This window comes from Sphingomonas sp. AC449 (assembly GCF_979253475.1).
The window spans coordinates 114,611-171,073 of the sequence record NZ_CEEDCZ010000003.1; the positions used below are offsets into that span (position 1 = coordinate 114,611).

Sequence of the window (56,463 nt, forward strand, 5' to 3'; positions counted from 1 at the left end):
GCGATCGCGAGCAGCGCTGCTATCGCAAACAGCGCGGCGACGGGGCGATAACTGGTCGATCCCGGCTCCGCGACGGACATGCCCAAGTGGCGGCGCAGATCGTCGTAGCCGCCGATGCGCACGCCGTCGATGAACACCTGGGGCGTCGTCCGCACGCCTTGCGCGGCCTTGAACGCGTCGGTCTCTTCACGCGTGGTGAGGTGGAGGTCGTCCACTGCGAACCCCTTGCGCCGGAGAAGGTCGAGCGCCTTCAAGCCGTACGGGCAGGTGTGCGCCGGCATCACCATGCGGTGGAGGACGGCTTCAGAACGGTCTGACACGGGTGCGTTCCTCGCTGGTGATCACTGCACCCGCCCCATATAGCGTCCGTACCATGGTCCGGAGTCAAGCCCCGATGTCGATGACGATCGCCAAGCTCGCCGAGGCAGGCGGTGTCGGTGTGGAAACCGTCCGCTATTATCAGCGGCGCGGTCTGCTCATCGCGCCAGCGCGACCCGGCGGTACCGGGTTCCGCAGGTATGACGAAGGCGATGTGCGCCGCCTCCGCTTCATCCGTCAGGCGCAGGCGGCGGGGTTCACGCTGGACGAGATCGGCGAGCTGCTGGCGCTGGACGCGACGGAGGATCGCAGCCGCGCGCGCGAGCTTGCCCGGTCGCGCATTGCGGCGCTGGATGCCAGCATTGCAGAGATGATCGCAGCGCGTCAGGCGCTCGCGCGGTTGGCGGACGAGTGCGGATCGGGCTCGGCGGGGCCTTGCCCCATCCTCACCGCGTTCGAGGAGTCCTAGCGCGTCGAACATCTGTCCGGCCCAGCCACGGAAGAGCTTGATCACACCGTTCGGTGGGCGCGAAAGCAATGCGCTGACCGGGGGACGTCTTCCGTACCGTCTTCGAAGTGATGCGCGCGATACCAGCTGAGCTTTTGAAACGCTGGTGGAGCCGAGGGGAATCGAACCCCTGACCTCTGCAGTGCGATTGCAGCGCTCTCCCATCTGAGCTACGGCCCCGCGCGGTTGGCCACAGGCCATGCTATTCGCATAGCCATTGCGATCGGGCGATGCAACACGGCCGATGCCGGATTTCATTGATCATCGGCGCGTCGTCGCGGCAGGGCATCGGGTCGCCGATGGCGCACGCGTCGGATCGGAACAAAGCGACTCCTGCGCCTTTGTAGATTTCGGAGTGCACGGCGTCGCACACGACGATGCCGGCAGCCGCAGGACAGCAATTAGGAGGTTCCTATGGTCTACGAACGCTATACCCGAGATCGTCAGTCGAGTGACTATTATGGGCGGCCCAACTCGCAGGATTACGGGCGCGATTTCCGGTCGGATGGCGGTGACTATCCGCGGTCGAGCGCGCGCGATTATGCGGCGGCCGGCGAGTATGACCGGGATGACAACCGCGGGCGTCGCAATGACCAGTCCTGGCAGTCCCAGGGCGATCGCCCCCGCTCCGATCGGGACCAAGGCGGTCGGGACTATTATGGTGGCCACAACGATCGCGGCGCGCCGTCGCAGGGTGGAAGCTATGGGCGTTCGGGATATGCCGGGGCGGACCGGGATGGATCGCGCTATGAACAGCCACGTTTCGATCGCGACCGGTCGCAGCGCGGCGGCTCCTACCGCAGCGAGGGCCGTGACACCGAATATCATGGCAGCTATGCATCGGATGGCCGCCCGTTCAACGATGTCGGCCGCAATCGCCACGCCGATGACGACACGCGGCGCGGGTCTGAGGGTCGCAGTGGACAGTCGGGTGGCTATGGCAGGCAGCCCCAGGGCTATGATTACGATGATCGCGGTTTCATCGCGCGTGCGGGCGACGAGGTCCGGTCGTGGTTCGGCGACGACGAGGCCGAGCGCCGTCGCGAGGCCGATGCGCGGTACGACGAACGCACCTATTCGCCGGGCTCTACGGGCGGCACGGCATTCGGCCGGTCCTCGAACGACCGGGACGACCATTATCATAGCTGGCGCTCTTCGCAGGTCGCCGAATTCGATCGCGACTACGCCGAATATCGCGACGAGAACCGCTCGAAATTCCACAACGAGTTCTCCTCGTGGCGGACGCAGCGTCAGGGGCAGCGCAACTCACTGTCTCAGGTCACCGAGCATATGGAGGTCGTCGGGTCCGATGGCAGCCATGTGGGGACCGTCGACAAGGTGAAGGGCGACCGCATCCTGCTGACCAAGTCCGACAAGGACGCGGGCGGCGTGCATCATTCGATCCCGTCGCGCTGGATCAGCACCGTCGACGACAAGGTGACATTGTCGAAGTCTGCGGATGAGGCAAAGGCCGCGTGGAAGGAAGAGGAGCGCACGTCTGCCGCGTCCAATTATGGCGATCGGACAGGTGGCGATCGTTCAAGTGGCGATCGCGACTCGCAGACGAACCGCTACGGCTCGGACGCAACGGATCGCGACACGACCAATCGCAATCGGTCGGTGCCGGGAACTGGGTCCGACACCAGCGCTGGTGCAACGTCCGATACGACTTCGGGGACGACGCTCGGCAAGAGCTTTTCAGGCACCTACTGTTCGATCACCGCAGTAAAGCCCTCGACGTCTGACGTCGGTCTGCAGAAAGGCCCGGGTGGAAACACCCGGGCTTTTTTTGCTGTTGCGCGGGTGGGGCGTTTCGCCATACCCGGATTACGAAACACAATGACAGGAGCATAAAGATGGCCCGTGCATGGAGCTTGAAGGCGCGCCCGCAAGGCATGCCGAAGCATACCGATTTCGCCATGATCGATCTTGACCAGGCCGCGTTGGCGCCTGGGGAGGTCCGGGTCGCGAACCGGTGGCTGTCGGTCGATCCCTATATGCGGGGGCGCATGAACGACGTGAAAAGCTATGTCCCGCCGTTCGAACTCGGCAAGGCGATGCAGGGCGGCGCCGTGGGCGAGGTGATCGAGAGCGCGGACGACGCGTTCAAGTCGGGCGACATGGTGCTGCACATGGCCGGTTGGCGCGACGAGGCGGTGGTCCCCGCAGCGCAGGTCCAGAAACTCCCCGCGCTCGACGTTCCCCCGCAGGCGTTCCTCGGACAGCTCGGCATGCCCGGCATGACGGGCTATTTCGGGCTGCTGGCGGTGGCGGAAGCGAAGCCCGGCGACACGGTGTTCGTCTCGGCGGCTGCGGGTGCGGTTGGATCTACCGTCGTCCAGGTCGCGAAGGCCAAGGGCATGACGGTGATCGGGTCGGCGGGCGGCGCCGAGAAATGTGCCTGGGTCAAGTCGCTCGGCGCGAATGCCGTGATCGACTATAAGGGCGACGTTCCCGTCGTGAAGGCGCTGGGCGAGGCCGCGCCCAAGGGCATCGACGTGTATTTCGACAATGTCGGCGGCGATCACCTCGATGCGGCACTGGCGCATGCCCGGCTGCACGCGCGGTTCGCGATCTGTGGCATGATCGACGTCTATAACAGCGGGGCGGCGACGCAGCTCCGCTATCTTGCGCGGCTGATCGGCAATCGCGTCCAGATCCGCGGGTTCATCGTCAGCGACTTCATGGATCGCGCGCCCGAGTTCTACAAGGACATGGGGGCGATGCTGTCGCAGGGCACGCTGCAGCGGCAGGAGACCGTCCATGAGGGTCTCGACGCGATGCCCGACGCGTTCCTCGGCCTGTTCTCTGGCGGCAATACGGGCAAGATGCTCGTCAAGGTCTGACGCCAACTCCCTCCTCCCGGGCGGCCGGGAGGAGGGACGTGGTGCGGGTCCTCAGATCGTCCCGGAGAAGGTGTCGCAGACGGCGGGGTCGCCGCTTTCAAGACCACGGCGCAGCCAGGTCTGGCGCTGTGCCGAGGATCCGTGCGTGAAGCTGTCGGGGACGACGCGGCCCTGCGCCTGCTTCTGAAGCGTGTCGTCGCCGATCGCCTGCGCCGCGGTCATGCCTTCCTCGATGTCGCCGGGTTCGAGGCGATCGCGATTGGCAGCGGCCCAGACGCCTGCGAAGCAGTCGGCCTGAAGCTCGAGCCGCACCGACAGGGCATTCCCTTCAGTCTCACCGGCGGATCGCTGGGCGCGCGAGACCTGGCCCGATGTGCCGACAAGGTTCTGGATGTGATGGCCGAACTCATGCGCGATGACATAGTCCTGGGCGAAATCGCCGCGCGCACCGAAGCGCGTCGCGAGCTCGTCGAAGAAGCTCGTGTCGAGGAAGATACCGTTGTCGGTCGGGCAGTAGAACGGCCCCATCGCGGACTGCGCGGCGCCACAACCGGACCGGCCGTTGCCGTCGAAGAAGCTCAGCTTGGGCGCGGTGAACTGCTCGCCGTTCTTCGCGAAGATCGCGGCCCAGGTCTTCTGCGCCGAACTGAACGCGTTGCATGCGGCGCGGCGTTCGGCGTTCACCGAGCAGACCGTCTGCGCGTCGGTCTGGCCGTCCGTCTGGCCGGGCGCCCGCTGCGCGATCTGGCCCGAGGGAGCCGACGGTGCAGATCCGCCACCCAGCATCCCGCCGATGTTTCCAAGCCCGCCGAACACCGCCATGAGGATCAGCACGACGACGATCCCGCCGCACCCGAAACGGCTGCCGATCAGCGGTAACAGCCCGAACAGCAAACCCCCGCCGCCACCGCCGCCGCCAAAGCCGCTGCCACCGCCGCGGCCCTGGTCTTCGACATTGATATTGGGATCGAAATCGTCGAGCCGCATGGTCTTCAGGCTTTCATTATGGATCGGTAACGAAATGCACGGCAGCGCGCGGAGTTGCATATCGCGTCGCTGCTGGCTCTATTGGCGATCGTCGCGTTTGACATGTCACACACGATATCCTGGCGTACCCGCTGGCAAAAGGGAAAGACGATGTTTCTGAAGGGCAAGACGGCGGTCATCACGGGATCGACCTCGGGTATCGGGCTGGCCTATGCGAAGGCCTTTGCAGCCGAGGGCGCGAATATCGTGCTCAACGGCTTTGGCGAACCCGACGCGATCGAGGCGGCGCGCGCCGGCATCGCGCAGACGAGCGGTGCGGCCGCACTGTATGACGCGGCCGACATGACGCGACCCGACGAGATCGCGGGTCTCGTCGAGCGCGCGGTCGCGGAGACGGGGAGCTGCGACATCGTCGTCAACAATGCCGGCATCCAGCATGTTGCCGGGATCGCAGACTTTCCCGTCGACAAGTTTGACGCGATCATCGCGATCAACATGGCATCGGCGTGGCACATGATGCGTGCCGCGATCCCGCATATGCGCAAACGGGGCTGGGGCCGGGTGATCTCGACCGCGTCGGCGCATTCGCTCGTCGCGAGCCCCAACAAGTCGGCCTATGTCATGGCCAAGCACGCGATTGCGGGGCTGACCAAGACGATCGCGCTCGAGACGGCGACCGACGGTATCACGGTCAACTGCATCTCGCCGGGCTATGTCTGGACGCCGCTGGTCGAGAACCAGATCCCCGACACGATGACCGCGCGTGGCCTGACGCGCGAGCAGGTCGTGAACGACATCCTGCTCGCCGCGCAGCCGACCAAGGCGTTCGTCACGCCCGAGCAGGTCGCGGCCTTCGCGCTGTTCCTGTGTCGTGACGAGGCGCAGTCGATCACCGGCGCGAACTTATCGATGGATGGCGGGTGGACCGCCGCATGATCCGGTCGGCAGCGCGCGCGGCGGCGGTGCCGATGCGCCCGGGCGGTCGCGCGTGGATCGCGGGAGTCGCCACCTGCACGCTGTTGGCGGGATGCGGCGGCGCATCGTCGACGGACAGCGCGCTGCGCGTCGAAACCCCGCGCGGCGCAAGCACGGAGCGTGCGGGAGGGGCTACCGGTGATACCATGTCTGCTCCACGCCGTTCAGCGTGGCGATCGCTCGTGACGACGGCGGACCGGACGCGGCTGCGCGAATGGCGTACCGCATGGGTGAGTGCTCTCGCGCAGCTCAAGCCTGGCGAGATCGCGGCGCAGGGGGATCTGTTCGCACCCGACCGCGTGCTGGAGGACCCGATACCGCCCGCGGGCGGCTATCGTTGCCGTACGTTCAAGCTCGGCGCGCCATCGGGTTCTGGCCTGCGGTTCGTCGCCTATGGCTGGTTCCCGTGCCGGATGTCGGCCGGGGCGGGGGACGGCGTCTCCGGCTTCGTCAAGGACGCCGGATCGCAGCGGCCGGTCGGATCGATCTACGCCGAGAGCAAGTCCCGCGGTATTTTCCTCGGCAGCATGCAGCTCGCCGACGAACGCCATCCGATGCGCTATGGCACCGACCACAACCGCGACATGGCGGGCCTCGTCGAACGGATCGGCGCGCGCCGCTGGCGACTGGTGCTACCCTATCCCCGGTTCGAATCGACGTTGGACGTGGTCGAGATCGTGCCCGCCGACTGACGGGTTTCGTACGAGCAGCCTGTCCAGGGAAGGGGCGGCGATCGACGCTGGCAGGGCAGGGCGGACGACGCACTCCCTACGCGCTCAGGGGTCGAGCGGATCGCGGGGGTCGATACGCTTGGCCAGTGGCGATGGCCGGAAGCTCAGTTCGGTCGGTGACAGGCGCTGTCCGACTTCGCCCGGCACATAGCCCAGCTCCGTCAGGTTGCGCTGCGCGAAGGCTGCGCTGGCAATCGTCTCGCTCTGGGCCGGATTGCAGACGACCAGGGCGTCCCGGTCGAGCGGTGCGCCCAGCGCCACGAGCAGGCGACTGGCATTGCGCAGGTTGGTCGTGGTGTGGCGCGCATAGGGTTCGATGACGATCGCATCCGCGGGCACGCCATAGCGGTGAATCAGCGCGCTGCGCATCTGTTCGGCCTCGGTGAACCGCGTGCCGCGGGGGTGCGCACGCCCGCCGCTGACGATCACGAACGCGATATCGCCCCGCTTGAAGCGTTCCGCGGCGAGCCGCACATGGTATTTGCCGAACGGGCTGAGCGCCGTGTCGGGGGTCTCCGGACCGACACCGGTGACGATCATCGCGCTGTACCGCCACGCCTTCCAGTCGATCGATCGCGCGCGCTTGACGGCGGGCGCGTTCAGTCCGCCGGTCAGCGGATCGAACCCGATCGCGTCGGTCCGGTCGCTGACGTCGAGCAGCGCCAGCGCGTAATCGATGCTGGTGTCGAGGCGCTGTGCCGACCGTGCGCGCGGCGTCCGCGACAGCCAGTCCGCGGCCTGGAGTCGCGCCTTGGCTTCCTGCGGTTCGATCGCACCGGCACCGTCGATCTGCGGATAGCGGGGCACCTGGCCGAGACCATAGGTGCGCAGGATGACATTGACGCCCTCGACCTCCCGCCCGGCCTGCGCAGCGGCGCCGTCGTCCGCATGCGCGGTGTCGTGCGGGATCGCCCGGACGAGAAGCGCGGTTTCGGACGGCGTCCAGATCAGCGCCTGCGCGATGCAGACGACATCCTGTCCGCAGCCGGCACGCCGCGCCGTACGCGCCGCCAGCATCGCCGTGACGCCGGGCTTCGCGATGATCCGGTCAACCGCGCCGGGATCTGCGCCGATCGAGTCGAACAGCGGGAAAAGCCGCTGCGACAAAGCCGCCATGACCCGGTCGCCGGCAGGCGGTACGCCGATGACGCTTGCCGCAGGCGAGCCTGCGCCCGCCGGGGCGCTCGCGATCAACAGCGCGGCCAGCGCGATGCCCGCGCGGAACCTCACCAGGACTTGCCCACGACGAGACGCACGTTCCGGCCGAAGATCGGGCGGCCATAGATCGCCTCGGCGCTGCCCTGGCCGCTCAGCTGGTCGGTTCGCGTGTTGCCCTCGGTGAGGCCGTGCGCGTTGAACAGATTGTCGCCGACGACCTGTACCTGCCACGTGCCGTGGCGCAACGTGACGCCTGCGCCGGTGGTACCGTACGCCGGGAGCGCGGTGTTGTTGTACAGATCAACGAAGCGCTTGCCCATATAGGTATAGCGGCCATAGATCGACACGGCGTTGCCGTCGAGATCGAAGTCGAAGCTCGGGCGGATATTGCCGTAGATCTTGGGCTGGCGAACGATCTGCTTGCCCTCTGCCAGGACGGGATCGGCGCCGGTCGAGCTCTGGAAGTTCTTGTACTTGGGATCGCTGATCGTCAGCGCGCCGTTGAGCGAGAACCACGAGGTCAGCGCCAGCGATCCGTCGAACTCGATCCCCTTGACCTGTGCCTCGCCGATAAAGGGGATGTTGACGTCGTTGCGGCCCGTCGTCGGGTCGAACGCGAGGAACGACGCGTTGAGCGGGTCGAAATTGGTGTAGAAGCCCGTGACGTAGAGATAGGACCGGCCGGCGGCGAGCTTCAGCCCGGCCTCATACTGGTCGGCGATCGTGGTCAGGATCGTCGGGTTGATGCTCATGACCGTCTGGACGCTCGGCGGCGTCTCGAGATGCGACGCGCGGCCATAGACGCCGATGTGCCGGTTGAAGTCGTAATTGGCACCCGCGGTCCAGTTGGTGACACGCGGCTTGCCCGTCTGGTTGAGGATACCGCCGGTGAAGGCGCGCGTGGTGTCGTCGGCGAGCGTCGTCGCATCGCCGAGATTGGCCTGCCCCGTCAGCGCCGCATAGCCCTCGTAGCTATAGCGTTCGTGGCGGATGCCCGCGTCGAAACGCAGCCCCGGGACGATCTCCCACGTGTCGTTTGCAAAGAGCGCGATCATCTTCGCGTCCGAATTGCCGCGCGTCAGCGTCGCGGCATAGTTCAGGACGCCGTTGTCGGTAACGCGGCCGATCTGCGTGCCGGCGGCGTTGTACGCGACGAGATCGAGCGTCCTCGGCTTGCCCGCCACCTCGATCAGGTAGTTCTGATAGATCGTCCGGCTATCTTCGCCGTACAGGCTGCCATAGACGCCGAGCTTGAGATCATGGCTCCCGAAGCCGGTCTCGAACTTCTTGGCGACCGAGAGATTGATCTGGTTCGAATAGAATTTCGAATGGATATCGCGGTACTGGCCCTGAACGACGAGTCCCGACGCGGCATAGGGATCATAGGACGTCGCGGTCCCGGCAACGACATAGCCGAACGATGCGACCGGCCCGAACGCGGTCGTCGCGCGCGCGCGGTAGCCATTGGCGAAACTGTTCGCATCGACGGGGTTGGTCGTCGAATAGAAGGCGTTGAAATCGAGCTTGCCCATCGTGAAGCCGGCCTTTGCCGCGACCAGCCAGCCGTCGAACTCCGCATTATATTGCGTGCCGATGTTGATCATCCGCATATGGCGGCCATCGGCGAGGTCGCTCGCCTCGTTCTGGACGACGCCGGCGCCGTCACGGTAGCGCAGATTGACGTTGCGCAGCGCGGGCGAGTTCATCGTGCCGGAGAAATAGTCGATATAGCGGTCGAGCGAGACGGCGGGGTTGCGCGGGTCGGCGGTCGGGATCGGTAGATAGAACACGTTGTGATCGTTGACGTAATTCACGCTCAGCCGCAGCGAGCCATTGTCGAGATCATGCTTGACGTTCGCGCGGAACTGCCCGCCCTTGTCGTTCGGGAAGCCGTTGTCGCGGTAGCCGTCGTGATAGCGCACGAATCCGCCGACCGCGTAATAGGTATTGCCGCCGAGCGGACCCGATTGCACCACGTCGGCGCGGTACAGGCCGGTATCGCCGAGCGTCAGCTGCGCCTTGCCGCGTACCTCGTCCCGCCCCGTCACCTCGATCGCGTTGATGATCGCGCCTGAATAGCTTGCATAGACGGGCGCGGGGCCGCCGCGGACGACCTCGACGCGCTCGGTCATCAGATCGGGTTTCAGGATCGCATCGCCGCGGAAGAAGACGCCGTCATTCTCGTGGAACAGCGGCAGGCCGTCCTGCTGGAAGCTGACAAAGCCGCCGTCATTGGGCAGGCCGCGTATGCGATAGATGTTCTGCACCTCGCCGCCGGTGATCTCGGTCTGGAAGCCCGGCAGCTGCCCGATCAGGTCGGCGAAGTTGACCGGTGCGATCTTCTCGATGTCGGTCTGCGAGATCGTGTTGATCGCATAGGAGGCATCGAAGCGGCGCTGCGCACGCGTCGAGCCGGTGACGATGATGTCGCTGTTCGGCTGTTCGGGGGCAGCCGTCCGATCGTCCTCGCGACCCGGCTCGGCTGGCGTGACGGTGCGTGCGTCGACGACCTGCGCATGAGCAGGCGCGGCAGACGCCGCGTACAGCGCGACGAACGCGGTACCGGTTGCGAGAACGGACTTGAGCATGGACCCCCCAGAAGCTGTGCGCCGCCGAAGCGGCAATCAGGTTCCCGATGGTGCCGGATTGTTACATCTTGAATTCTAAAACCAAAGAAATACCAATTTTCGGCTCGTTCCAGTCGCTATCTTGCACGGTTGGTTCGCGTGAAGCAACGTGCTGCCGCCGCTGAAAGGCCGCGAGACAGATTGAATGATCGCCAGTCTGGCAGCAAACGGACATCGCGCCGCGCCGTCTCGCAGATGCCGATTTCTGCCCGGAACCGTACCGCAACGTCTCGGTACGCTGCGGTGTTTAGCTCCTAATTCAACGGGAGTTTCTCAATGGCCTATCTATCCTATCGCGACGACATAGAGACGCCCGAAGCCGATGAGCAGGCAAGTATCGACGGCATCATCGCGGGCATGACGCAGGAGAGCCAGACCGTTGAGCAGCGGGACGGTCATGCGGTTCGTGCGAGCCACGCGAAGAGCACCGCCTGCGTGACCGGCGAGATGGTGGTCGCCGCCAATCTGCCGCCCGAACTGGCGCAGGGGTTGTTTGCGAACCCCGGCACGTTTGCGGTCGCGGTGCGCTTCGCACAGGGTCCGGGCGAAAAACTCGGCGACCGCGTGTCGACGCATCGCGGCATGGCGATCAAGGTCTTCGGCGTCGAGGGCGCCAGGCTTCCCGGCCACGACGCACCGACGCAGGATTTCGTGCTGGCGAGCGGAACGACGTTTCCCGCCGGCACCGCCGCAGGGTTCCTGCGACAGGCCAAGACAATCGGCATGACCGTGCCGATGCCCGAAGGTGCCAAGAGCGCGGCGGCGTCGATCGCGCGCACCATCAACACGGTGCTGAACGCGGTCGCCGGAAGCCCCAGTCCCACGCTCGATTTCTATGGTCACCCGTTCAGCCATCCGCTCGACGAATGCTATTTCAGCCAGTGTCCGGTTCGCTTCGGTGACCATGTCGCCAAGATCGGCGCGTTCCCGGTGGCGGCGGAACAACGCGCGCTAGACGACTGGCGGCTCGATCCGGATCAGGACGAGGACGGTTTTCGTCACGCGGCCATCGACTATTTCGCCGAGAATGACGCGGTGTTCGAACTGCGTGCGCAGGTGTGGACCAATGCGGACACGCAGCCGATCGAGGACAGCTCGGTCGACTGGCCGACGCAGGACAGCGAGTTTCGGACGATCGCCACGATCCGTCTGCCGCGGCAGGCCGCCTATGGCGCCGAGCGCGTACGCTATTTCGACGAAGTGATGACGTTCCGTCCCGCGCACAGCCTGGCGGCGCACCGTCCGCTGGGTGGCGTGATGCGCGCCCGGATGCAGGTGTATCGCGCGCTGAGCGATTTCCGCCACCGCCAAACCGGGATCGCCGCGGCCAATACGGCCCGCATCACCGACATTCCGGCCTGACGCCGTAACCCACACGCTGAACTCGAAAGGACAGTCATGAAGCTCGAAGGCAAGACCATTGCGATCCTGATCGCACCCCGCGGCACCGAACAGCCCGAGTTCGCGCAACCGAAGGCTGCCGTCGAGGCGGCGGGTGGCAAGGTGACCGTCATCGGCCTTAAGGCTGGCGAGGCGGAGACGTTCAACAACGACCTCGATCCCGGCGCCAGGTTCACGGTCGACAAGGTGATCGACGACGTCGCCGCGTCCGAATTCGATGGTCTCGTGATCCCCGGCGGATGCGTCGGCGCCGATACGCTGCGGGGATCGGACACGGTCGTCGCGTTCGTGCGCGATTTCTTCGCCGCGTCGAAGCCCGTCGCCGCGATCTGCCACGCGCCGTGGACGCTGATCGAAGCCGATCAGCTGCGCGGACGCACGCTGACCTCGTTCCCGACGCTGAAGACCGATATCGAGAACGCAGGCGGCAGCTGGGTCGACCGGGAGGTCGTCGTCGATCAAGGCCTCGTCACCAGCCGCGACCCCAACGACCTTCCCGCATTCTGCGCGAAGCTTGTCGAGGCGTTCGGCGAAGGCAAGCGCACCGTGCAGGCGGAAAACGCGTAATGGCGCGCTTCTCGGACACGATCGTGCTCATAACCGGTGCCGCATCGGGGATCGGGGAGGGCGCCGCACGCCGCTTTGCCGAGGAGGGCGCGACGCTCATGCTGGGCGACATCGACAAGCCCGCGCTTGATCGTCTCGCGAGCGATCTTGCCGGAACCGTCGAAACCCGCGAAACCGATGTCTCCGACCGCGCGGCCTGCGAAGCGCTGGTACAGGCAGCGGTCGACCGTTTCGGACGGATCGACGTGCTGATCAACGATGCCGGCGTCGATCACCTCGGCAAGCTCGACGAGGGCGATTTCGCGGACTTCACCAAGGTGATCGAGACCGATCTGTACGGCGTCGTCCATATGAGCCGCGCCGCGATCGCGCATCTGCGCAAGTCCCGCGGCTGCATCATCAACGTGTCGTCCGTGTCCGGCCTCGGCGGCGACTGGAACCACAGCTTCTACTGCGCGGCGAAGGGTGCTGTCAGCAATTTCACCCGCGCATTGGCGATGGACGAGGCGAGCAACGGCGTGCGCATCAATGCGGTGAACCCGTCGCTGACCTATACCGCGCTGACCGCGGGCATGAAGGAGCAGCCCGAGCTGATCGCGAAGTTCGAGGAGCGCATTCCGATGGGTCGCGGCGCAGAGCCCGCCGACATCGCGGGCGCGATCGCGTTCCTTGCCAGCGCCGATGCGCGCTTCATAACCGGCGTCAACCTGCCGGTCGATGGCGGCCTGACTGCCTCCAATGGACAGCCGCCGCTATCCTAGGCGCCGCTGCAGTGGTCTTCGCGCGCTGCGTGCGGGGGACATCGCTTGGCGCTCACGCGGAACGGGCCGGAGACATGGGTCTTCGGCCCGGCCCCGTCAGGCCAGCGTCAGGCCAGCGTCAGCCCGACGTCGACATTGCCGCGCGTCGCGTTCGAGTAAGGGCAGATCTGGTGCGCGGTATCGACCAGCCGCTGGGCCTCGTCCCGATCGATCCCCGGCAGCGACACCGTCAGGTCCGCCGTGATGCCGAAACCGCCAGCGCTGCGCGGCCCGATACCGACCTTGGCGGTGACCGCCACATCGTCGGGAAGCTTCACCTTCAACTGCTGTCCCGCAACCTTCAGCGCGCCGATGAAGCAGGCCGAGTACCCCGCAGCGAACAGCTGTTCAGGGTTGCTGCCGTCGCCACCCGCGCCGCCGAGTTCCTTGGGGGTGGACAGCTTGACGTCGAAACGGCCGTCCTCGGTGCGGGCATGGCCGTCGCGGCCACCGGTCGCGGTGGCGGTCGTGCTGTACTTGACGTCGATCGACATGGCTGATCTCCTTTTAGTTGTCGCGATAAACAATCTAGGTAGTGTCTCGCATTCTGTCCATATCTATTTTGCGCGATAATCATCACCGTGCTACATAAGGTGTGAGGAGAAATTCCATGCCTACCCCAGCGCCGCTGCCGCTCGACGAGCAGCTCTGCTTCTCGCTCTATGCCGCGAGCATCGCGATCAACCGCGTCTACAAGCCGGTGCTCGATCGGCTCGGCATCACCTATCCGCAGTTTCTCGTGCTCCAGATCCTGAACGGCGCCGATGACGGTGTACCGATCGGGGCGATCGCGGAGCGTCTGGCGCTCGAGCCGAGCACCATCACGCCGCTCGCCAAACGGATGGAGACGGCCGGGCTCGTCACGCGCGTTCGCAATCCCGCGGATGAACGGCAGGTTCGCGTCCGGCTGACCGAGCGGGGAAGCGCGTGCTGGCGCGAGACCGGGTGCCTGGCCCCCATGATCGTCGAGCGGACGGGCATGTCCCGCGACCGGCTTGCGGCACTGAATGTCGAGGTGACGGCGATGCGGCAGGCACTGACCGCGGATCCGGTCCCCATCCGGTGACGGCTGCGGTGCTGCGGGCACTGGAGACACCGAACCGCGGGATGAAAGCCCCCGTGCACGTGGTAACGGATACGCAGGCCACGCTCGCAACTGTGCGGTGTCGATGAGCACAGCGGGTGCGAGGCTCGGTTCGTTAGGCCGGCGAGCAGCAGTCCTGACTTTCGAACCGGCTCCGCGCCCGGCAAGATCGGGCTCGCCGCGCGGGGAGGGCGCGGTCACCCTGTCGGCATTGCCGAATGGACCAGGCCAACGACCAGCAGGACAAGCACCAGCGATACGACGCTCGACAGTGCGACGAGCACTGCTGCGGCCTTGCGGTTCGTGTCGAGCAGCGTCGCGAACAGCGTCACGTTGCTGGCGATGGGGAACAGCGCGACGAGCCCGACGATCACACGGTCGCGCGGGGTCAATATCCCGACAAGGGCCGCTTCGAGTGCGAGTGCGGTGCCGAGCAGGATCAGACCGCTGGCCTGCCTGACAGCGAGGATGCGCGTCATGAGTTTCGGTCGCCAGTCGTCACGGCCGGTTTCCGCGAGGTTCAGACCGATCACTGCCATGCCGAGGACCGAAACGAGCGTGCCCGCAATCGACAGCACGGGCGTTGCCGCCTCGGGCATCGTGACGCCTGCCAGTTTGGCGATGATGGCGCCGATCACGACATAGACGATCGGGACGCGCAACGCCTTGGTCGCCGCCTTGCGCGCGCCCTCCTTGGTACGCGCGATCAGGAAATAGCCGATCGTGTCGCCATACAGCGCGCTGCCGATATACGCGCAGATGACCGTCGATGCGCCGACCTCGCCGAACAGCGCCTGGCTGACCGGAACGCCGAAGAACGCGACGTTGAAGAACGAGAAGGACGCGGACAGGAGCTTGGGGTCGAAATCCTTGCCGAGCCGCTGCGCCAGACGGTGTGCCGGGATGCTCATCAGCGCGGCGACAGCGAACATCAATGGCGGGATCACCATGAGCTGCCGCGTTTCCGCCGCCAGCACCTTGTCGATCACCAGAAGCGGGATGAGGCCGAAGACGAGGATCGTCGAGAAGAGCTTTGCCGCCCACGGGAGACGCCCCCCGACGGCCCAGCCTATCAGGATGACGCCGTAGAGCGGCAGCAATGCCGCGGCGATGTTGCCGATCGCGCTCATCGCTGGCGCAGGATGTCATCGACGGCGCGGCCCGCGCATTCGACGTTGAACCACACCGCATTGGTGTCGCGAAGCTCGCCGTTGAGCAACTGGCCGAGCGCGTAGAGACGCGGCGCATCGCGTGTCGCGGATATGATCCGGCACGTCGCCCGGTGCGCGATCGCGCCTCCGACGGGATGCGGCTGCAGCCACTGCTTCGCGAGCAGGTCCTTGATCAGCGGCTCCTTCATCTCGTCCAGCGTCGTCGCCTGTCCGGTGGCGTTGACGACGATCGGCGTCTCGAGCGTGTCGCCATTGTCGAACGTGACCGTAAAGCCCGCGCCGCCTTCGTCAGCGACGGTCTCGTCGATCTGGCCTCGAACGGTGAGCAGGCCACGGGCCATCGCATCGGCGAGACGACGCGCGTTGATCATGGGGGTGACGAACCGTGCCGCGGCGAAATGCGGTGCGAGCCATTTGCCGAACCGTTTCTGGTCGATCGGGCGCAACAGGTTCCAGATCGCCGTGGAGTCATGTCTTGCGGCGGTGAGGATGCGCTGGAACGGTTCGTCTTCCGCCTCGGCGACGGCAATGTCGTGCAGCAGCGCGGCCTCCGCGTCCCCGCCATAGCGGTCCTCAGCCTGCCAATCGATCGACCGACCGGCCGCGGTCTCGGCTTCCATCCGGAACAGCCGGAACAGATCGACGATCGAGAAGGCCGCGCCGCGCTCACGGATCAGACGGTGGACGTTTTCGAGCGTCAGGTAACGCCGCTCATAGCCCGTCTCGGGCGCGGGGATTTCGACACGCGGGAGCATCCCCTCCTTCGAAATCAGGTGGATGTGCCCCCGGTGATCATTGTCGAGCAGCGTCATGACCGCGTCGATCGCGCTGAGCCCGCTGCCCAGAATGACGACCGGTTGGTCACGCTCGATATGCTCCGTCATCCGATGCGCGGGGTAGGGCGAGTCGAAATAGCCGGGCGCGCCATTGAGCTTGCCGAACCTGTCCGGATCGGGCGTGCCGATCGTCAGGAGTACGATGTCCGTCGCGATCGTCGCGCCGTCGGACAGGGCTATGGTCGCTGCGACATGATTGCCCTCGATGCTCACGGCCTCCTCGTGATGGATCCGGACGTCGATCCCCGCGGTGCGCGCGCGATCGAGCGCGCAATCGAGGACGTCGCGCATATAGAGGCGATATTCGCGGCGTTGCGGATATTCGACACCGTCGGGATCGAGCGGCGTACCCGCTTGCGCGCGCCGCGCCTCGAGCCAGGTCCGGAAGTGGCCCGGCTCCTGGTCGTACAGCCCCATCAGTCGGGACTCGGTGTTGAGGAGATGCCCGGGCTGCTCGGTGCCGAACGCCAGCCCACGCGCAAGCGCGTCATCTCGTTCGATGAGATGGATCAGCCAGCTATCGCCGGGATCATAGCTGAGCCGCGTCACCGCTTCGGCGAACGCCGCGACGCCGCAAGCGCCCATTCCGATAATAGTCAGTGTTTTCGGCATCATATCCCGTTCCGGTAGGAAGCTGGGACAACGCGCCGCCGCTGCTCTGTGCCGCCTGGACAGCAAAATAACGCGCTGGGGATACGTTTCGCGGTCTTTGACGGCGGGAGGTCGACGCTCTGCCCGGGCAGGTGCGCGGCTTCGTGTCGATACGTGACGGTAGCAGGGTGTGCGCCCGTGGCGCTGACAAGCGTCGGACCTCAGGCGTTCTGGAGCCCATGAAGGTGTCACGTGTATCTGTTTGAAAAAGGTCGCTTGCGTGAGCGCTAAGCGGCCAGGATTATACGACAAACGTACAATGGTCGGGGAGACAGGATTCGAACCTGCGACCCCCTGGTCCCAAACCAGGTGCGCTACCAGCCTGCGCCACTCCCCGACGCCGTTGCCCTTAGCGGTTGCGCTTCGGCAATGGCAAGCGGCTTCGTCACCCGTCCTGTCGAAATCGGGTATTTGCTTATCTGCCGCGTCGTCATTGGAAGGACCGGGGCCTGGCATCGCACCATGAACGTGGCGCGGTGTCAGGCCCCGGTCGTCAGGCGGCGCGCTTGATCTGGAACAGCATCTCGCCGACGCGCAGATAGCGTTGGCGCACGATCTCGAACCCGGCGGCGCGCAGCAGTGCCTTGAACTGCCGCGCCGAATAGGCGTTGCGCCAATACCGCGTCCGCTTGGTGCCCGAGCGCCAGAAGGCATGCGTGCAATAGGACAGCGTGATCCGTTCGAATTGCTGCAATTGTGCGAGCAGCGCCGGGACGTCGTCGATATATTCAAGGACGCCGAGCATCACCGCGTCGGCGACGTCGAACAGGGGGAGGCTGGCCTCGTTCAGGTCGATGACGATGGTATCGAGATCGCGTGCTACATGATCACAGCCGATATACAGCGTGTGCGCGGGGAGAAACGCGCTGATCGACATTTGTCCGCAACCGATATCGACGACCGCGGGCAGATTACCGGATGTCGCGTCAAGTATCCAGCCGGCAGCTATCCGCGATCGCCGAACCCAAAGCGCATCAACTTTCACAAATCCCTTAGGCGGCGGCGATTCAAGATAAATATTGATTTCCGATGTTGCCGATGAACCGTATTCGGACCGCGCCACTGTGTGCATCTGATAGCCCCGCTCTCTATGTTTCCTTTGTACCTGCTGGAACTAAAGCCAATACGTGATGAGTCAATATACGCCAATCATCTCAATACTGCGGATTAGAGGGCTGTAAAGACTTCGCCGATGGTTATGTCATTGTTATTGATATATGCCGGGCAATTGCATCGTAAACGGATGGGAAACTTGTGCGCCGTATGTGTATGTAAGTGACAGCGGTCGGTCGCGTCGTCATTGACGCCCGACACGCCTCTTGTGCATCCCCGGGGTCCTTGCCGCGTCGGTCTGTGCGATCCCTGCGGTGGGCGGGGTTCCGATCCGGGTGCCCCTATGGCAGAGCGGCCGCCATGTGGGGATCATCAAAGACAGCGCGTCGGTTTGGCCGGCTCTGTGTGACCGCTGTTGCGGCGCTTATCATCGCGGGGGCAGGGTCTCAGGCCGCCTACGCGCAGGACGAGGCCGGATTCCAGGCGTATCTGGGTCAGCTTCGACAGCAGGCATTAGCGGACGGCGTCACCGCGCGAACCGCGGATGCCGTGTTTCCGACGCTGACGCTGAACGACCGGGTGATCGCGCTCGATCGCGCGCAACCGGGTAGCGGTTCGAGCAGCGCGATCCCGGCGTTTGCCCCCTATCGTGCCCAGCATGTCGATGCCGCGCGCATCGGACGCGGGCGACAGACCTATCTGGCGCAGCGCGGCCGGTTGCAGCGGATCGAACGCGAGACCGGCGTGCCGGAGTCGATCATGGTTGCGATCTGGGGCCATGAGACGAACTATGGCAGCTACACGGGCAATTTCGATCTGCTGCGCTCGCTGGCGAGCCTCGCCTATGAAGGGCGTCGGCGGACGTTGTTCGCCGGTGAATTCATCGCAGGGCTGAAGATGCTCGATCGCGGCGTCACGCGCGAACAGCTGAAGGGCAGCTGGGCAGGGGCGACGGGGAACCCGCAATTCCTGCCCTCGATCTATCTCAGGCTTGCGCGGGACGGCGATGGCGATGGCCGTGCCGACATCTGGAACAGCCCGGCGGACACGCTGGCGTCGATCGCGAATTACTTTGCCAATGCCGGCTGGCGCGCGGGCCAGCCCTGGGGTGTCGCGGTCACGGTGCCTTCGGGTTTCGACCGGACACAAATCCGCAATCGCCTGGTATCGCCGCGCTGCCCCCGGGTCTTCGAGCGGCACAGCGGGTGGCGGACGATGGCGGAATGGCGGGCGCTCGGGATCGCCCCGCAGGGCGCGAGCCTGCCCCCGGACCTGGTCATGGCGACGCTGCTCGAGCCCGATGGCCCGGGAGCAACGGCCTATCTGCTGACGGGGAATTACCGCGTGATCCTCGATTATAACTGCTCGAATTTCTATGCGTTGTCGGTCGGGCTTCTCGCCGATGCGGTCGAGCGGTGAGCGCCGCATAAAAATCCTGGAACACGCGCGTGACGCGGTTGTGCCGCCGGGCTAAGGTGCGGCGGCAAGCCCAAGGCGGCGCGGGACCTTGCCCCGATACCGCGTTCCTCTTTTGACGTACGGATACCCATGACGAAGCTGTCCAAGACCCTGTCGGCCGCACCTCTCGCGGCGATTGCCCATCATGCTTTCAGTGCGGCGGTCCGTCCGCGCCTGATCGCCGCGCCGCTGGCGCTGGTCGCGCTGGCGACGCCGTCGATCGCCGCTGCGCCGCAGTTCCAGACCGCCGCACCGATTGCCTATATGCAGGATCTGTCGTCGGGCGCGGTGCTGTTCGCGCGTGACGCCGACCGCCGTATGCCGCCCGCATCGCTTGCCAAGATGATGACCGTCTATGTCGCGTTCGACATGGTCAAGAAGGGCGAGCTCAAGCTCGACCAGATGGTTCAGGTTCGCCCCGAGACCTGGGCAAAATGGCATGGCCCATCCGCGGGTTCGACGATGTTCCTGTCGGCTGGCGAGAATGTCAGCGTCGCCAATCTGCTGTACGGGATCGTGACGCTGTCGGGGAACGACGCGTGCGTCGTGCTCGCGGAATCGATTTCGGGGTCGGAGCAGGCGTTCACCGAGCGGATGAACCGCGCGGCAGCCCAGCTCGGCCTCAAGGACAGCCATTTCGGGACGTCCAATGGCTGGCCCGACAACGGCGTGACCTATGTCACCGCGCATGACCTCGCGACGCTCGCCTCGGCCACGATCACCAATCATCCGAAGCTCTACAAGCAATTCTATTCGAAGCGCGACTTCACCTGGGGCAAGACCATGGGGGGCAGCGCGATCACGCAGGCCAACCGCGATCCTCTTCTCGGCCGCGTCGCGGGTGCCGACGGGCTGAAGACCGGGCATACCGAAGAGGCCGGGTTCGGCTTCGTGGGGTCCGCCGAACAGAATGGTCGCCGCCTCGTAATGGTCGTCGCAGGCCTGACGGGCTTCAACCAGCGCGCGGACGAGTCGGTGCGGTTCATGGAGTGGGGCTTCCGTGCCTGGCAGTCGAAGCCGATCGTCGCGAAGGGCCGCAAGGTCGAGGACGCGTCGGTCCAGCTGGGCGATTCGTCGACCGTCGGGCTCGTCGCGCCCAAGGCGCTGACCGTCACGGTACCCGCGGGCACGTCGCCCGGGATGAACGCCAAGGTCGTCTATCAGGGGCCGATCAAGGCGCCGATCAAGGCCGGTCAGCATATCGCGGATCTCGTCGTTTCGATGCCCGACGGCGTCGAGCAGCGGATGCCGCTGGTCGCCGAGAAGGATGTCGCCGAGGCAGGGTTCTTCGGTCGCGCCTGGGCGGGGCTGACGGGCTTCTTCGGATGATGCGCACCGCGCCGGATCGGATGCGCGATCCGGCGGCACGCGCCATACCGGATCCGCGGACGCGCCGAGGGGCGACGTTGTGACCAGGGTGTTCGGCAATGACGCTGCACAGGCGGCGTTCGTGTCGGCGATGCACGGTGGTGCGCTGCATCATGCCTGGTTGCTGACCGGACCACCCGGTGTCGGCAAGGCGACGTTCGCGCGTATCGCGGCGATGCGGATGCTGGCCGAGGCGCGAGGCGAGCGATCGTCGCTGCCGCCCGGCCTTGATGTGCCCGCCGACGATCCGACGCGGTCGCTGATCGAGGCCGGATCGCATCCCGACTTTCGCGTCCTCGCGCGCCTGCCCAAGGATCCCGACAAGCCCGATCAGGACATCGCGCGAAGCATCTCGATCGCGCAGGTCCGGACGCTGCAGCCGCTGTTCGCAACGACCCCGTCGATGGGGCCGCGCAGGGTCGTGATGATCGATGCGATCGACGATCTCGAGCGGGGGGGCAGCAACGCGCTGCTGAAGAACCTCGAGGAGCCGCCCGCGGGGACGATATTCCTGCTGGTCAGCCACGCGCCCGGGCGATTGCTGCCGACCATCCGGTCGCGGTGCCGCCTGTTGCGGTTCGGGGCGCTCGAACCGGCCGAGGTCGCGGCCGCGATCCGTGCGGCGCGTCCCGATCTCGACGACGGCGAAGTCGAGGCGCTGGTCCTCGCCAGCGAAGGCGCGCCGGGCAAGGCGCTGCGCTATGCCGGGCTCGATCTCGCCGGGATCGACACCGCGATTGCCCGCATCGCGCGCGATGGTGACCGCGACAACGCGCAGCGACTGAGGCTCGCAAAGGCGCTCGCGGGAAAGCCCGCCCAGCCGCGGTACGAGGCGTTTCTCGACCGGGTACCCGCGTTCATCGCGCTGGCGGCACGCGAGCGCTCGGGTCTGCGGCTGAAGGCCGCGCTCGACGCGCACGCGGCTGCACGCGATCTCGCGGGGGCGGCTATCGGGCTGTCGCTCGACGCGCAGGCCACCGTGTTCGAGATGGCGGGCCTCGTCGCAACGCTCCACGAGTGAACCGGGGGGAGGGCGTGCACCGCGTCGCCACGCGGTGGCTTCACCTGCTCCGGGGGATGTTCTAGGAGCGCGGCATGGCCGATCCTTTTTACATCACCACCGCAATCCACTACCCCAATGGGCGACCGCATATCGGCCACGCCTATGAGATGATCGCCGCCGACGCGATCGCGCGCTTCCAGCGCCAGGCGGGGCGCGACGTGCTCTTCCAGACCGGTACTGACGAGCATGGCCTCAAGATGGTCCAGGCCGCGCGCGACCGGGGCGTGCCGGTGCGCGAATTCGCCGACGAGATGTCGTCCTATTTCAGCGCGATGGCCGATCGTCTTGAGATTTCGTATGACCGGTTCATCCGCACCGTCGACACCGATCACTATGCCGCGAGTCAGGCGATCTGGCAGGCGATGGCGGACGCGGGCGATCTGTATCTCGATCGGTACGAGGGCTGGTATTCGGTCCGCGACGAAGCATTTTACGACGAAGCCGAATTGACCGGGGAGGGCGACGATCGCCGCTCGCCGCAGGGAACCCCGGTCGAATGGACCGCGGAGGAGACCTGGTTCTTCCGCCTGTCGAAATATCAGCAGCCGCTGCTCGATCTCTATGCGGCGAACCCCGATTTCATCCGGCCCGAAAGCCGCCGGAACGAGGTCATGCGGTTCGTCGAGGGCGGGCTGTCCGACCTGTCCGTCTCGCGGACCAGCTTCGACTGGGGAGTGCCCGTGCCCGGCAGCCCTGGACACGTCATGTATGTCTGGGTCGACGCGCTGACCAATTACCTGACCGGGACGGGCTATCCTCATACCGGCCCGCATACCGGCACAACGGATTCCGATCTGGCTCGCTTCTGGCCGGCGGACCTGCATCTGATCGGCAAGGACATCGTGCGGTTCCACGCGGTGTTCTGGCCCGCGTTCCTGATGTCGGCGAACATTCCGCTGCCCAAAAGCGTGTTCGGCCACGGCTTCCTGCTGACGCGCGGCGAGAAGATGTCGAAGTCGGTCGGCAACGTCGTCGATCCGATGGCGCTGGCGGATGCGTTCGGCGTCGACGCGCTGCGCTATTTCTTCCTCCGCGACGTGAGTTTCGGCCAGGACGGCAGCTATTCGCCCGAGGCGATCGTCACGCGCGTCAACGCCGAGTTGGCGAACAGCTTCGGCAATCTGGCGCAGCGGACACTGTCGTTCATCGCCAAGAACCTCGACGGCGCGCTTCCCGCGGATGGGACCGTCGATCCTGCCGACGGGCAGTTGATCGAGGAAGTGATCGTCGCCTGTGCGGCATTCAAGGCAGGGTTCACCGATCTCGCTCTGTCGCACGCGATCGAGGCGTGGATGCGCGGCGTCTTCGCCTGCAATCAGTATATCGACGCGCAGGCACCCTGGGCGCTTCGCAAGACGGATCCCGAGCGCATGAACGCGGTGCTCGGCACGCTCGTCCGCGCGATCCGGATGCTGGCGATCGCGATCATTCCCGTCGTACCGAGCGCCGCCGGCAAGGTGCTCGACCAGATCGGTGCCGATGCGCGCGATCATGCCGCGATCGATGACGATGGCTGGTATGCACGGACCGCGGCAAGCGCGTTCAGGATCGTCACGCCGACCGGCGCGTTTCCTCGGCTGGACCTGCCGCAGGATGCCGAAGCCTGATGCTTGCCGACAGCCATTGCCACCTGAACTACCCGGGTCTCGTCGAGGATCAGCGGGGGGTGCTCGCGCGGGCGCGTTCACGCGGCGTCACCGCGATGCTCAATATCTCGACGCGCGAGAGCGAATGGGATGCCGTGGTTGCGACCGCCGAGCGCGAGCCGGATGTCTGGGCGACGATCGGTATCCATCCGAACGAAGCCGACAGTCACGGCCTGGTCGATGCCGCGACGCTCGTCGACCGCGCTAAACATCCGCGGATCGTCGGCCTAGGCGAGACGGGGCTCGACTATTACCGCGAGACGTCGGATCGCGAACGCCAGCAGGCGAGCTTCAGGGCGCATATCGACGCCGCCCGACAGACCGGGCTGCCGATCGTCGTCCACACGCGCGATGCCGAGGGCGACACCGCGGCGATCCTGACGGAGGAAATGGGGAAGGGGGCCTATTCGGGGGTCATCCACTGTTTCACGGCGAGCGGAGAATTCGCCGACAAGATGCTGGATCTTGGGCTTTTCATATCGCTGTCGGGGATCGTGACGTTCAAGAATGCCCGCGATCTGCAGGCGGTCGCGGCACGGTTGCCGATCGAGCGGCTGTTGATCGAGACCGACGCGCCATTCCTGGCGCCGGTGCCGAACCGGGGCAAGACGGGCGAGCCGGGTTTCGTCGCCGACACGGCGAAGTTCCTTGCCGAACTGCGCGGCGAGACACTCGAAAACCTGACACGCCGCACGGCCGAGAATTTCCACGCGCTCTTCAGCAAGACGAAGGATGAGGCCTCGGCGTGAAAGTAACGATACTTGGCTCTGGCACGTCGTCGGGCGTGCCGCGGATCGGCAACGACTGGGGTGCCTGCGATCCGTCCGAGCCTCGCAACCGCCGTACCCGCGTTTCAGCACTGATCGAGCACGAGGATACGCGGATCCTCATCGACACCGGGCCTGACATGCGCGAGCAACTGCTCGCGGCGAATGTCGCGACGTTCGACGCGGTCATCTGGACGCATGATCATGCCGATCATTGCCACGGGATCGACGATCTCCGGCAGGTCTTTCATGCCATGGGGAAGCCGGTCGTCGGCTATGCGCGGGCATCGACGCTGACCGCGCTCGAGTCCCGCTTTACCTATGCGTTCAAGGGACGCAGCGGTTATCCGTCGACGATTGCAGCAAACGTCCTCCCGGACAGGCTGACGATCGGCGGGATCGACATAAGCGTCACGGATCAGCCGCACGGTTCGATCACCGCCGCGGGCTTGCGGTTCGAGGCCGCGGGAAAGTCGATCGGCTATGCGACCGATTTCCACGAGATGACCGATGCGATGACCGCGCTGTACCAAGGGCTCGACGTCTGGATCGTCGATGCTTTGCGCAAGCGACCGCATCCGACGCATCCGCAGCTCTCGTCGGTGCTTGATTGGGTCGAGCGGTTTCAGCCGCGCCGTACCGCGCTGATCCACATGGACCACAGCATGGACTATGCGTCGCTGCGTGCGGAACTGCCCGAGGGGGTCGAGCCCGGATATGACGGGATGGTTCTCACCGCGTAAAGCGATCGCACACGATATTTAACATAATGCATATTATCAATCTTGCGGATAGGCGGATTGATAGCGTCAGCCAACAGGATGCCCCCCGATGATCGAGCGCCTGACCGAGATCATGAAACGTCTGCGCGATCCGGTCGCTGGCTGCGAATGGGACCGCGTCCAGACATGGTCGACGATCGCGCCGTACACGATCGAGGAAGCCTATGAAGTGGCCGACGCGATCGAGCGCAACGACGCCGCCGATCTCAAGGACGAGCTCGGCGACCTGCTGCTCCAGGTCGTCTTCCACGCGCAGATCGCCGAGGATGCCGGCGCGTTCACGCTGGCGGACGTGGTCGATGCTATATCCGACAAGATGGAGCGGCGGCATCCCCATATCTTCGGCGACGCGTCGGCGTCGCCCGGCTGGGAGACGATCAAGGCTGCCGAGCGGATGGCGAAATCGGACGATGCCGCCGACACCAGCGCGATCACCGGCGTGGCGCTCGGCCTGCCGGCACTGGCACGCGCCGAGAAGCTGCAGAAGCGTGCGGCCCGTGTCGGCTTTGACTGGCCCGATGCCGCAGGTCCGCTTGCCAAGGTGCACGAGGAGATCGACGAGATCGCGACTGCGGGGCCCGATACGGTGGCCGAGGAAATGGGCGACCTGCTGTTCGCGGTGACCAATTGGGCGCGTCACCTCGGCATCGATGCGGAGGCAGCCCTGCGGCGTGGAAACGCAAAGTTCGAAGCCCGATTCCGTGCGATGGAGCACGAAGCGGGCTCCGGATTTGCCGCCCTCACGCTCGCCGAAAAGGAAGAGCTATGGCAGGCCGTCAAGCGTCGCGGCGGCTGAACCGATCATAGTCCGCTTCCGAGAGACGCACGTCGTAGGTCGTCTCAAGGCCGTCATCGTGGCTGTCGACCACCTGCCCGTGCGCGTGGAGCCACGCGGCGCCCGCCCCGTCGGTTGCGTCCAGCGTGATGTGATACCGCCGATGCGCATTGGTCAGCCTCGCCGCGACCTGCGCGATGAGGTCGTCGACCCCTTCCCCACCCAGCGCCGAGATCGCCACGACGTCATCGCGGTGCGCGGCCTCGCCCACCACTTCCTCGTGATCGGCGGGATCGAGCAGGTCGAGCTTGTTCCAGACTTCGAACCGGGGCGTCGTATCGTCGACGCCGATCTCGGCGAGCACGGTCTCGACGTCCGCGCGCTGCGCCTCGGTATCGGGATGCGCGATATCGCGCACATGGATCAGCAGATCGGCCGAGACGACCTCTTCGAGCGTCGCCTTGAACGCGGCAACGAGCTGTGTCGGCAGGTCGGAGACGAACCCGACGGTATCCGACAGGATCGCCTTGTCGATCCCCGGCAGGCGGATCTGACGCAGTGTCGGATCGAGCGTTGCGAACAACAGATCCTCCGCCATGACATCCGCGCCAGTCAACCGGTTGAACAGCGTCGACTTTCCGGCATTGGTGTAGCCGACCAGTGCGATCACCGGCCACGGCGCGCGCTGACGCCGATCACGGTGAAGGCCGCGCGTCCGGCTGACCTGCTCGAGTTCGCGGCGCAGTCGTGCCATGCGATCACGGATCAGGCGGCGATCCGCCTCGATCTGGGTCTCGCCTGGACCGCCGAGAAAGCCGAACCCGCCGCGCTGACGCTCGAGATGCGTCCAGCTTCTGACGAGCCGTCCGGCCTGATAGTCGAGATGCGCCAGTTCGACCTGCAACCGGCCCTCGGCGGTCGCCGCGCGTTCGCCGAAGATCTCGAGGATCAGACCTGTCCGGTCGATGACCTTCGTCTCGAGCGCCTTTTCAAGGTTGCGCTGCTGGATCGGGCTGAGGCTGGCGTCGAACACGACCAGCCCGGCCTCTTCGAGACGGACCTGCGTCGCGAGCAATTCGACTTGCCCGCTCCCGATCAGCGTCGCCGGCTTTGCCTGCCGGACGCGATAGGCGATGCGTTCGGTAACGACCACGCCGATCGCGGCGGCAAGACCGGCGGTCTCCTCCAGCCGCGCATCGACGTCGCGCGTCGCATCGCCCTGATCGGGCAGCACGACGATCGCGCGCATGCCACGCGCGAAATCGTCGCGATCGCGTTCGAAGCCAGTGCTCAAACCGATGGTCCCGTCATCGTACCGATCATTCCTCGTCCGCTCCGTCGTCCGTCTCGTCGGTCTCTTCGGCGAGATTGAGCGGCCGCGCAGGCTGGATCGTCGACACCGCATGCTTGTAGACGAGCTGTGCCATGCCCTCGCGCTGCAGCAGCATGCAGAAGAGGTCGAACCCTGCAATCTGCCCCTGCAGCATCACGCCGTTGATGAGGAACATCGTCACGCTGTCTTCGGACTTGCGGACCGCGTTGAGGAATATCTCCTGGAGCAGCGGCTGCTTCTTCTGGTTTTCGCCGACCGAGGCGACGATCGCGTCGATGTCCATCGGACCGGCGGGCATGATCGTCGAGATCGCATGCTTGTAGATCAGCTGGGACTGCCCATCGCGGCGCAGCAGGACGGAGAAATTATCGAACCAGGTCACGATCCCCTGGAGCTTGACGCCCTTGACGAGGAACATCGTGACGGGCGTCTTCGTGCGACGCAGCGCGTTGAGAAAGAGGTCCTGAAGCGAGCCAGTTTTTTCGGCCAATGGGATAACCCTTTTATTGGCGGGACTTTGCCCGCATGGCGCCGTTTCCCGGCGTCGGAGACTCGCCCGGTTGCCGGGCGCGGTGCTGATCTAGGAACGCGGTGTCGTTACGTCCATAGCCTGATACCGCGCCGCACGATCATTCTTCGCGCGTTTCGGTGATCCCCAGCAGCTTCAGTTTGCGATGCAGCGCCGATCGCTCCATCCCGATGAAGCTGGCGGTACGCGAGATATTGCCCGAGAAACGCCGGATCTGAACGCGCAGATACTCGCGCTCGAACGTCTCGCGTGCCTCGCGGAGCGGCGACCCCATGATCGCGGTCCCCCCCGCCCCGCTCATGTCCCCCTGATCGCCCAGCACTTCGGCGGGCAGCAGATCGAGGTCGATCCGCCCGATCCGGTCGCCCGGCGCGAGGATGATGGTACGTTCGACGACATTGCGGAGCTGGCGAACATTGCCCGGCCAGTCATAGGATTGCAGCGCAACCATCGCGTCGGGCGCGATTTCCGGCGTCCGCACGCGGCGCTCGGCGGCATAATGCGCGATGAAATGCTGGACCAGTGCGGGAATGTCCTCACGCCGGTCCGCGAGCGGCGGAATGACCACGGGCACGACGTTCAACCGGTAATAAAGGTCCTCGCGGAATCGTCCCTCGGCGATCTCGTGGACCAGATCGCGCGCGGTCGCCGACACGACGCGGACATCGACCTTGACCACGCGCGTGCCACCGACGCGCGTGAAGCTCTGGTCGGTCAGCACGCGCAGAATCCGTGCCTGAGTCGCGATCGGCATGTCCGCGATCTCGTCGAGGAACAACGTGCCGCCATGCGCCTGTTCGAGCAGCCCGGGCCGGACCACGTCGCCGGTATCCTCGGCACCGAACAGCTCCTCGTCGACCCGCTCGGGGGTCATCCGCGCGGCGCTGACGATGATGAACGGCGCGTCGGTGCGCAGGCTCCAGCCGTGGAGCAGCCGCGCGGCCACCTCCTTGCCGACCCCTGCCCCGCCCATGATCAGTACGCGGCTGCCCGTCGCGGCGACGCGCTTCAGGGTGGCCCGGACGCCGTTGATCGCGCCCGAGCTTCCGGTCAGGTCGGTTTCACGGCCGACCGTCGCGCGCAACGACGCGACCTCGCGACGCAGCCGCTCGGTCTCGGTCGCACGCGCGACCATCAGCAGCAACCGCTCGGCCTCGAAGGGCTTTTCGATGAAATCGGACGCACCCCGGCGGATCGCCGCGACCGCGGTGTCGAGGTTCCCGTGACCCGAAATCACGAGCACCGGGATCGACGGGTCGCGCCGCTTGATCTCGTCGAGCAGTTCCAACCCATCGAGCCGCGATCCCTGAAGCCAAACGTCCAGGAGCACCAGCGACGGCCGCCTTGCGGCGATCGCCTCCAGCGCGGCATCGCTGTCGCCGGCATCGCGCGTCTGGTAGCCTTCGTCCTCCAGGACGCCGGCGACCAGTTCGCGAATGTCACGTTCGTCGTCCACGACGAGAATATCGAGCGCCATCAAATCATGTCCGGTTGCGGTTCATTGCGACGAGCTGGCCTTCCCCTGCCGGCTCGAGTGCGGATGCCCCCTGGTCGAGTGCTGCCAGCGCTCTGGCATCGAAATTCATGGTGACGACGGTCCCACCACCGGGACGATCCGAAAATCCGATCGTTCCGCAATGTTCCTCGATGATCTTCTTGACGATGGCAAGTCCCAGCCCCGTCCCGCGAGCGCGTGTCGTCATATACGGCTCGATGATCCGATCGCGATCGGCGGGAAGTCCGATGCCGGTATCCGCCACCTCGATCGCCACGGACAGCACGCGCCCCTCGTGGAGCGTCTCGGTCAGCGTCATCGTCACCGCGCCGCCCTGGTCGTCCTTGCGCGTCTCGATCGCCTCGACCGCGTTCTTGACGATGTTGGTCAGCGCCTGGCCGATCTGGCGACGATCGCAGACGAGCATCGGACCCGGATCGTCGTGCACGAGCAGGAACCGGATGCCGGGATGCGCGACCTCGTGGAGGAACATCGCCTGGCGCGCGGCGTCGAGCAGCGATTCCTCGCGGAAGACGGGCTTGGGCATCCGGGCGAACGACGAGAATTCGTCGACCATCCGGCGCAGATCGGCGACCTGTCGGATGATCGTGTCGGTCAGTCGTGCGAACGTGCCGTCTTCGACATCGATCTTGCTGCCATAGCGACGCTGCAGCCGCTCGGCCGCGAGCTGGATCGGGGTCAGCGGGTTCTTGATCTCGTGCGCGATCCGCCGCGCGACGTCGGACCATGCCGCACGGCGCTGGTCGAGCAGCTGCTGCGTGATGTCGTCGAACGTCAGGATCGGGCCGGTCGGGGCATGCGCAATCCGGACGGCGAGCGTGCGTGCCTCTCCCGCCTGCCCGACCTGGACGATCGCCTCGCGACCGCCCTCCTGGACCAGCGCGTCGAGTTCCGGCGCCACGTCGTGCAGCGTCCGCCCGACGAGCCCGTCGACGCCGAGCAACTGCGTCGCGGATCGATTGGCGATGCGAATGACTCGGTCGTTCGCAGCCGCGACGACGCCCGCCGAGACATCCGCCATCACCGCCTCGATCAGCGCACGCCGCGTCTCGAGCTGATCGTTCGCGGTCATCAGATCGGCATTCTGCTCGTGCAGCCGCCCCGTCATCTGGTTGAACGCGCGCGCCAGCGTTCCGACTTCGTCGCGGCTGCGGGGATCGGGCACGCGCGCCGTGAGATCCCCGGCGGCGACCCGGCGCGCCGCATCGACGAGTTCGCCCACCGGCCGGACGAGGCGATCCGCGACGGCCAGCGCGATCCAGACCGCGATCCCGACGATCAGCAGCGAGATCCCGAGCAACGCGGCATTGAACAGCAGTTGCAGGCTTCGCGATCGGGCAAGCAGCTGCCGGTAGCCCGCAAGCACCGCATTCGCACGCTGCGTCTGCCCCGAGAGCAGCTTGGTATCCTCGACGCGCCCCGCGTAGAGGAACAACTCGTCTGCGCCCGGCAGCATCGTGATCGTCCGGATCCGTTCGCCCGTGACCGATACGACGGCGGGCTTGCCGCTGCGGAGTTCCTTGATCGCGTCGGGCGTGACCTGACGTGTGAAATCGATCTCGTACGGATTGACGACGGCGAACGTCTGGATCTCGTTCTGCGGGGTGACCTTGAACAGCGCCGCCTCGGACAGGCTGCGATAATAGACCTGCTGATAGAAATAGCCGGAAAAGTCGGGGCTCTGCAGCGACCGCTCGCGGAGGTAGTTCGACATGTCGGCGGCCATCGTCACGCTCGCCTCTTCCCAGCGGCTGAGCTGGCGCGCGTAGGAGGACTGGGCGAGCTCGGTCGCGTTTTCCAGCATGCCGCGCGCCTGGTCCGAATACCAGAACTGCACGCCATATTGGAACAGCAGCGACGCGAAGATCGTGACGAGCAGCATCGGCACCGCCGCGACGATCGAGAACAGCGTCACCAGCCGGACGTGGAGCCGCCCGCCCCCGCCGATCGGCGACCGCGCCGCCCGGCGCATCGCCACGCGGCGTCCGAGCAGCATCAGCAGCGCGATGCCCGGGACGAGGTTTGCGATCAGCAGCAAGGCGATGAGCGGCGGCTCGATCAGCCGTTGCGGCGAATCGGCCGTACTGATGACGAGATAGCTCGCGACCGCGACGATGACGGCAAGCGCGACGACCATGGCTTCGATGGCCGGGGTGACGGCGAACCGGTGCGGCGGGACGTCCTCGTCGATAGGTAGCGTCGCTGTGGCGATCATCGTTGCCCTGATACAACGACAATTGTTGCCGGGAAACCACATAATCGCCGGATCGCCCCGGCGGACCGATCAGCCCGCCGCCCGTTCAGGCCGGGGGTACGCCGTCCAGCCTCCCAGGCTCGACACCGACGTCGATCCCGAGCGTGTCCAGCCGCTTGCGCAGCGTGTTGCGATTGATCCCCATCGCCCGGGCGGCGCGAAGCTGGTTATGGCCGTGCCGCGCGAGCATCAGCTCGATCAGCGGCCGCTCGACCTCGCCGATGACGCGGTCGTACAGGCTGCCATCGTCGAGCGCGGCGGGATCGTCGCGCTCGATCTGCGCGATCAGGGCACGGACCGCTCCCTCCATGTCGAGATTGACGGGATCGGCGCCCCGCGTGCGTGCGCCGAGCATCGTCTGGATCGCGTCCGCACCGATGACCTCGTCGCGCGACAGGACCGCGAGGCGACGCATGAGGTTTTCGAGCTCGCGGACATTGCCCGGCCAGTCATACGCCCCCAGCGCGACGATTGCATCGCTGGCGAGCTGTCGCCGTGGCAGGCCCTGGTTGGCGGCGTGATCGAGGAAATGCCGGGCAAGCAGCGCGACATCCTGCCGCCGCTCGCGCAGCGGTGGCAACGTGACGGGGACGACGTTCAATCGATAGAAGAGATCCTCGCGGAACTGGCCGCTCGCGACCTGCGCCGCGAGATTGCGGTTGGTCGCTGCGAGAATGCGGACGTCGACGCGGATCTGCCGCGCACCGCCGACCGTTGTAAACTCGCCCGACTGGAGCACGCGCAACAGCCGCGTCTGGGCATCCATCGGCATGTCGCCGATCTCGTCGAGGAACAGCGTCCCCCCTGCCGCCTGCTCGAACCGTCCGGCATTGCGCGCGCCGGCCCCCGTGAAGGCACCGCGCTCATGCCCGAACAGCTCGGCCTCGATCAGCTCGCGCGGGATCGCGGCCATGTTGAGCGCGACGAACGGGGCCGCGCTGCGATGGCCGAGATCGTGGATCGCGCGCGCGACGAGCTCCTTGCCCGTCCCCGACTCGCCCGAAATCAGGACGGTCAGGTCGTTCGAGATGACGCGTGCGATGACCCTGTAGACGTCCTGCATCGCCGCGGACCGGCCGATCAGCGGCAGTTCGCGGTCCTCGGCGCCGATCCCGTCATCCGTCAGGATCCCGCCGCGCGCAGCCGCGCCCGTCACCGCCCGCGCCAGGACGTCGAGATCGAACGGCTTGGGGAGATATTCATACGCCCCCGCCTCGGCCGCGCGGACCGCGGTCGTCAGCGTGTTCTGCGCGGACAATATGATCACGGGTAGCGTCGGAAACCGCGTCGTTATCGAGCGGACATGCTCGAGCCCGTCACCGTCCGGCAGGATGACATCGGTGATCAGGACGTCGGGCACCGCGATCGCCAGCGCGCGCTCGAGCTGAGCAAGGCTGTCCGCGACGACGACGTCATGGCCCGCGCGACGCAGCGCCTGCGCGACGACGGTGCGGATGGCGGCATCGTCGTCGACGACGAGGACCTGGCTCATGCGCAGACCCTCACGACGCGGCCCGTGGCAGCAGCAAACGTAGAACCGTCATTTCCGGAGTCCCCTCTCGCGCATATTGCACGATCCCGCCCATGTCGCGCGTCAGCTTGTCGACCAGCGCGAGACCGAGCCCCTGCCCCTCGCGACGCCCCGAGACAAACGGATCGAACAGGTGTTCGGCGATGTCGGGGGGGGCGCCGGGCCCGTTGTCGAACACGCAGATTTCGATCGGCAGCGGTTGCCTCGGCTTGCCCGGCGCGCCGCTGACGGTGATTCCGTGACGATAGGCCGTCGTCATGATGATCCGCGCACTGTCTTCGTTTCCAACGGCTTCGCGCGCGTTCTTCAGCAGGTTGATGAGGATCTGGAGAAGCGCATCGCGGTTGATCTGCGCGGGGGGCAGCGAGGGATCGAACCGCTCCTCGATCGTGATCCCGCGCGCGAACCCGGCCAGTGCCAGCCGCCGCGCATGCGTCAGGAGCGGATAGATATTCTCCGCGGCGAGCGGCAAGGGTCGCGTATCGCTGAAGTCCTGCATCCGATCGATCAGCGCGGCGATGCGGTCGACCTCGGTCGTGATCAGCGTCGTCAGTTCGCCGGCACCGAGCAACTGCGCGGCCCCGCGGATACCCGACAGCGGATTCTTGATCTCGTGCGCCAGCATCGCTGCCGCCCCGACCGCAGCGCGCGCCCCGCCCGTTCGGTCGGCGAGATATCCGAGGCGACGCGAGATCGCGGCCGAATGCAGCGTGATCGCCCGCCAGCCGGGATGATCCGGGATCAGCGTCTCCGCGAAGTCGACACGGATCTTCACGCCGCGTGCGGTGACGATCTCGGCATCATAGACCGCGAGCCCGCGGTGCTCGGAGTTTCGCATCGGGTCGGGCGTCGGCAGGATCGTCGCGATCGGTTGCCCCAGCATCACGCGTTCGGACTGGTTGAGCAATGTCTCGGCAAGCGCGTTGGCGTGCGCGACACATTCGTCCGGGCCGACGACGATCGCGGCGACGGGCAATGCGGCGAAGAGTGCGTCGAACCCCGGGCGACCGGTGATCGACGGCTCAGGCTGCGGCAAGGTGACGCCAGGGCGCGTAGAACTCGGCGAGCATCGCCTTGACCTGATTGGGATCCGCAATCTGGTTCACACGGTTCCGGAACTCCGCCGAGCCGTGCAGCCCCTTGGTGTACCAGCCGATATGCTTGCGCGCCATGTTGACGCCGGTCTCGATCCCGTAATGTTCGAGCATCGCCTCGTAATGGCCTGCGATCGCGGTATATTGCTCGTCGATCGACGGATCGGCAATGCGTCGTCCGGTCGCGAACCACGTCATGACCTGGTTGAGCAGCCACGGCCGGCCATAGGCGCCGCGACCAATCATCAGGCCGTCCGCGCCCGAGTGGTCGAGCGCCGTCTCCGCGTCCTCGATCGAGCAGATGTCGCCATTGACGATGACCGGGATCGTGACGGCATCCTTGACCTGCCGGACGAACCGCCAGTCGGCGCTGCCCTTGTACATCTGGTTTCGCGTCCGGCCGTGGACCGTGATCAGCTTGACGCCGAGGTCCTCCGCGATCCGGGACAGTTCGGGCGCATTGAGGCTGTCATGGCACCAGCCCATCCGCATCTTGAGCGTCACCGGCACCTGGACCGCCTTGACGGTGGCCTCGATGATCTGAGTCGCAAGCTTTACGTCGCGCATGAGCGCCGACCCGGCATCGCCGTTGACGATCTTCCGGACCGGACATCCCATGTTGATGTCGACGATCGCCGCACCGCGATCCTGGCTGAGCCGCGCGGCTTCCCCCATCTCGTACGGAGTGCAGCCGACGAGTTGCATCGATACGGGTTCCTCGAGCCGATCCCACGCCGCCTTCTGGATCGACTGCCGCGTCTCGCGGATCGCTGCCTGGCTCGCGACCATCTCCGTCACGTTCAGTCCGCTGCCGTAGCGACGAACAAGCGTGCGGAACGGCATGTCGGTCACACCTGTCATCGGCGCGAGAACGACGGGACTTTCGATACGGACCGGGCCGATCTGGATTGGAGATAGCTGACGCATGATGTGCCCAAAAAAGAGGCAGTTATACAGGTCGAGGCGGTGACTGACAAGCCGGGGCGACCCCGCGCCTGGCGGACTGGTCTGGCTTTGATCGACGCGCTAATTGCCGGGGATGATGAATGCCTCCGATCCCCAGCCTGCCCGGCCTTCCGCACGTACCGTCGCGATGATCGTCGCGGCCGGTGCCGGCGTACGCGCGGGCGGCACTGTGCCCAAGCAATTCGCTGTCGTCGCCGGGCGGCCGATGCTCGTGCATGCCGTCACCGCAATGCAGGCCCACCCCGCCATAACCGACATGATCGTCATCGTTGCCAGCGACCAGGTCGCGCTGGCCCGCGAGGTACTGGCGGACCTCCATGACGTGGTGACGATCGTCATCGGCGGCACGACGCGGCGCGACTCGGTTGCAAACGGGCTCGTACACCTTGATGATGCCGACCGCGTGCTGATCCACGACGCGGCGCGCCCGTTTGTACCTGCCGCGGTGATCGGTGCCGTCGTCGACGCGCTGTCGACGTGCGACGCCGCCATCCCGGTCATGGCGGTCGTCGATACGCTGGCACGGGGCGAGAGCGAGGACGGCGCCACCTGGCTGGGCGACGTCGTCCCCCGCGACGCGCTCTACCGCGTCCAGACGCCGCAGGGATTCCGGGTCGGACCGCTACGCGCCGCGCATGCCGCATGGCCCGGCGACGAGGAAGCCACCGACGACGGCCAGATGGTCCGCCGACTTGGCGGACGCGTCGCATTCGTGCAGGGCGATCCGATGCTCGACAAAGTAACGCATCCCGATGATTTCGCTGCGGCAGAAGCCCGCGCCCCCCGTGAGACCCGCACCGCGATGGGGTTCGACGTCCACCGTCTCGAGACCGGCGAGGAGCTTTGGCTCGGCGGGATCAGGATTCCCCATGACAAGGGGCTGTCGGGACACAGTGACGCCGATGTCGCGCTGCACGCACTGACCGATGCGCTGCTCGGCACGATCGCGGCGGGCGATATCGGCACGCATTTCCCGCCAAGCGATCCGCAGTGGAAAGGCGCTGATTCGGCGCAATTCCTTCAGCATGCGGCGCGGTTGATCGCGGACATGGGCGGCAGGATCGGCTTTGTCGACCTGACCATCATGTGCGAGGCGCCGAAGATCGGCCCGCACCGCGGCGCGATGACCGTGCGGATCGCCGAGCTTCTGCACCTGACCCCCGACCGGGTCAGCATCAAGGCAACGACGACCGAACGCCTCGGCTTCACCGGGCGCGGCGAGGGGATCGCGGCGCAGGCCGTCGCGACGATCACGCTCCCCACCAGCAGTTCAGGAGCACAGGGTTGAAGCTTTCGGCAATCCTCATGGCAGCGGCGGCGATCGCCAGCCCGGTCAGCGCGCAGGCGCAGTGCATCACCGCACCCGAAGCCGAGGCGATGACGCTGGTCGCGCTGCCCGACATCATCCGCGAGACGGGGCGCGTCTGTGCGGCGCAGCTTCCTGCGACCAGCCTGGTACGCAACCAGTCGAGCGCGCTGATCGGCCGCTATCAGGGCGAGGCCGATCGCGCCTGGCCGTCCGCGCGTGCGGCGATCGTCAAGCTGAGCGACCCGGCGGTCGATGCGCTGCTCGATTCCGAGTTTGCGCGGCCGCTGCTGACCAGCCTGCTCGTTCCGCAGATCGTCGGCCGGATCGCGCCGCGCGATTGCGGGACGATCGACCGGCTGATCACGCTGCTACAGCCCCTCCCCCCGCGCAACACGGCGGGCATCGTCGTCGAGACGCTGCGCTATCTGAAGGCCGACAAGGCGCGTCAGGGCGTCCGGATGGTCCCCGACCTGCCCTTGTGCACGATCCAGGGAAATCGCTGATGGATACCGTCCTGCCCCCCGAACTGATCGACGCCGCGCGGAAGGTCGTCGACGCGAACAAGGCGCTCGGACGACGCGTTGCCGTCGCCGAGAGCTGCACCGGCGGGCTGGTCGCGGCGGCACTGACCGAGATCCCCGGCTCCTCGGACGTGTTCGAGATCGGTTTCGTCACCTATTCCAACGAGGCGAAGCTTCGCCTGCTGAAGGTCAGCGCCGACGTGCTCGAGACGTTCGGCGCGGTGTCGATCGCGGTTGCGTGGAGCATGGCGCAGGGCGCGCTCGAGAAATCGGGGGCCGACGTCGCGGTCGCGATCACGGGCATTGCCGGCCCGGGTGGCGGTAGCGCGAAGAAGCCCGTCGGCACCGTGGTATTCGCCCGCGCTGAAAAAGGCGGCGATCGCAACGACGTCCATGCCGACCGCCGCGACTTCGGCGATCTGGGCCGGGGTGGTATCCGCCTTCAGGCGGCGCTGTGTGCGCTCGAACTGCTGATGCCGGTCGACGATCCCGCGCCGTAAAGCTCGGCGGCACGCGTCTCGAACGCGCCGATCATCTTGCGCAGCGCCGAGCCGAAGACCTGGCCGGCAATCAGCTCGAACATCCGGTTCTTGAACGCGAAGTCGACCGTGAAGTCGACCGCGCACCCGGTTTCGGTCGGCCGGAAATGCCAGTCGTTGCGCAGATATTTGAGCGGACCATCGACATAATCGACCGAAAGGTCCGTCGGCCGCGTCTTTTCGACGCGCGAGGTGAAGGTCTCGCGCAGCCCCTTGAACCCGACGATCATGTCGGCGAGCGTTTCGGTTTCGCTATCGCTGCGGACGCGCATCGCGCTGACCCAGGGCAGGAATTCCGGGTAGCGACGGACGTCGGCCACCAGGTCGAACATCTGTTCGGGTGTATAGGGCAGATGGCGCGTTTCGGTATGCTTCGGCATCAGTCGCGAACGACCCCCAGCTTGGCATCGCGGTTGGCACGCAACTTGGCGAAATCGTCGCCGGCATGATAGCTCGAGCGCGTCAGCGGTGACGAGGCGACGAGCATGAAGCCCTTCGCGCGCGCGATCGAGGCATAGGCGTCGAACGCCTTGGGCGTGACGAACTCCGCGACCTTCGCATGCCGCGGGGTCGGCTGAAGATACTGGCCCATCGTGAGGAAATCGATGTCGGCGCACCGCATGTCGTCCATCACCTGATGGATCTCAAGCCGCTCCTCGCCAAGACCCAGCATCACGCCCGACTTGGTGAAGATCGACGGATCATGCCGCTTGACGCTCTCGAGCAGCCGCAGCGACGCGTAATAGCGCGCGCCCGGGCGGATCGTCGGATAGAGCCGCGGGACCGTTTCGAGGTTGTGGTTGTAGACATCGGGGCGCGCCTCGACGATCGACTCGATCGCCGCCTGCGCCTTATTGCGGAAATCCGGTGTCAGGATTTCGATCGTCGTCGTGGGGTTTGACCGGCGGATCGCCTGGATGACCTTCACGAACTGCGACGCGCCGCCATCGGGCAGGTCGTCGCGATCCACCGACGTGATGACGATGTGGTTGAGCCCCATCTGCGCCGCGGCGTCGGCGACGTTCTGCGGCTCCATCGCATCGACCTTGCGCGGCATGCCCGTCTTGACGTTGCAGAACGCGCAGGCGCGTGTGCAGGTGTCGCCCAGGATCATCACGGTCGCGTGCTTCTTCGACCAGCACTCGCCGATATTGGGGCAGGCCGCCTCCTCGCACACCGTGGTCAGGCTTTTCGACCGCATCAGTTCGCGGGTCTTGGCAAAGCCCGCCGAGGTGGGCGCCTTGACGCGGATCCAGTCGGGCTTGCGCGCGCGAGGGATGGCAACCGTGGTCATGTCGTTCATGGTGGCGAGATAGCGATCCCGGCTATCCGAGACAACATGCATGCGGATTTCTGCAGGTTTTACATGAAGGGATCGGGTTTCGGCACCGCGGCCACCGCGGTGATGTAGCGTTCGGACAGATAGCGTTCGAACCGCTGGTGCGCGTCGCACGACAAGCGGAATGCCACATTGGCCAGTTGCGTATCGTCGCCGATTTCATAGTCGACGAGCCCCTCCGCACTCAGCGCGCGCATCCAGCGCGTGACGTTGACGACACTCATCCCGAGCATCGTCGCGACGTCCGCCATGCCGAGCACGCGCCCTTCCGCCTCGCTGATATAGGCGGCGAGGAGGATGTCCCATGCGCTGTCGGCAAAGAGCGATGCCGAGAAGATCTCGGTCCGCGCACGCCGCGCCTCGAACGTCAGCCGCGCCGTCTTGAGCAGCGCTTCGGGCCGCATCGTCGAACTCGGCTGTCTGCCGTCCTGGATTGTAATGTGAATGCGGACGCCCTCCGACGTCCGCGACGCGATCGACACATGGCTCTGGATCCAGAGGTGCGATGAATCGCTTCGGATCAGCCGTTTGACCGTGCTGACCGGGATGCCGTTCGACTGCACCTGCGAGAACAGGTGCATGCACCGCTCGCGATCGGCGGGCGCGGTGAAGTCGAACAGGTTGCTCCCGATGAGTATCTCGGCGGGCGCGCGCAACGTCGCACAGATCGCCGGGTCGGCCTCGACGATCACACCCGCCATGTCGATCATCATGCATCCGAGATTGGTCATCGCCAGAGCCTTGTCAGGCAGCCGCGACGCGGATGCACCCCCTTGAATAAGCGGGACTAACAGCCGACGCGACACCCGTGCGCTAACATGGATTGCATATGTGACACGAAATTCATGTTGATCCGGCGAACGTCAACATCACGAGGCCGTGGCCGGATCAGAGCTTCAGTGCCTTCTTGGCGACCTTGAGTACCGCAGGATCGAGCGGCGGCGGGACCATCCGGACTCCAGCCTCCAGCCGATCAGCGATCACCGTCAGCGCGGCGATCCGCGCAGCCTTCTTGTCGTTGCCGTCGATCACCACCCAGGGCGCCTCGGCCGTATCGGTGCGCTCGAACATTTCGTGCATCGCCTCGAGATAGTCGGCGCGCCGCGACCGGTTGTGATAATCGTCGAGCCCCGTCTTCCAGTGCTTCCACGGATCGCGAAGCCGCGCCTTGAGCCGGCGGTCCTGCTCCTCCTGCGTGATATGGACGAAGATCTTGATCAGCGTGGTATCGTTGCCGATCAATCCCGCCTCGAACGCATTGATCGCGTCATAGGCGCGGCGCCATTCGGCTTCGCTCGCGAATTGCTCGACGCGTTCGACCAGGACGCGGCCGTACCAGCTCCGGTCGAAGACCGCGATCGACCCGTCGGCGGGAAGCCGCTGCCAAAAGCGCCACAGGAAATGATGCGCCTTTTCATCGCTGCTTGGCGCGGCGATCGGCCAGACCCGATAGGTACGCGGATCCCACTCCGCCGACAGCCGCTGAATGATCCCACCTTTGCCCGCGGCATCCCAGCCCTCCAACATGACGACGGCCGGACGCTTGTTGACGATGTGCGCGACCTGGATGTGCTCCAGCCGCTTCTGCAGCGCGGCGAGATCACGCCGATACCGGCCATCATAGTCGTCGCCGGCTTCATACTGCGTGAGATCGATCGACATGGGACGCTCCGTAGTGGAATGGCTACGGAAACGCCCCCGTCTGCCATTCGGCTCCGGACGACGGGGGCAGTCCAGATTTTTCCGGCTGATCGTCGCCGGGCAGGGTCAGCCGCCAGTCGGTGCGACGACCTTGGCCGGATCCTTCGGACCATCGACGGTCAGGCGGATGTTGAGTTCCTTGAGCTGCCTGGCGCTGACCGGGCTCGGCGCGCCCATCATCAGGTCCTCGGCCTTCTGGTTCATCGGGAACAGCACGACCTCGCGGATGTTCGGCTCGCCCGCGAGCAGCATGACCATCCGGTCGATCCCGGGGGCTGAGCCGCCATGCGGCGGTGCGCCGACCTTGAACGCGTTGATCATGCCGGCGAAGTTCGTGTCGACATCGGCCTGCGTGTAGCCCGCGATCTCGAACGCCTTGTACATGATCTCCGGACGATGGTTCCGGATCGCGCCCGACGACAGTTCGACGCCGTTGCAGACGATGTCATACTGGTACGCGAGGATCTCGAGCGGGTCCTTGGTCTCAAGCGCGTCCATCTCACCCTGCGGCATCGAGAACGGGTTGTGGCTGAAGTCGACCTTCTTGGCGTCCTCGTCATATTCGAACATCGGGAAGTCGACGATCCAGCAGAACTCGAAGCGGTTCTCGTCGATCAGGCCGAGGTCCGCGCCGATCCGCGCACGCGCGGCACCGGCGAGCTTGGCGGCGGCGAGTTCCTTGCCGGCGGCGAAGAAGATGCCGTCGTTGGGGCCGAGGCCCATCTCCGCGATCAGCTTCCGCGTCGCCTCCTCACCGTGGTTCTTGGCGATCGGACCGCCGAGTTCGCCGTTCTTCTGCGTGATGTAGCCGAGACCCGCATGACCTTCGGCGCGCGCCCAGTCGTTCATGTCGGTGAAGAACTTGCGGCTCTTCTCGGCGGTGTTCGGTGCGGGGATCGCGCGGACGACGTCACCGCCGGCGACGATGCCCGCGAACAGGCCGAAGCCCGAATCGACGAAGTGGTGGCCGACGTCGTGGATCAGGATTGGGTTGCGCAGATCAGGCTTGTCGCTGCCGTACTTCAGCATCGATTCGCGGTAGGGGATGCGCTTGAACGGCAATGCCGAGACCTTGCGTCCCTTGCCCTGCCAGTCAGCAAACTCCTCGAACACGCCGTGGAGGACGGGCTCGATCGCGTTGAACACGTCGTCCTGCGTGACGAAGCTCATCTCGAAATCGAGCTGGTAGAACTCGCCCGGCGAACGATCCGCGCGCGCGTCCTCGTCGCGGAAGCAGGGGGCGATCTGGAAATAGCGGTCGAAGCCCGCCACCATCAGCAGCTGCTTGAACATCTGCGGCGCCTGCGGCAGCGCGTAGAACTTGCCCGGATGGACGCGGCTCGGCACCAGATAGTCGCGCGCGCCCTCTGGCGACGACGCGGTCAGGATCGGCGTCTGGAATTCGGTGAAGCCCTGATCGTTCATCCGGTTGCGCAGCGAGGTGATGACCTTCGAGCGCAGCATGATGTTCGCGTGAAGCCGCTCGCGACGCAGGTCGAGATAGCGATAGCGCAGGCGGATATCCTCGGGATACTCGGCCTCGCCCGCGACCGGCATCGGCAACTCGCCCGCCATCGACTGGACAGTCGCGGCGGTCGCGCGGATCTCGATCCCGCCGGTCGGCAGGTTCGGGTTCACCGCCTCGGGCGCCCGTGCGGTCACCTTGCCGGTGATCGTGACGACGCTCTCGCTCTTCAGGCCCTCGATGACCTTGAAGACGGGGCCGGACACGTCGGTGACGATCTGCGTGATGCCGTAATGATCGCGCAGATCGATGAAGACCAGGTCGCCGTGATCGCGCTTCTTGTGGACCCAGCCCGACACGCGGACCTCCTCGCCGACCTGTTCGGGACGGAGGGCAGCGCAGTTATGGGTGCGATAGGCGTGCATGATGGGTCTTCTCGGACGATAAACAGGTGTCTCGCGCTTCCCTTCCTCACCCGCCTTTGTCAACCCGGACTACCCTCGCTATGGAAACGTCATGCATATCCACCCGCTTATCTCCGACAGTGCCACGCTCGCCAATCTGTGCGCGCGCATGGCCGACGCCGACTATGTGTGCGTCGACACCGAATTCATGCGCGAGAGCACCTATTACCCGGAGCTGTGCCTGATCCAGATCGCCGACGACAAGGAGGCCGCGGCGATCGACCCGATGGCGCCGGGGATCGACCTGAAGCCGCTGCTCGACCTGCTCGTCGAGAATCACGACGTGCTGAAGGTCGTCCATGCCGGCGGGCAGGATATCGAGATCGTCTACAACCTCACGGGCAAGACGCCCTTCCCGCTGTTCGACACGCAGGTCGCGGCGATGGCGCTCGGCCAGGGCGAGCAGATCGGTTATTCGAACCTCGTCGACAGCTGGCTCGGCATCGCGGTCGACAAGGGTGCGCGCTTCACCGACTGGGCACGCCGCCCGCTCGATGCGCGGCAGATCGAATATGCGATCGGCGACGTGACGCATCTGTCGAAGATCTTCCCCAAGATGCTTGAGCGCCTGCGCAAGACGGGGCGCGGCCAGTGGCTCGATCAGGAGATGGAGCGGCTCGGCGATATCGCCAATTATGCCAACGATCCCGACCTCGCCTGGAAGCGCGTTCGCATTTCCGGCCGCAAGCCGGACGTGCTGGGCCGGCTCAAGGCGCTCGCCCGCTGGCGCGAGCTCGAGGCGCAGGCAAAGGACCTGCCGCGCGGCCGGATCGTCAAGGACGAGACGCTCGGCGACATGGCGGGGCATCCGCCCAAGAAACAGTCCGATCTCGCACGCGTGCGCGGCCTGTCGGCGACCTGGGCGGGGAACGACATCGGCAGCCGCCTGATGGCCGCGATCGAAGGCGCGATGCCGCTCGGCGATGACGAGTTGCCGCCGCGCGACGATCGCAAGCCGGGGCTTGGCAAGGAAGGCTCGCTGGTCGCGGATCTGCTCAAGCTGCTGCTCAAGATCCGCTCGCGCGATATCGACGTCGCATCGAAGCTGCTGGCCCGCACCGACGAACTCGAGGCGCTCGCCGCGGGCGTCCGGCATGGATTGCCGATGCTCGAAGGATGGCGCTTCGACCAGTTCGGTCGCGACGCGCTTGACCTTGTCGAGGGACGGCTGGCGTTCGCGGTCATCAACGGGAAGCTCAAGATGACCCGCACCGAGGATGCCGCATGAAGTACGCGCTTGCCGCCGCCGCACTGGCGGCCTCCGCCTGCACCCCGGTTCAGCTCCGCGACCCGGCCCCCGCCCCGTCTCCGGCCCCAGCCGCCGGCTGCAAGCCCGACGCGCTCGGCGATCTCGTCGGCAAGCGGGCAAGCGACGCGCGCGCCGACGTGATGCAGGCGCGCTCGGGCGCCCGGACGCTCCGCTGGATCGCACCCGATACCGCGGTGACGATGGACTTTCGACAGGATCGCCTGAACGTCTATGTCGACTCGAAGGGTCGGATCGAGCGTTTCACCTGCGCATGACCGACACCACCACGCTCCCCTACCGCCCTTGCGCGGGTATCATGATGATCGACCGGCGGGGGATGGTCTTTGTCGGCCAGCGTCTCGATACCGCGATCGAAGCATGGCAGATGCCGCAGGGCGGGATCGACCCCGGCGAGGATGCGCAGGCCGCGGCGCTGCGCGAATTGTGTGAGGAAACCGGGGTGACGCCCGACAAGGTCGAACTGATCGCCGAGGCGCCCGGCGAGTTCACCTATGATCTCCCCGCCGAACTCATCGGCAAGGCGTGGAAAGGCAAGTGGCGCGGGCAGCGTCAGCGCTGGTTCCTGTACCGGTTTTTGGGGGGCGACGCTGACATCGCGATCGATACTCCGCACCCCGAATTCGGCGCGTGGCGTTGGATTGAACCCAGCGAACTGCCCGCCGTCATCATACCATTCAAGAAATTGCTTTATGAAAAGGTGCTGGCCGCTCTCGCGCCACATCTTGGCGCACCGAGGTAGCGCTATACCGTTCCCATTCCGCGAGATCGACGTTACGGAACGCTGTGCGCGTGACCCGTTTTCCCTTTCTTGCCATATCGGCGTCGGCTGCGGCCATGTGCTCGGTCGCTACGCCTGCGGCAGCGCAGATGGTGATGATTCCGGAGACGATCCGCGCGATGCTTGACGCCGCGCTCGAGGCGGGCAACGAGAACGACGTGTCGACGATCGTCAAATACGCGCGCGCGGCGGACCCGTTGAGCGGCGATGCGGTGCTCGCGATCGCCGAGAAATGGAAGGCCGACCGCGCGGCGCAGCGCACGCAGGTCATCCGCCAGGCGAGCTTCCTCGATCTCTGGAGCGGCAAGGCGGAGGTCGGCGGCTACCTCACGACGGGCAATTCGGATACCGCCGGGGGGAGTGCCGTCCTCGATCTCAACCGCGAAGGTCTTCGCTGGCGTCACAAGTTTCACGGTCAGGCGGACTATCAGTCGAACCTCAACATCACGACGCGCGAGCATTATCTCGCGTCGTACGAGCCCAACTACAAGTTCGACGATCGCGCCTATCTCTATGGCGCGCTCCAGTATGAAGGCGACCGGTTTCTCGGCTACAACAACCGTTACTCGGCATCGGTCGGTGCGGGCTACAGCGTTCTGAAGACGGCACGGACAAGGCTCGACCTCGAACTCGGCCCGGCCTACCGGAATACCGACTTCACCGACGATACGGTCCAGAGCGCGATTGCCGCACGCGGGACGATGAACTTCAGCTGGCGGATCACCAACGGTCTGTCGGTCAGCCAGATCGCGTCCGCCTATGTCCAGCGATACAACAGCACGCTCGGCGGCACGACCGCGCTCAACGCCAAGCTGATCGGTCCGTTGTCGGCGTCGCTGTCCTATACGGTCCAATATGAAAGCGAACCGCCGGTCGGGTCGATGACCACCGACACGACGAGCCGCGCGTCGCTGGTTTACAGTTTCTGACGGTTCCCCCGCGCGCGCGTCCTCGCTAGGGTTCGCGCATGAGAGGACTTTCGCCCAACGAGGCACGGATCATCGGGGGCATCGACGCCGCCCCCATGCTGCAACAGGTACAGACCTGGTCTGCGGTCAATAGCGGTACGCGGAACCTGCCCGGCCTCGCCGCCATGGCCGGGTTGCTCGGCGACGCGTTCGCCGCGCTTCCCGGCGAATTGACGCTCGCGGAGCCCGACGCCGCCGAGACCGTGGCGCCCGACGGCCACGTCTCCGCGATCGAGCATGGCCGGCACATTCATCTGCGCGTCCGGCCCGACGCGCCGGTGCAGATGCTGTTCACCGGCCATATGGACACGGTCTATCCGGTCGATCACCCGTTCCAGTTGCTCCGCACGATGAGCGACGGCACGATCAACGGGCCCGGCGTCGCGGACATGAAGGGCGGGCTCGCGGTGATGCTTGCCGCGCTTCGTACGGTCGAGACGAGCGCGGAATCGGGTCGCCTGGGCTATGAGGTCGTGATCAATTCCGACGAGGAGACCGGGTCCTTTTCGTCGGCCGGGCTGCTCGCGCGTGCCGCCCGGGGCAAGGCCGCCGCGCTCACCTACGAGCCGGCGCTCGCCGACGGTACGCTTGCCGGCGCGCGCGGCGGGACGGGCAACTTCTCGATCATCGTCCGCGGACGCAGCGCGCATGCCGGCCGCAACCCGGAGGAGGGCCGCAACGCGGTCGTCGCGGCGGCGGATATCGCGGTCCGCCTCGCGCGGATCGCCGGCCCCCGGCTGGCGGTCAATCCGGCCCGGATCGAAGGCGGCGGACCCAACAACGTCGTCCCCGATCTTGCGATCCTGCGCATCAACTTCCGCCCCGCGACGCTCGACGACATCACCCGCGCGCAGTCGCATATCGACTCGGTCGTCGCGATGGCTTCGGCAGAACACGATGTCGCCATCACGGTCCATGGCAGTTTCAACCGCCCCCCAAAGCCGATCGACGACGGCGCGGCCCGCCTGTTTGCACTGGTGAAGACCAGCGGCGCGGACCTGGGGCTCGACATCGCGTGGAAGGCCACGGGGGGTGTGTGCGACGGCAACAACATCGCCGCGGCCGGCGTGCCCGTCGTCGATACGATGGGCGTGCGTGGCGGCGCGATCCACTCGACCGACGAATATATGATCCCCGACAGCCTCGGCGAACGCGCCGCGCTGTCGGCACTCACCATCCTGCGACTCTGCGAGAACGGCCTATGACCTTCCGGATCCGCCCTGCGGTCGACGACGATCTGCAGCCACTCTACGAAATGGCGAAGCTGACCGGGGGCGGGTTCACCAACCTTCCGCCAGACCGCCGCGCGCTGCGGGCCAAACTCGATCGCAGCCATGCCGCGTTCGCGCGGGCCGATGCCGATGCCAGTCCCGATGCGAGCGTCCGCGACGAGCTGTTCGTGCTGGTTCTCGAAAACACCGTCACCGGCGACGTCCGCGGCACCTGCCAGCTGTTCACGCATGTCGGGCAGAGCTGGCCGTTCTACAGCTACCGGATCGGCCAGCTCACGCAGCACAGCAAGGAATTGTCGCGGACGTTCCGCGCCGACATGCTGAGCCTCGCGACCGATCTGGAGGGATCGAGCGAGGTCGGCGGGCTCTTTCTCCATCCCGGCGAGCGTGCGGGCGGCCTGGGGTTGCTGCTGGCGCGCAGCCGCTATCTGTTCATCAAGGCACACCGCGCGCGGTTCGCCGACCGGATCCTCGCGGAGCTGCGCGGAATCATCGACGAAGCTGGCGGGTCGCCTTTTTGGGACGGGCTTGCCGGCCGGTTCTTCGGGATGAATTTCCAGGATGCGGACCAGTTCAACGCGATCAACGGGCACCAGTTCATCGCCGACCTGATGCCCAAGCATCCGATCTACACCGCGATGCTGTCCGAAAGCGCGCGAGCGGCGATCGGCCTGCCCCACCCGTCGGGCCGTGCCGCGATGCGGATGCTCGAGAATGAGGGGTTCGCGTTCGAGAACTATGTCGACATCTTCGACGGTGGTCCGACGATGACCGCGCGCACCGATCGCGTCCGGTCGATCGCCGAAGCGCGTGACGCGACCGTCGCCGCGATCGGCGCGCGTGGATCGATCGACGGCGGCACGCAGTCTCTCGTCGCGACGGGCAGCCTCGCCGCGTTTCGCTGCGGCTTTGGCGATGTCTCCGTCGGCGATCCCGGCGCCGGGGCGGATACCGTGATCGTCTCGGCCGAGTGCGCGGAGACGCTTGGGATCGCGGCGGGTGACCGCGTGACGCACGTGGCGAGGCTCTGATGGCGTTCGGGACGATGATAGAGATCAATTTCGACGGGCTGATCGGGCCGAGCCATAATTATGCGGGGCTGAGCCCGGGCAATCTTGCTGCGACGCGCAACGCCGGGGGCGTCGCCCACCCTCGGGCCGCCGCGTTGCAGGGGATCGCGAAGATGCGCGCCAATCTCGATCTCGGCCTCGCTCAGGGCATCCTTCTCCCGCATCCCCGCCCCGACCATGGCTGGCTGGCACGTCTGGCGACCAGCTATGCAGACGCGGCGGGGCACCTGCAGGCGCAGGCGGTATCCGCGTCGGCGATGTGGGCGGCGAATGCCGCGACGGTGTCGCCTGCGCCCGATACGCGCGACGGGCGCTGCCATCTGACCGTCGCCAACCTCGGGACGATGCCGCATCGCAGCCATGAATGGCCGGCGACGCTCGCGCAGCTTCGGCTCGCGTTCGCGCACGACGCGTTCGTCGTTCATCCGCCGATCCCGCTGCCGTTCGGCGACGAGGGCGCGGCGAACCATATGCGGCTCTGCACGACGCACGACGCGACGGGGGTCGAGATCTTCGTCTATGGCGAGGCGGGCGGGCCCTTCCCCGCACGCCAGCACCGCGAGGCGAGCGAAGCGGTCGCGCGCGCGCACAAGCTGGATCCTGGCCGCACGCTGTTCGTTCGTCAGTCCGATGCCGCGATCGCCGCCGGCGCGTTCCACAACGACGTCGTCGCCGTCGCCAATGGCACCGTGCTGTTCACGCACGAACACGCTTTTGCCGACAGCGAACGCGTCTATGCCGATCTCCGCCGGTTGATGCCGGGCGTCGAGATCGTCGAGGTTCCGGCGGCGCGCGTCAGCCTTGCCGATGCGGTGTCATCCTATCTCTTCAACGCGCAGCTCGTCTCGCTCGACACCGGGATGGCGCTGATCCTGCCCGAGGAGGCGCGCACCAATGCCGCGGTCTGGGGATGGCTCCAGGAGCATGTCGCGGGCAACGGCCCGATCCGCCGTCTCGAGGTTGTCGACGTGCGCGAATCGATGGCCAATGGCGGCGGACCGGCCTGTCTGCGCCTTCGCGTCGTTGCCGACCCCGCGACGATCGACCCCCGCTTCCTCGTGGATCACGCTTCGCTCGACCGGATCGCCGCGATCGTCACGCAGCACTGGCCGGAGCATATCGCGCCATCCGACATCGGCGATCCGGCATTCGTCCGACGAATCGAGACCGCGCGCGCCGCGCTGCTGGAGTCGCTCGATCTCGTCGCGTTGATCAACGGCTGAGCAGAGGCGGCGGAACCCGCGGGTCGCGGGATCGCCACGCGGCGGCGGCCGCTACCAGTCGTTTGCGACGTGACGCGGATGTTTGCGCCGGTCGGTTTCGCCGAACAGGAACACCTGCATCTGCGGGACACAGGTGCCCGCCAGCGCGACGATCACAGCCGCGAGCGCGGAGATGCCCCAGACCAGTTCGACTATCAGCAGTATCGTTTCCAGCATACTCGACCACCACATGTTGCGACGCAACATTGTACGTTTCGCAGCGCCACCTGTAGCGTGAAGCGTTGAACCGATACTAATTCCAGTTAGTGCGTGTCGACGCTGTGGCGTGATCGTTGACGTACCCGGCGGCTATTGCGCGGGCGGGTCGAGCGTGGATGACAGCGCTGCTGCATTCGCGCGCTGTGTGATCTTGGCATCTTCGATCAGCGCGAGTCGAAGCGCCTCGCCTTCCAGATGGACCGCGGGCATCCCGTTTCGATAGGGTTCGATGGCAGCCTGTTGACGGTGCGGGTCGGCGTGCCGCCGTTGATACCCGACTGCGCGATCGCTGGAACGGGCGGGGCGTTTCGGGGCGATCGCACGCGAGTCGCTGGGCGGCTCGACCGGGTTTTCTGCCACCTCGGCGATGGCGGTCGGATTGTCAGCCGGTTCGGGCACGGCAAGCTCGGGCGCGCGTCTTTCTGGCGGGTCGTGGGGCATAGTGCGGGCCGCGATGACCGGGCTCTGGCGGGGCATCGCACCACGTGGTGATGGCACCAGCTCGACGTCTGAATGTCGCGAGGCGATCAGCATTGCGATGCCGACCACGATCCCGAACATGACCACGCCGACGCCCGCAACGGCGAGCAGCATACGATTGCTCCTTGCCCGCCCCGGCAAGGTGCGTGCGTCATCAAGCGGCGATGCCGAGAGAAACCCGTCCAGGCGGTCATCATCTGCAGACATGTTCGTTCCTCGGAATCGCAGTCACCCTTGGTCATGAGCCGCAGCTACCTGAGGCTGGGCGTTTGCGGGTGCGGAGGCAACCCCAGGCCGCTGGTAGCAAGGCGTTCGTCATCGCGGCGTCGGCTCGGATTGTTCCCCCGTGCGGGGCGGGCTTCCAGACGGATGCTGCCATGTCGGGTTAATTTACATTTAACCATGTTCCTCGAGTGAAAAACCGCAGAAATCCACCGCTGGCGCGACCCTTGCATCGATAGCTTCATGTGGAACCGCTTTGCCCGCCTGTTCATCATCAAGACCAAGTTCGAGGCGTTTCTCGTCATCTATGGCCTCGGGCTCGGCGCCGTCGAGCGCGGTCGACATTATATGGAGCAATATCCTGGCTATGGCGGGTGGCTGCTGTTTGCGGCCTGCTCGACCGCCGTGTTCATGGCCGGCGGGCGATTGATCGATTCGGTCGCAAACCGCCCGCCCGACTGATCGCGCAGCGCGTCGCCGCCGTCGCGCTTTGCCGGTCAACACTTTAAGTTGGTCGCACGCCCCGCGGACATGCTTATCTGCAACGGCATGACAGCGCTTACTCACCTGCAGCGGCTCGAGGCCGAAAGCATCCACATCCTGCGTGAAGTCGTCGCCGAGGCGGAGCGGCCGGTGATGCTGTATTCGGTCGGCAAGGATTCGGCCGTGATGCTGCATCTCGCGAAGAAGGCGTTCTTCCCGGCGCGCCCCCCCTTCCCGCTGCTCCATGTCGATACGACGTGGAAATTCCGCGCGATGTACGAGCTTCGCGATCGCGCCGCCGCGGATGCCGGGATGGAACTGATCGTCCATACCAACCCCGACGCGCAGGCGCAGGGGATCAATCCGTTCGACCACGGCAGTCGCCACACGGATATGTGGAAGACCGAGGGGCTGAAACAGGCGCTGACCGCGGGCGGCTATGATGCGGCGTTCGGCGGTGCGCGGCGCGACGAGGAGAAGAGCCGCGCGAAGGAGCGCATCTTCAGCTTCCGCTCCGCGAGCCATGGCTGGGATCCCAAGGCGCAGCGTCCCGAACTCTGGCGGCTCTACAACACGCGCATCGCGCGGGGCGAGAGCATCCGCGTCTTTCCGCTGTCGAACTGGACCGAGCTCGACATCTGGCAATATATCCTCGCCGAGGGGATCGAGATCGTCCCGCTCTATTTCGCGGCCCCCCGCCCCACCATAGAACGCGACGGCATGGTGTTGATGGTCGACGACGAGCGCTTCCGGCTCCGCGACGGCGAGGTTCCGGTCGAGCGATCGATCCGCTTCCGCACGCTCGGCTGCTACCCGCTGACGGGCGCGGTGGAGAGCGAGGCGGCGACGCTGCCCGCCGTGATCCAGGAGATGCTGCTGACGACGACCAGCGAGCGCCAGGGCCGTGCGATCGATCACGATCAGGCGGCCAGCATGGAGAAGAAGAAGCGCGAGGGATATTTTTGATGACCGCCTATACGCCCGAAGCGCTGATCGCGTCCGACATCGACGCCTATCTTGATACGCATGCCAACAAGTCGATGCTGCGGTTCATCACCTGCGGTTCGGTCGACGACGGCAAGTCGACGCTGATCGGCCGGCTGCTCTACGATTCGAAGACGATCTTCGCCGATCAGCTCGCGACGCTCGAGGCGGACAGCCGTCGGGTCGGAACCCAGGGGCAGAATATCGACTTCGCGCTGCTCGTCGACGGTCTGGCCGCCGAACGCGAGCAGGGTATCACGATCGACGTCGCCTATCGCTTCTTCTCGACCGAGAAGCGCAAGTTCATCGTCGCGGATACGCCGGGCCACGAACAATATACGCGCAACATGGTCACCGGTGCCTCGACCGCGGATCTTGCGGTGATCCTGATCGATGCGCGCAAGGGCGTGCTCACCCAGACGCGGCGCCACAGCTATCTTGCGCATCTCGTCGGCATCCGCGAGATCGTCCTGGCGGTGAACAAGATGGATCTCGTCGGGCATGACGAAGCGCGCTTCGACGCGATCGTCGAGGAGTATCGCATCTTCGCCGCCTCGATCGGCATCAGCCGGTTCGCCGCGATCCCGTTGTCCGGGCTGACGGGTGAGAACGTCGCGACGCCCGCGCCGGCAATGCCGTGGTATACCGGCCAGCCGCTGCTCGCGCATCTCGAGTCCGTCGCGATCGAAGCCGATGCGCGCCAGGCCCTCGACTTTCGCCTGCCGGTCCAATGGGTCAACCGGCCCGACCTCGACTTTCGCGGCTTTGCGGGGACGATCGCGAGCGGGGTGGTGTCGCCCGGCGACCGTGTCCGCATCGTGCCCTCGGGAAAGACGACGACGATCGCGCGTATCGCGACGCTTGACGGCGACCTTGCGCAGGCGGTCGCGGGCCAGTCGGTGACGCTCGTGCTGGCCGACGAGGTCGACTGCTCGCGCGGCGACGTCATCGCGGCCGCCGATGCACCGCCCGAGGCGGCGGATCAGTTCCTCGCGACGCTCGTCTGGATGGCGGACGCGCCGCTGGTGCCGGGCCGCAGCTATCAACTCAAGATCGGTACGCAGCTCGTCGGCGCGACCGTCCAGCCGCCCCGCCACGTCGTCGACGTCAATACGCAGGCGGAACTGTCCGCGCCGACGCTTTCGCTCAACGATATCGGCGTCGCGGAGGTGTATACCGACCGGGCCATCGTGTTCGAGCCCTATGACGCGGGTGCCGAACTCGGCGGCTTCATCCTGATCGATCGCGCGACAAATGCGACCGTCGCCGCGGGCATGATACAGTCGGCGCTGCGGCGTGCGCAGAACGTGCACTGGCAGTCGATCGACGTGACGCGCGAGGCGCACGCCGCGCAAAAGGGCCAGACGCCGCGGATCCTGTGGTTCACCGGTCTTTCGGGGTCGGGCAAGTCGACGATCGCCAATCTCGTCGAGAAGCGGCTGTTCGCGCTTGGGCGGCACAGCTTCCTGCTCGACGGGGACAATATCCGTCACGGGCTGAACCGCGATCTCGATTTCACCGAGGCGGGACGGATCGAGAATATCCGGCGCGTCGGCGAGGTGGCGCGGCTGATGGCCGATGCTGGCCTGATCGTCCTGACCGCGTTCATCTCGCCCTTCCGCGCCGAACGTGACATGGTGCGAGCCATGGTGGACCCGGGCGCTTTCGTGGAAATCTTCGTCGACACGCCGCTGGCGGCCGCCGAGGCGCGCGACGTCAAGGGCCTCTACGCAAAGGCGCGGGCGGGCGAGATCGCCGACTTCACCGGCATATCGAGCCCCTACGAGGCGCCCCAGCGTCCCGACATCCGCATCGATACGACGCACGAAACGCCCGAGGCCGCGGCGGAACGCATCGTCGAGCATGTCCTTGGCGTCTGGAGCTACGAGCTTTGACGGCAATGTCCGAGCGTGACGACGATGGTGCGGGCGCCGACGCGCAGCTCGCGCGGTCGCTTGCACTGGCCGCGGGCGCGCTGCTGCTCGAGATCCGCGCGCGTGGGACACTGTCGAGCAAGGCGCTGGGTGACGCGGGAGACCGTGAGGCCAACACGCTCATCATCGATCGGCTTCGCGCCGAACGGCCCGACGACTTCATCCTGTCGGAGGAGTCGCTCGACGACGGGCGGCGATGCGCGGCGCGGCGCGTGTGGATCATCGATCCGCTCGACGGCACGCGCGAATATGCCGCGGGCCTTGACGACTGGGCCGTCCATATCGGCCTGTCCGTCGATGGCGTGCCCCATGTCGGTTCCGTAGCCGTCCCGGCGCGCGATGCGGTGCACACCACGGACGATCCCGTCCATGTCCGCTGCGAGAGCCGATCGCCGCCGCGTATCGTGGTCAGCCGGTCGCGCGCACCCGACATCGCGCGGCTGGTCGGCGAGACGATGCACGCGACGATGATCCCGATGGGCTCGGCGGGCGCAAAGGCGATGGCGGTCGTCGACGGCCGCGCCGAGATATACCTCCATGACGGGGGACAGTATGAATGGGACAATTGCGCACCCGCGGCGGTCGCGATGGCCGCAGGGCTGCATGCCTCGCGGATCGACGGCAGCCCGCTCGTCTACAATTGCGCGGATCCGCTGCTCCCGGATCTGCTGATCTGCCGCCCCGAGCTCGCCGGGCCGGTGCTGGCCGCCATCGCCGCCGCGCGCCGCTAGGCCTGCTGCATACCGAGATGGAGATAGCGGACGGAGAAGTCCGCGACCTGGCGCAGCGCGGTCCAACTCGGGAAGCTGACCTGCCGGCCGTTGCGAACGATCAGTCCCTCGATTTCGAGCGCGCGCAGCGTCCGGTTGATATGGACCGCGGTCAGTCCGAGCGCGTCGCCGATCTGCTCCTGCGTCATCGGAAAGTCGTAAGCCTGACCGGGCGTCAGCCCTTGGGCGTCAAGCCGTGCCGCGAATTCGCAGAGCAGGTGTGCCAGCCGCGATCGCGCATCCCGCCGGCCGATGTTGAGCACCCATTCGCGGAAGATCGATGCCTCGACCAGCGCGGCAACGAACAGCGCGTGTTCGACCCCCGGCCGCGTCCGGGCGAGCGCCTGCACCGCAGCGCGCGGGATCGTCGCCACGTCGGCGGAGGTCAGCGTCTGGACATTATGGTCGGCGACCTCGAGGTGAAGATGCTGCAGGTCGAGCATGTCGCCCGGAATGTGCAGGGATATAATCTGACGTAGCCCGTCGCTGGTCAGTTTCTGGCGGAAGGCATAGCCGCTGAGCAGGACCGCGTATTTGTCCGGCCGGTCGCCTTCGCGAACGAGATAGGCAGATGCGTCGAAGGTGCGCACCGTATGCGGCAGCGCGAGCAACGCCGCGCGGTCCTCGGCGTCGAGCGGCGCATGCGTTTCCAGCTTGCGGATCATCAGCGTGAGCGGTGGGTCGGTGGTCATGGCATAGCTTCCGCGGTTGGGCGGGAGCACACGCATCTCTCGGTCGTCGACGGCCATCATAGAAGCGACGATGACGTACTATATCATGGATCAACATCGATCACATGGTCTATGTTTCGCCTGCCCTGTACCTCACCGCGGATGGCGTCGCGCCAGCGCGATCCCGGCAAGGTTCTGCGCCCTGCCGATGTGCCGCAGCCGGACCGATTCGAAACTGGCGGCCGCGGTCTGGAACTGCTTCAGGTGCGCACGCAGGCTGTCCGAACGACACGGCGCGGTTCCCCGCGCCTGACCGATGACGAGCATCGAGTCGCCGCGAAGGTCGACCCTTGCTGCCCCGAGATCCCGCGCAACATGCAGCGCGTGGATCGCAGCCATCCATTCTGCATCGCTGTTGTCGCCTGGACCCAGGCCAGTGACGATATGCTCGACGCCCCGTACCACCACGGCGATTTCGATCGCGCCGGGATTGGGACGGCTGCCTCCGTCGAAGTAAAGACGCAAGGCGCTTATCGCCACCTCACGCCTCGCGCGCGGTGGCGGGATCGGTATCCCGACGGGTCCAGGCGAGTCCTGCACCGATCACCATCATTGCGATCCCTGCCTTCGTCGACCCGCGTCGCAGCGCCCCGAGCCCGCCGACCGTCAGCAGGAACGCAGGCATCCCGGCGCCTGCGACCTGCGATGCCACGCCCGCTTGTGCGGTTCGCACGCCGATACCCGGCGCGGCCCGGGCGTCTTGCCCGACCTTCTGACCCGCGTCCGACGGCACCGCGTCGGGCTGGCGCACGCCATCCGCCACGGCCGCCCCACGCTGACCGATCGGCCGGTCGGGTCCGACCGTCGTGTCCGCCACCGTCTGATGCTCGAGCTCGGCGTTGAGTTCGGCCCCCAGTAGGAAGACATAGGCGGACAGCCAGAGCCATGTCAGCAGGACGATCACCGCGCTCAACGACCCGTAGGTCGCGCCGTAATTGCCGAAGTTCGAGACGTAGAAGCCGAAGCCGACCGTCGCGGCGAGCCAGATCAGCGTCGCGGCGAGCGAACCGGGGGTCAGCCACACCCATTTTGCATGCTTGCGGTTGGGCCCGAACCGATAGAGGCACGCCGCCGCCGTCACCGCCAACGCCGCGAGCACGGCGTAGCTGACCATGCGCAGCAGCGTGAGGACGATCGTCGGCGCCGCGGGTATGAGGCTGTCGAGCAGCGCGAATGCCGCGGTCGAAAGCGCGGCCGTCAGCGCAAGGATCACCGCCCCCGCGGTGATCGCGAACGACAGCGCATAGGAAGCGATGAACCCGCGCGTCTCGCTTTCCTCATACGCGATGTTGAGCGCCGTCACGATCGACGACGCGCCTTTCGAGGCGCCGTAGAGGGCGAGGACGAGCGCGAGGATGAGGCCGAACCCCTTCTTGCCCTCGGACGTGCTGACGACGGTCGCAAGCTGGTCGCCGATCACCCGCGCGGCATCGGCAGGCAGGACCCTGAACAGCCCCCGGATGTTGGAGACGACGGTCGCGGTATCGGCGACGAGCCCATAGATCAGGACGATCGATGCGAGTAGCGGGACGATCGCGGCAAACGCGTAAAACGCGGTTCCTGCCGCGATCAGGCCGATATTGTCGCGACCGGCCTCGGCCCAGCTCCGCTTGAGGACGGCCCACCACGCGCCGCCCGACATCGACCACGGGTTCGCAACATCGACGGCATCGCTACCGTCAGCCAATGTCCTCGTCACCTTCGCTTCCCCTTTTTCGGGCATCATCCGACGCGCCGAATGCCCATTTCTCCTCCATCTAACGCGGGGGCCCGCAATTGGTGCCCCCTGTCACCGGACCCACGATGCGCGATCACAGCTGGCGGAGCGCGCGGGCGGGTCGTGCACCGAGGATCGGCCAGCTGCTGATCAGCCCGATCGCCATCGTCATGCCGCCGCCCGCCATTACGGTCAGCAGGACCGCCGGA

Annotated in this window: 56 protein-coding genes and 2 tRNA genes (2 of these 58 only partly in view); 30 read left to right on the top strand and 28 right to left on the bottom strand. The window is 66.0% G+C overall.

Annotated features, from left to right (window positions below; translation table 11 throughout):
- Positions 1-287, bottom strand: partial view of a glutaredoxin gene (locus tag AC0CH3_RS07130; protein ID WP_354300436.1) — the beginning only. Its footprint begins 421 nt before the window's first position; the window shows 287 of its 708 coding nt (coding positions 1-287); its start codon is at positions 285-287; its stop codon lies off the left edge, out of view.
- Positions 288-394: 107 nt separating this feature from the next.
- Here AC0CH3_RS07130 and AC0CH3_RS07135 point away from each other — a divergent pair, with 107 nt between their 5' ends.
- Positions 395-787 carry a MerR family transcriptional regulator gene (locus AC0CH3_RS07135; RefSeq protein ID WP_354299877.1) on the top strand — a complete coding sequence of 131 codons (393 nt, stop codon included), beginning with the start codon at positions 395-397 and terminating at the stop codon, positions 785-787.
- Positions 788-930: 143 nt separating this feature from the next.
- Here the strand turns inward: AC0CH3_RS07135 and AC0CH3_RS07140 are convergent.
- Positions 931-1,006: transfer RNA gene (locus tag AC0CH3_RS07140), tRNA-Ala, on the bottom strand.
- A gap of 234 nt (positions 1,007-1,240) precedes the next feature.
- On the opposite strand from AC0CH3_RS07140, the gene AC0CH3_RS07145 reads away from it, so the two are divergent.
- On the top strand, positions 1,241-2,680 hold the full coding sequence (locus tag AC0CH3_RS07145) for a DUF2171 domain-containing protein (protein WP_465237726.1): 1,440 nt from the start codon (positions 1,241-1,243) through the stop codon (positions 2,678-2,680).
- Positions 2,681-2,682: 2 nt separating this feature from the next.
- The gene (locus tag AC0CH3_RS07150; protein ID WP_354299880.1) at positions 2,683-3,672 is read left to right on the top strand and encodes an NADP-dependent oxidoreductase; all 990 of its coding nucleotides are present in this window, start codon (positions 2,683-2,685) and stop codon (positions 3,670-3,672) included.
- 51 nt (positions 3,673-3,723) lie between these two features.
- Here AC0CH3_RS07150 and ypfJ read toward each other — a convergent pair whose 3' ends face one another.
- Positions 3,724-4,659 (bottom strand): KPN_02809 family neutral zinc metallopeptidase, encoded by a 936-nt coding sequence (gene ypfJ, locus AC0CH3_RS07155; protein ID WP_056023134.1) that lies wholly within the window; start codon positions 4,657-4,659, stop codon positions 3,724-3,726.
- A 150-nt stretch (positions 4,660-4,809) separates the two neighbouring features.
- Between ypfJ and AC0CH3_RS07160 the strand changes: the two genes are divergently transcribed.
- Positions 4,810-5,595, top strand: a complete 786-nt coding sequence (locus AC0CH3_RS07160) for a 3-hydroxybutyrate dehydrogenase (RefSeq protein ID WP_333993437.1) — start codon at positions 4,810-4,812, stop codon at positions 5,593-5,595.
- The gene (locus tag AC0CH3_RS07165; RefSeq protein ID WP_465237727.1) at positions 5,592-6,326 is read left to right on the top strand and encodes a DUF4893 domain-containing protein; all 735 of its coding nucleotides are present in this window, start codon (positions 5,592-5,594) and stop codon (positions 6,324-6,326) included. The genes AC0CH3_RS07160 and AC0CH3_RS07165 overlap by 4 nt, the downstream gene beginning before the upstream one ends.
- 84 nt (positions 6,327-6,410) lie before the next feature.
- Here AC0CH3_RS07165 and AC0CH3_RS07170 read toward each other — a convergent pair whose 3' ends face one another.
- On the bottom strand, positions 6,411-7,595 hold the full coding sequence (locus AC0CH3_RS07170) for a YdcF family protein (RefSeq protein WP_354299884.1): 1,185 nt from the start codon (positions 7,593-7,595) through the stop codon (positions 6,411-6,413).
- Positions 7,592-10,111: a TonB-dependent receptor gene (locus AC0CH3_RS07175; protein ID WP_465237728.1), complete on the bottom strand. Its 2,520-nt coding sequence runs from the start codon at positions 10,109-10,111 to the stop codon at positions 7,592-7,594. Before AC0CH3_RS07175 ends, AC0CH3_RS07170 begins: the two co-directional genes overlap by 4 nt.
- 315 nt (positions 10,112-10,426) lie before the next feature.
- On the opposite strand from AC0CH3_RS07175, the gene AC0CH3_RS07180 reads away from it, so the two are divergent.
- Genes AC0CH3_RS07180 through budC form a run of 3 tightly spaced genes read left to right on the top strand, consistent with a single transcriptional unit; the run spans position 10,427 to position 12,879 of the window.
- Positions 10,427-11,512, top strand: a complete 1,086-nt coding sequence (locus AC0CH3_RS07180; protein ID WP_354299887.1) for a catalase family protein — start codon at positions 10,427-10,429, stop codon at positions 11,510-11,512.
- Positions 11,513-11,548: 36 nt separating this feature from the next.
- Entirely contained in the window at positions 11,549-12,118 is a 570-nt protein-coding gene (locus AC0CH3_RS07185; protein WP_354299889.1) for a type 1 glutamine amidotransferase domain-containing protein, read from the top strand.
- Positions 12,118-12,879 (top strand): meso-2,3-butanediol dehydrogenase, encoded by a 762-nt coding sequence (budC, locus tag AC0CH3_RS07190; protein WP_354299890.1) that lies wholly within the window; start codon positions 12,118-12,120, stop codon positions 12,877-12,879. The genes AC0CH3_RS07185 and budC overlap by 1 nt, the downstream gene beginning before the upstream one ends.
- 107 nt (positions 12,880-12,986) lie before the next feature.
- Here budC and AC0CH3_RS07195 read toward each other — a convergent pair whose 3' ends face one another.
- Positions 12,987-13,412 (bottom strand): organic hydroperoxide resistance protein, encoded by a 426-nt coding sequence (locus tag AC0CH3_RS07195; RefSeq protein WP_333993451.1) that lies wholly within the window; start codon positions 13,410-13,412, stop codon positions 12,987-12,989.
- A gap of 116 nt (positions 13,413-13,528) precedes the next feature.
- On the opposite strand from AC0CH3_RS07195, the gene AC0CH3_RS07200 reads away from it, so the two are divergent.
- Positions 13,529-13,984, top strand: coding sequence for a MarR family winged helix-turn-helix transcriptional regulator (locus AC0CH3_RS07200; protein ID WP_354299892.1), 456 nt, complete (start codon positions 13,529-13,531; stop codon positions 13,982-13,984).
- Between the two features lie 215 nt (positions 13,985-14,199).
- On the opposite strand, the gene AC0CH3_RS07205 is transcribed toward AC0CH3_RS07200, so the two are convergent.
- From AC0CH3_RS07205 to AC0CH3_RS07220, 4 genes are all read right to left on the bottom strand, one after another.
- On the bottom strand, positions 14,200-15,132 hold the full coding sequence (locus tag AC0CH3_RS07205; RefSeq protein ID WP_354299894.1) for an AEC family transporter: 933 nt from the start codon (positions 15,130-15,132) through the stop codon (positions 14,200-14,202).
- The gene (locus tag AC0CH3_RS07210) at positions 15,129-16,622 is read right to left on the bottom strand and encodes an FAD/NAD(P)-binding protein (RefSeq protein ID WP_465237729.1); all 1,494 of its coding nucleotides are present in this window, start codon (positions 16,620-16,622) and stop codon (positions 15,129-15,131) included. Before AC0CH3_RS07210 ends, AC0CH3_RS07205 begins: the two co-directional genes overlap by 4 nt.
- Before the next feature lie 299 nt (positions 16,623-16,921).
- Positions 16,922-16,998, bottom strand: a tRNA-Pro gene (locus AC0CH3_RS07215).
- Positions 16,999-17,154: 156 nt separating this feature from the next.
- Positions 17,155-17,724: a class I SAM-dependent methyltransferase gene (locus AC0CH3_RS07220; RefSeq protein WP_465237730.1), complete on the bottom strand. Its 570-nt coding sequence runs from the start codon at positions 17,722-17,724 to the stop codon at positions 17,155-17,157.
- Between the two features lie 350 nt (positions 17,725-18,074).
- On the opposite strand from AC0CH3_RS07220, the gene AC0CH3_RS07225 reads away from it, so the two are divergent.
- From AC0CH3_RS07225 to mazG, 7 genes are all read left to right on the top strand, one after another.
- The gene (locus AC0CH3_RS07225; protein WP_465237731.1) at positions 18,075-19,133 is read left to right on the top strand and encodes a lytic murein transglycosylase; all 1,059 of its coding nucleotides are present in this window, start codon (positions 18,075-18,077) and stop codon (positions 19,131-19,133) included.
- Between the two features lie 129 nt (positions 19,134-19,262).
- Positions 19,263-20,501: a D-alanyl-D-alanine carboxypeptidase family protein gene (locus AC0CH3_RS07230; RefSeq protein WP_354299899.1), complete on the top strand. Its 1,239-nt coding sequence runs from the start codon at positions 19,263-19,265 to the stop codon at positions 20,499-20,501.
- A 79-nt stretch (positions 20,502-20,580) separates the two neighbouring features.
- Entirely contained in the window at positions 20,581-21,561 is a 981-nt protein-coding gene (locus AC0CH3_RS07235) for an AAA family ATPase (RefSeq protein ID WP_354299901.1), read from the top strand.
- A 74-nt stretch (positions 21,562-21,635) separates the two neighbouring features.
- On the top strand, positions 21,636-23,210 hold the full coding sequence (gene metG, locus AC0CH3_RS07240; protein WP_354299903.1) for a methionine--tRNA ligase: 1,575 nt from the start codon (positions 21,636-21,638) through the stop codon (positions 23,208-23,210).
- The gene (locus AC0CH3_RS07245; RefSeq protein WP_354299905.1) at positions 23,210-23,998 is read left to right on the top strand and encodes a TatD family hydrolase; all 789 of its coding nucleotides are present in this window, start codon (positions 23,210-23,212) and stop codon (positions 23,996-23,998) included. Before metG ends, AC0CH3_RS07245 begins: the two co-directional genes overlap by 1 nt.
- A complete protein-coding gene (locus AC0CH3_RS07250; RefSeq protein WP_465237732.1) occupies positions 23,995-24,759 on the top strand; it encodes an MBL fold metallo-hydrolase in 765 nt (254 codons plus the stop codon). Before AC0CH3_RS07245 ends, AC0CH3_RS07250 begins: the two co-directional genes overlap by 4 nt.
- A gap of 88 nt (positions 24,760-24,847) precedes the next feature.
- Positions 24,848-25,594 (top strand): nucleoside triphosphate pyrophosphohydrolase, encoded by a 747-nt coding sequence (mazG, locus tag AC0CH3_RS07255; RefSeq protein WP_354299909.1) that lies wholly within the window; start codon positions 24,848-24,850, stop codon positions 25,592-25,594.
- Here the strand turns inward: mazG and hflX are convergent.
- From hflX to dusB, 7 genes are all read right to left on the bottom strand, one after another.
- Positions 25,575-26,867: a GTPase HflX gene (hflX, locus tag AC0CH3_RS07260; RefSeq protein ID WP_056023177.1), complete on the bottom strand. Its 1,293-nt coding sequence runs from the start codon at positions 26,865-26,867 to the stop codon at positions 25,575-25,577. The two genes, mazG and hflX, sit on opposite strands and share 20 nt — an antisense overlap.
- Before the next feature lie 25 nt (positions 26,868-26,892).
- Positions 26,893-27,486 (bottom strand): RNA chaperone Hfq, encoded by a 594-nt coding sequence (gene hfq / locus AC0CH3_RS07265; RefSeq protein WP_082446142.1) that lies wholly within the window; start codon positions 27,484-27,486, stop codon positions 26,893-26,895.
- Positions 27,487-27,535: 49 nt separating this feature from the next.
- Entirely contained in the window at positions 27,536-28,912 is a 1,377-nt protein-coding gene (gene ntrX, locus AC0CH3_RS07270) for a nitrogen assimilation response regulator NtrX (RefSeq protein WP_056023181.1), read from the bottom strand.
- Between the two features lie 4 nt (positions 28,913-28,916).
- Positions 28,917-31,166 (bottom strand): sensor histidine kinase, encoded by a 2,250-nt coding sequence (locus tag AC0CH3_RS07275; protein WP_354299911.1) that lies wholly within the window; start codon positions 31,164-31,166, stop codon positions 28,917-28,919.
- Between the two features lie 85 nt (positions 31,167-31,251).
- Positions 31,252-32,697, bottom strand: coding sequence for a nitrogen regulation protein NR(I) (gene ntrC, locus AC0CH3_RS07280; protein WP_354299912.1), 1,446 nt, complete (start codon positions 32,695-32,697; stop codon positions 31,252-31,254).
- Between the two features lie 10 nt (positions 32,698-32,707).
- The gene (locus AC0CH3_RS07285; protein WP_354299914.1) at positions 32,708-33,772 is read right to left on the bottom strand and encodes a two-component system sensor histidine kinase NtrB; all 1,065 of its coding nucleotides are present in this window, start codon (positions 33,770-33,772) and stop codon (positions 32,708-32,710) included.
- Complete coding sequence (gene dusB / locus AC0CH3_RS07290; protein ID WP_056023189.1) at positions 33,759-34,757, bottom strand: tRNA dihydrouridine synthase DusB; 999 nt, start codon at positions 34,755-34,757, stop codon at positions 33,759-33,761. The genes AC0CH3_RS07285 and dusB overlap by 14 nt, the downstream gene beginning before the upstream one ends.
- A 115-nt stretch (positions 34,758-34,872) precedes the next feature.
- Here dusB and AC0CH3_RS07295 point away from each other — a divergent pair, with 115 nt between their 5' ends.
- The 3 genes from AC0CH3_RS07295 to AC0CH3_RS07305 are packed head-to-tail and all read left to right on the top strand — an operon-like array spanning position 34,873 to position 37,126.
- Entirely contained in the window at positions 34,873-36,084 is a 1,212-nt protein-coding gene (locus AC0CH3_RS07295; RefSeq protein ID WP_465237733.1) for a bifunctional 2-C-methyl-D-erythritol 4-phosphate cytidylyltransferase/2-C-methyl-D-erythritol 2,4-cyclodiphosphate synthase, read from the top strand.
- Positions 36,081-36,608, top strand: coding sequence for a hypothetical protein (locus AC0CH3_RS07300; RefSeq protein ID WP_056023192.1), 528 nt, complete (start codon positions 36,081-36,083; stop codon positions 36,606-36,608). Before AC0CH3_RS07295 ends, AC0CH3_RS07300 begins: the two co-directional genes overlap by 4 nt.
- Positions 36,608-37,126 carry a CinA family protein gene (locus AC0CH3_RS07305; protein ID WP_354299917.1) on the top strand — a complete coding sequence of 173 codons (519 nt, stop codon included), beginning with the start codon at positions 36,608-36,610 and terminating at the stop codon, positions 37,124-37,126. Before AC0CH3_RS07300 ends, AC0CH3_RS07305 begins: the two co-directional genes overlap by 1 nt.
- On the opposite strand, the gene AC0CH3_RS07310 is transcribed toward AC0CH3_RS07305, so the two are convergent.
- The 5 genes from AC0CH3_RS07310 to aspS form a co-directional block, all read right to left on the bottom strand.
- Positions 37,069-37,545 (bottom strand): type II toxin-antitoxin system RatA family toxin, encoded by a 477-nt coding sequence (locus AC0CH3_RS07310; RefSeq protein WP_354299918.1) that lies wholly within the window; start codon positions 37,543-37,545, stop codon positions 37,069-37,071. The two genes, AC0CH3_RS07305 and AC0CH3_RS07310, sit on opposite strands and share 58 nt — an antisense overlap.
- Positions 37,545-38,459, bottom strand: a complete 915-nt coding sequence (gene lipA, locus AC0CH3_RS07315) for a lipoyl synthase (protein ID WP_443019348.1) — start codon at positions 38,457-38,459, stop codon at positions 37,545-37,547. The genes AC0CH3_RS07310 and lipA overlap by 1 nt, the downstream gene beginning before the upstream one ends.
- A 68-nt stretch (positions 38,460-38,527) precedes the next feature.
- The gene (locus tag AC0CH3_RS07320) at positions 38,528-39,235 is read right to left on the bottom strand and encodes a PAS domain-containing protein (RefSeq protein ID WP_354299920.1); all 708 of its coding nucleotides are present in this window, start codon (positions 39,233-39,235) and stop codon (positions 38,528-38,530) included.
- Between the two features lie 157 nt (positions 39,236-39,392).
- Positions 39,393-40,166, bottom strand: a complete 774-nt coding sequence (locus AC0CH3_RS07325) for a polyphosphate kinase 2 family protein (RefSeq protein WP_354299921.1) — start codon at positions 40,164-40,166, stop codon at positions 39,393-39,395.
- A 105-nt stretch (positions 40,167-40,271) separates the two neighbouring features.
- Entirely contained in the window at positions 40,272-42,095 is a 1,824-nt protein-coding gene (aspS, locus tag AC0CH3_RS07330) for an aspartate--tRNA ligase (RefSeq protein ID WP_354299923.1), read from the bottom strand.
- A gap of 91 nt (positions 42,096-42,186) precedes the next feature.
- Here aspS and rnd point away from each other — a divergent pair, with 91 nt between their 5' ends.
- The 7 genes from rnd to AC0CH3_RS07365 all read left to right on the top strand — a co-directional run bounded on the left by rnd (position 42,187) and on the right by AC0CH3_RS07365 (position 48,675).
- Positions 42,187-43,362, top strand: coding sequence for a ribonuclease D (gene rnd / locus AC0CH3_RS07335; protein ID WP_056023209.1), 1,176 nt, complete (start codon positions 42,187-42,189; stop codon positions 43,360-43,362).
- Entirely contained in the window at positions 43,359-43,658 is a 300-nt protein-coding gene (locus tag AC0CH3_RS07340; protein ID WP_354299926.1) for an I78 family peptidase inhibitor, read from the top strand. Before rnd ends, AC0CH3_RS07340 begins: the two co-directional genes overlap by 4 nt.
- Entirely contained in the window at positions 43,655-44,143 is a 489-nt protein-coding gene (locus tag AC0CH3_RS07345) for an RNA pyrophosphohydrolase (protein WP_354299928.1), read from the top strand. Before AC0CH3_RS07340 ends, AC0CH3_RS07345 begins: the two co-directional genes overlap by 4 nt.
- A gap of 128 nt (positions 44,144-44,271) precedes the next feature.
- Positions 44,272-45,111, top strand: coding sequence for a DUF481 domain-containing protein (locus AC0CH3_RS07350; protein ID WP_235532384.1), 840 nt, complete (start codon positions 44,272-44,274; stop codon positions 45,109-45,111).
- 38 nt (positions 45,112-45,149) lie between these two features.
- Positions 45,150-46,355 carry a hydrolase gene (locus tag AC0CH3_RS07355; RefSeq protein ID WP_354299930.1) on the top strand — a complete coding sequence of 402 codons (1,206 nt, stop codon included), beginning with the start codon at positions 45,150-45,152 and terminating at the stop codon, positions 46,353-46,355.
- Positions 46,352-47,413 (top strand): arginine N-succinyltransferase, encoded by a 1,062-nt coding sequence (locus AC0CH3_RS07360; protein WP_354299932.1) that lies wholly within the window; start codon positions 46,352-46,354, stop codon positions 47,411-47,413. Before AC0CH3_RS07355 ends, AC0CH3_RS07360 begins: the two co-directional genes overlap by 4 nt.
- On the top strand, positions 47,413-48,675 hold the full coding sequence (locus tag AC0CH3_RS07365) for an N-succinylarginine dihydrolase (protein ID WP_354299933.1): 1,263 nt from the start codon (positions 47,413-47,415) through the stop codon (positions 48,673-48,675). The genes AC0CH3_RS07360 and AC0CH3_RS07365 overlap by 1 nt, the downstream gene beginning before the upstream one ends.
- 51 nt (positions 48,676-48,726) lie before the next feature.
- Here the strand turns inward: AC0CH3_RS07365 and AC0CH3_RS07370 are convergent, their stop codons facing one another.
- Positions 48,727-48,921 carry a hypothetical protein gene (locus AC0CH3_RS07370; RefSeq protein ID WP_333993493.1) on the bottom strand — a complete coding sequence of 65 codons (195 nt, stop codon included), beginning with the start codon at positions 48,919-48,921 and terminating at the stop codon, positions 48,727-48,729.
- Positions 48,922-49,023: 102 nt separating this feature from the next.
- Positions 49,024-49,620 (bottom strand): hypothetical protein, encoded by a 597-nt coding sequence (locus AC0CH3_RS07375; protein WP_354299936.1) that lies wholly within the window; start codon positions 49,618-49,620, stop codon positions 49,024-49,026.
- Positions 49,621-49,878: 258 nt separating this feature from the next.
- On the opposite strand from AC0CH3_RS07375, the gene AC0CH3_RS07380 reads away from it, so the two are divergent.
- The 4 genes from AC0CH3_RS07380 (at position 49,879) to AC0CH3_RS07395 (ending at position 53,767) form a co-directional block, all read left to right on the top strand.
- Positions 49,879-50,097 carry a hypothetical protein gene (locus AC0CH3_RS07380; protein WP_333993497.1) on the top strand — a complete coding sequence of 73 codons (219 nt, stop codon included), beginning with the start codon at positions 49,879-49,881 and terminating at the stop codon, positions 50,095-50,097.
- Between the two features lie 87 nt (positions 50,098-50,184).
- A complete protein-coding gene (cysD, locus tag AC0CH3_RS07385; RefSeq protein WP_354299942.1) occupies positions 50,185-51,084 on the top strand; it encodes a sulfate adenylyltransferase subunit CysD in 900 nt (299 codons plus the stop codon).
- Entirely contained in the window at positions 51,084-52,997 is a 1,914-nt protein-coding gene (gene cysN / locus AC0CH3_RS07390) for a sulfate adenylyltransferase subunit CysN (protein ID WP_354299944.1), read from the top strand. The genes cysD and cysN overlap by 1 nt, the downstream gene beginning before the upstream one ends.
- 5 nt (positions 52,998-53,002) lie before the next feature.
- Positions 53,003-53,767, top strand: coding sequence for a 3'(2'),5'-bisphosphate nucleotidase CysQ (locus AC0CH3_RS07395; RefSeq protein WP_354299946.1), 765 nt, complete (start codon positions 53,003-53,005; stop codon positions 53,765-53,767).
- Here AC0CH3_RS07395 and AC0CH3_RS07400 read toward each other — a convergent pair.
- From AC0CH3_RS07400 to AC0CH3_RS07415, 4 genes are all read right to left on the bottom strand, one after another.
- Entirely contained in the window at positions 53,764-54,498 is a 735-nt protein-coding gene (locus AC0CH3_RS07400) for a Crp/Fnr family transcriptional regulator (RefSeq protein WP_354299947.1), read from the bottom strand. The genes AC0CH3_RS07395 and AC0CH3_RS07400 overlap by 4 nt on opposite strands.
- Positions 54,499-54,630: 132 nt before the next feature.
- Positions 54,631-55,002, bottom strand: a complete 372-nt coding sequence (locus AC0CH3_RS07405; RefSeq protein ID WP_354299949.1) for a ribonuclease HI family protein — start codon at positions 55,000-55,002, stop codon at positions 54,631-54,633.
- 16 nt (positions 55,003-55,018) lie between these two features.
- Positions 55,019-56,236 carry a YihY/virulence factor BrkB family protein gene (locus AC0CH3_RS07410; protein WP_354299951.1) on the bottom strand — a complete coding sequence of 406 codons (1,218 nt, stop codon included), beginning with the start codon at positions 56,234-56,236 and terminating at the stop codon, positions 55,019-55,021.
- 112 nt (positions 56,237-56,348) lie between these two features.
- Positions 56,349-56,463: the 3' portion of an ABC transporter permease gene (locus tag AC0CH3_RS07415; protein ID WP_354299953.1), read on the bottom strand. 2,384 nt of this gene lie beyond the right edge of the window; only the last 115 of its 2,499 coding nucleotides appear in the window; its start codon lies beyond the right edge, outside the window — the gene reads right to left on this strand; it ends in the stop codon at positions 56,349-56,351.

Coding starts and splice junctions, on each gene's coding strand:
- AC0CH3_RS07135 (WP_354299877.1), top strand. CDS start 395: ATGTCGATGACGATCGCCAAGCTCGCCGAGGCAGGCGGTGTCGGTGTG.
- AC0CH3_RS07145 (WP_465237726.1), top strand. CDS start 1,241: ATGGTCTACGAACGCTATACCCGAGATCGTCAGTCGAGTGACTATTAT.
- AC0CH3_RS07150 (WP_354299880.1), top strand. CDS start 2,683: ATGGCCCGTGCATGGAGCTTGAAGGCGCGCCCGCAAGGCATGCCGAAG.
- ypfJ (WP_056023134.1), bottom strand. CDS start 4,659: ATGCGGCTCGACGATTTCGATCCCAATATCAATGTCGAAGACCAGGGC.
- AC0CH3_RS07160 (WP_333993437.1), top strand. CDS start 4,810: ATGTTTCTGAAGGGCAAGACGGCGGTCATCACGGGATCGACCTCGGGT.
- AC0CH3_RS07165 (WP_465237727.1), top strand. CDS start 5,592: ATGATCCGGTCGGCAGCGCGCGCGGCGGCGGTGCCGATGCGCCCGGGC.
- AC0CH3_RS07175 (WP_465237728.1), bottom strand. CDS start 10,111: ATGCTCAAGTCCGTTCTCGCAACCGGTACCGCGTTCGTCGCGCTGTAC.
- AC0CH3_RS07180 (WP_354299887.1), top strand. CDS start 10,427: ATGGCCTATCTATCCTATCGCGACGACATAGAGACGCCCGAAGCCGAT.
- AC0CH3_RS07185 (WP_354299889.1), top strand. CDS start 11,549: ATGAAGCTCGAAGGCAAGACCATTGCGATCCTGATCGCACCCCGCGGC.
- budC (WP_354299890.1), top strand. CDS start 12,118: ATGGCGCGCTTCTCGGACACGATCGTGCTCATAACCGGTGCCGCATCG.
- AC0CH3_RS07195 (WP_333993451.1), bottom strand. CDS start 13,412: ATGTCGATCGACGTCAAGTACAGCACGACCGCCACCGCGACCGGTGGC.
- AC0CH3_RS07200 (WP_354299892.1), top strand. CDS start 13,529: ATGCCTACCCCAGCGCCGCTGCCGCTCGACGAGCAGCTCTGCTTCTCG.
- AC0CH3_RS07205 (WP_354299894.1), bottom strand. CDS start 15,132: ATGAGCGCGATCGGCAACATCGCCGCGGCATTGCTGCCGCTCTACGGC.
- AC0CH3_RS07210 (WP_465237729.1), bottom strand. CDS start 16,622: ATGCCGAAAACACTGACTATTATCGGAATGGGCGCTTGCGGCGTCGCG.
- AC0CH3_RS07225 (WP_465237731.1), top strand. CDS start 18,075: ATGTGGGGATCATCAAAGACAGCGCGTCGGTTTGGCCGGCTCTGTGTG.
- AC0CH3_RS07230 (WP_354299899.1), top strand. CDS start 19,263: ATGACGAAGCTGTCCAAGACCCTGTCGGCCGCACCTCTCGCGGCGATT.
- metG (WP_354299903.1), top strand. CDS start 21,636: ATGGCCGATCCTTTTTACATCACCACCGCAATCCACTACCCCAATGGG.
- AC0CH3_RS07245 (WP_354299905.1), top strand. CDS start 23,210: ATGCTTGCCGACAGCCATTGCCACCTGAACTACCCGGGTCTCGTCGAG.
- mazG (WP_354299909.1), top strand. CDS start 24,848: ATGATCGAGCGCCTGACCGAGATCATGAAACGTCTGCGCGATCCGGTC.
- ntrX (WP_056023181.1), bottom strand. CDS start 28,912: ATGGCGCTCGATATTCTCGTCGTGGACGACGAACGTGACATTCGCGAA.
- AC0CH3_RS07275 (WP_354299911.1), bottom strand. CDS start 31,166: ATGATCGCCACAGCGACGCTACCTATCGACGAGGACGTCCCGCCGCAC.
- ntrC (WP_354299912.1), bottom strand. CDS start 32,697: ATGAGCCAGGTCCTCGTCGTCGACGACGATGCCGCCATCCGCACCGTC.
- dusB (WP_056023189.1), bottom strand. CDS start 34,757: ATGCGTCAGCTATCTCCAATCCAGATCGGCCCGGTCCGTATCGAAAGT.
- AC0CH3_RS07295 (WP_465237733.1), top strand. CDS start 34,873: ATGAATGCCTCCGATCCCCAGCCTGCCCGGCCTTCCGCACGTACCGTC.
- AC0CH3_RS07305 (WP_354299917.1), top strand. CDS start 36,608: ATGGATACCGTCCTGCCCCCCGAACTGATCGACGCCGCGCGGAAGGTC.
- AC0CH3_RS07310 (WP_354299918.1), bottom strand. CDS start 37,545: ATGCCGAAGCATACCGAAACGCGCCATCTGCCCTATACACCCGAACAG.
- lipA (WP_443019348.1), bottom strand. CDS start 38,459: ATGACCACGGTTGCCATCCCTCGCGCGCGCAAGCCCGACTGGATCCGC.
- AC0CH3_RS07320 (WP_354299920.1), bottom strand. CDS start 39,235: ATGACCAATCTCGGATGCATGATGATCGACATGGCGGGTGTGATCGTC.
- AC0CH3_RS07325 (WP_354299921.1), bottom strand. CDS start 40,166: ATGTCGATCGATCTCACGCAGTATGAAGCCGGCGACGACTATGATGGC.
- aspS (WP_354299923.1), bottom strand. CDS start 42,095: ATGCACGCCTATCGCACCCATAACTGCGCTGCCCTCCGTCCCGAACAG.
- rnd (WP_056023209.1), top strand. CDS start 42,187: ATGCATATCCACCCGCTTATCTCCGACAGTGCCACGCTCGCCAATCTG.
- AC0CH3_RS07340 (WP_354299926.1), top strand. CDS start 43,359: ATGAAGTACGCGCTTGCCGCCGCCGCACTGGCGGCCTCCGCCTGCACC.
- AC0CH3_RS07345 (WP_354299928.1), top strand. CDS start 43,655: ATGACCGACACCACCACGCTCCCCTACCGCCCTTGCGCGGGTATCATG.
- AC0CH3_RS07350 (WP_235532384.1), top strand. CDS start 44,272: ATGGTGATGATTCCGGAGACGATCCGCGCGATGCTTGACGCCGCGCTC.
- AC0CH3_RS07355 (WP_354299930.1), top strand. CDS start 45,150: ATGAGAGGACTTTCGCCCAACGAGGCACGGATCATCGGGGGCATCGAC.
- AC0CH3_RS07360 (WP_354299932.1), top strand. CDS start 46,352: ATGACCTTCCGGATCCGCCCTGCGGTCGACGACGATCTGCAGCCACTC.
- AC0CH3_RS07365 (WP_354299933.1), top strand. CDS start 47,413: ATGGCGTTCGGGACGATGATAGAGATCAATTTCGACGGGCTGATCGGG.
- AC0CH3_RS07370 (WP_333993493.1), bottom strand. CDS start 48,921: ATGTTGCGTCGCAACATGTGGTGGTCGAGTATGCTGGAAACGATACTG.
- AC0CH3_RS07375 (WP_354299936.1), bottom strand. CDS start 49,620: ATGTCTGCAGATGATGACCGCCTGGACGGGTTTCTCTCGGCATCGCCG.
- AC0CH3_RS07380 (WP_333993497.1), top strand. CDS start 49,879: ATGTGGAACCGCTTTGCCCGCCTGTTCATCATCAAGACCAAGTTCGAG.
- cysD (WP_354299942.1), top strand. CDS start 50,185: ATGACAGCGCTTACTCACCTGCAGCGGCTCGAGGCCGAAAGCATCCAC.
- cysN (WP_354299944.1), top strand. CDS start 51,084: ATGACCGCCTATACGCCCGAAGCGCTGATCGCGTCCGACATCGACGCC.
- AC0CH3_RS07395 (WP_354299946.1), top strand. CDS start 53,003: ATGTCCGAGCGTGACGACGATGGTGCGGGCGCCGACGCGCAGCTCGCG.
- AC0CH3_RS07400 (WP_354299947.1), bottom strand. CDS start 54,498: ATGACCACCGACCCACCGCTCACGCTGATGATCCGCAAGCTGGAAACG.